The sequence below is a fragment of the Roseateles sp. genome (assembly GCF_046300915.1).
Lineage (GTDB): Bacteria > Pseudomonadota > Gammaproteobacteria > Burkholderiales > Burkholderiaceae_C > Kinneretia.
Genome location: NZ_JBKCLH010000058.1, coordinates 1 through 47,509, shown reverse-complemented (window position 1 = coordinate 47,509; position 47,509 = coordinate 1). Strand labels below are relative to the sequence as shown.

Here is a 47,509-nt window from a genome sequence, read left to right as displayed (position 1 = left end):
AGTTGGTGGCCGGGTCGGCCTGGATGAAGCCGCCGGTGGAGGGGCTGGCCGACGCTGCCACGGGGGTGGTGGCCGCCGCGCCCAGATCTATGTGGAGTCCATGATCGTCAAGGTGGACGCCAGCAAGATGGGCCAGTTCGGCGTGCAGTGGCAGGGCATCAGCGGCAACAAGGGTGACTCCACCATCGGCGGCATCGGCACCAACTTCGGCAGCGGCAACCAGAACATCATCAATCTATCCGCAGCCGTGGCCCAGGGGCGCACGGGCATAGGCGCCGCCGTCAGCGCCGGAGGCATCCCTCAGGGCATGAACTTCGGCGTGCTGCAGAAGATCGGTGAGTTCTACACCCTGGGCGCCATTGCCAACTTCCTGGAGGCCAATACCGGGGCCAACATCCTCTCCACGCCCAATCTGGTGGCCCTGGACAACGAGGAGGCCAAGATCGTGATCGGCCAGAACGTGCCCTTCGTCACCGGCAGCTTCACCAACACCGGCACCGGCACTGGCGCGGTCAATCCCTTCCAGACGATTGAGCGCAAGGACGTGGGCCTGACCCTGCGCATCCGCAGCCAGATCGGCGAAGGCGGCACGGTGCGCATGACGATCTACCAGGAAAACTCGGCCGTGATTGCCAACACCAGCAGCTCGGGTTCGGGGCCGACCACGGACAAGAGTGCCATCGAGACCACGGTGGTGGTGGACGACGGCCAGATCATGGTGCTGGGCGGCCTGCTCAAGGACGAGTACCAGGACGGCGACGACCGCGTGCCCGGCCTCTCCAACATTCCCCTGGTGGGCAATCTCTTCAAGAGCCAGAACCGCAAGCGCGTGAAGTCCAATCTGATGGTCTTTCTGCGCCCCGTGGTGATGCGCGACCAGAAGAGCCTGGACCAGCTGACCTTGGACCGCTACGAGAGCATCCGCGCCAACCAGCAGTCCGCCCAGCCGCGCGCCAATGCCGTGCTGCCGGACACCGGTGCGCCGGTGCTGCCGGCCCTGCCGGGCACCGTGCCCGCCACGGTGCCGGGGCGTGCTCCGGTGAGCAACTGAGGACGCACGCCATGGCCATGCGTCACCCCCTGCCCTACGCCTACGCCAAGGCCCATGCGGTGCTGCTGGAGGACGATGGCAGCCAGCTCACCCTCTGGGCCTCGCCCGAGGTGGCCCTGTCCACCCTGGGCGAAATCCAGCGCCTGTATGCCCTGGACCGCATGGAGCATGAAGCCCGGGCCACCCTGGTCGATCGCATCAACGCCGCCTATGCCGGCGGCGAGTCCAGCGCCGCCCTGGTGGTGGGCGAGGTGGAAAGCGCGGTGGACCTCTCGCGCATGATGCAGGACCTGCCCGCGGTGGAAGACCTGCTGGAGGCGGCCAATGACGCCCCCATCATCCGCATGCTCAACGCCCTGCTGACCCAGGCCGCCAAGGACGGGGCCAGCGACATCCATATCGAGCCCTACGAGCGCGCCAGCTCGGTGCGCTTTCGCGTGGACGGCACTTTGAGAGAGGTGGTGCAGCCCAAGCGCGGCCTGCATGCGGCCCTGATCTCGCGCCTGAAGATCATGGCCGAGCTGGACATTGCCGAGAAGCGCCTGCCGCAGGACGGCCGCATCTCGCTGCGCATCGGCGGCCGCGCCATCGATGTGCGCGTCTCCACCCTGCCCTCGGCCCATGGCGAGCGCGCGGTGCTGCGCCTCTTGGACAAGACCGAATCCAAGTTCACGCTCGAAGGCCTGGGCATGAGCGGCGATGTGCTGGCCGCCTTCAAGCAGCTGGTGCAGCAGCCCCACGGCATCGTGCTGGTCACCGGCCCCACCGGCTCGGGCAAGACCACCAGCCTCTACGCCTCGCTGCAGACCGTGGACACCAGCACCACCAATGTGCTGACGGTGGAAGACCCCATCGAGTATGAGCTGCCCGGCATCGGCCAGACCCAGGTCAATGCCAAGATCGACCTCACGTTTGCCAAGGCCCTGCGCGCCATCCTGCGCCAGGACCCGGACGTGATCATGATCGGCGAGATCCGCGACTACGAGACGGCGCAGATCGCCATCCAGGCCTCGCTCACCGGCCATCTGGTGCTGGCCACCCTGCACACCAATGACGCGCCCAGCGCCGTCACCCGACTGATGGACATGGGCGTGGAGCCCTTCCTGCTCAGCTCCAGCCTGCTGGGCGTGCTGGCCCAGCGCCTGGTGCGCAAGCTCTGCCCCGACTGCAAGCGCCAGGGCCCCGACGGCCACTGGCACCCGGTGGGCTGCCCCAGCTGCGGCCACACCGGTTACCGCGGCCGCACCGGCGTCTACGAGCTGATGACGGTGGACGAGGAACTGCGCGCCCTGATCCACGAACGCGCCGCCGAGGGCGCGCTGGCCGCCGCCGCCCGCGGCAAGGGCCTGCGCTCCATGCGCGAGGACGGCGAGCGCCTGATCGAGGCCGGCATCACCTCGGCCGAAGAGGTGCTGCGCGTCACGCGGGACTGAGCATGAGTACACGCCCCCACGCTCACTTCCTTTGCTGCCCCCGGTTGGGGCGCTGATATGCCCGCTTTCAAGTACGAAGCCCTGAGCCCCGAAGGCCGCAGCAGCAGCGGCCTGCTGGAGGCCGACAACGCCCGCGCCGCCCGCGCCCAGCTGCGCAGCAAGGGCCTGGTGCCCCTGGCCGTGGAGGCCGTGGAGCAGCAAGGGGCCGAGACCGGGCCGGGCATGAGCTTCATGCGCCGGCGCGTGTTCGGCGCCACCGGCCTGGCCGTCTGGACCCGCCAGCTCGCGGGTCTGGTGGGCTCGGGCCTGCCCCTCGAGCGCGCGCTCACCGCCCTGGCCGACGAGGCCGAGGACCCGCGCCAGGCCGAGCTGCTGGCCCAGCTCCGGGCCGAGGTCAATGCCGGCTCGCCCTGTGCGCGCGCACTGGCCAGCGCGCCGCGGGAGTTCGACGAGGTCTACCGCGCTGTGGTCGCCGCGGGCGAGCAGAGCGGCGCCCTGGGCGCGGTGCTGGAGCGCCTGGCCGACGATCTGGAGCAGCGCCAGGAGCTGCGTGCCAAGCTCATCGGCGCCATGGCCTATCCGGCCATCGTCTCCCTGATCGCGGTGCTGATCGTGATCTTTCTGGTCAGCTATGTGGTGCCGCAGATCGCCAGCGTCTTCACCAGCAGCAAACGCGCCCTGCCCCTGCTGACCGTGGTGATGCTGGGCTTCAGCGACTTCGTGCGCCACTGGGGCTGGGCCCTGCTGGCGGCCCTGGTGGCCGGCCTGAGCGGCCTGAGCTGGGCCCTGCGCCGCAGCGAGGCCTTCCGCGAACGCTTTGACGCCGGCCTGCTGCGCCTGCCGCTGCTGGGCCGCCTGGCCCGCGGCTACAACGGCGCCCGCTTTGCCGCCACCCTGGCCATGCTGGCCGGTGCCGGCGTGCCCATACTCAAGGCCCTGCAGGCCGCGGCCGAGACCCTGTCCAACCGCGCCATGCGCGCCGACGCGCTGGACGCCCTGGTGCAGGTGCGCGAGGGCGCGCCCCTGGGCTCAGCCCTGGCGGGCAAGAAGCGCTTTCCCGGCATCCTGGCCATGTTCGCCCGCCTGGGCGAGCAGACCGGTCAGCTGCCCCAGATGCTGGAACGCGCCGCACGCCAGCTGGGCGCCGAGGTGCAGCGCCGCGCCATGGCCGCCGCCACCCTGCTGGAGCCCCTGCTCATCGTGGCCATGGGCGGCCTGGTGATGATGATCGTGCTGGCCGTGCTGCTGCCCATCATCCAGCTCAATACCTGGGTGAAGTAGGCGTGGCACCCGGCCCGCAAAGCCGGTAATCCTAGGCAGTTCAGGGCTTTTTCCTACACCGCGCGCGGGCTGCTTTTGCTTGAATGGAGCCAGGCCCCGAGGCCAGACGGGGTCAGGAGAGTCGCCATGAGCAGCCCCCGTCATGCCATCGCCTGCATCGCCCCACGCATCCCGATTGCGCAGATGCGCAGCGTGTTCAGCGTTGCCGAGGTCGAGCGCAAGCTCGCCAAGCTGCCGGAGCGCGAGCACGAGTCGCTGCGCGGCACCTACCAGCGCATGCTGGAGAAGGGGCCGCAGCGCTTTCAGGTCAAGCCCTCGGGCCTGCCGGCCATGAACGAGCTCTACGAGGACCTGCCCAACTTCCATCCGGTGCTGGACGATGTGCGGCGCCAGATCGCCCTGTGCGAGGACAGCGGGGATGCGCTGGAGATCACGCCCCTGCTGCTGCTGGGCCCGCCCGGCGTGGGCAAGACCCATTTCGCGCGCCAGCTGGCCCAGCTGCTGGGCACGGGCATGGGCTTTGTCTCCATGAGCTCCATGACCGCGGGCTGGATACTCTCCGGCGCCTCCAGCCAGTGGAAGGGCGCGCGCCCCGGCAAGGTCTTCGAGGCCCTGGTGGACGGCGACTATGCCAACCCCGTGATGGTGGTGGACGAGATCGACAAGGCCGGTGCCGAGGCCGCCTACGACCCGCTGGGCTCGCTCTACAGCCTGCTGGAGCACGACACCGCGGGCAGCTTCACCGACGAGTTTGCCGAGGTGGCGGTGGATGCCAGCCAGGTGATCTGGGTGGCCACGGCCAATGATGCGCGCGGCATTCCCGATCCCATCCTGAACCGGGTGAATGTGTACGAGATCGAAGCACCCGACTTCGAAGCCGCCCGCCGCATCGCCCTGCGCCTGTACCAGGGCCTGCGCGCCCAGCACGACTGGGGACGGCGCTTCGACGAGGAGCCCTCGGACGCGGTGCTGGAGCGCATGGCCGAGCTGGCCCCGCGCGAGATGCGCCGCGCCTGGATGACGGCCTTCGGCAATGCCAAGCTGGCGCAGCGCGGCACGGTGCTGTGCGAGGATCTGCCCGAGGCCGGCGGCAAGCGCGGCCCCATGGGTTTCATCCAGTAGGAGCTTGTCTCTATGATGGGCGCCTATGCCCATCTCCCTGGACGGCCGCCTGGTGGTGGCAATCTCCTCGCGCGCCCTCTTTGATTTCGAGGCCGAGAACGAACTCTTCGAAGCCGGCGACGACCGCGCCTATATGGCCCTGCAGCAGCAGCGCCTGGACACGCCCGCCACACCCGGCGTGGCCTTCTCCCTGGTGCGCAAGCTGCTGGGCTTCAACGAGGCCGGGCGGCCGCCGCGGGTGGAGGTGGTGGTGCTCTCGCGCAATGACCCGATCTCGGGCATGCGGGTCTTCAAATCGGCCCAGCACTACGGCCTGGGCATCGAACGCGGCGTGTTCACCCGGGGCCAGAGCCCCTGGCGCTATCTGCGGCCGCTCAACGCCCAGCTCTTTCTCTCGACCAACGAGGCCGATGTGCGCTCGGCCCTGGCGGCCGGCGTGGCGGCGGCGCGGGGGGCGGCGCCCGGGGCCCGGGCCGACTGCGGATGCACCCGCGCGAGCTGCGCATCGCCTTCGACGGCGACGCCGTGCTCTTCTCCGACGAAGCCGAGCAGGTCTTCCAGAGCGCCGGGCTGGACGCCTTCCAGGCCCATGAGCGAGAGCGCGTGCTCACGCCCCTGCCGGCCGGCCCCTTCAAGCCGGTGCTGGCCGCCCTGCACGCCCTGCAGCAGGACCGCGAGGACGCGATGAGCATACGCACCGCCCTGGTCACCGCGCGCAGCGCCCCGGCCCATGAACGCGCCCTGCGCACCCTGATGGAGTGGCAGATCGAGGTGGACGAGGCCATGTTCCTGGGCGGCCTGCCCAAGGGCGAGTTCCTGCGCGAGTTCGAGCCCGACTTTTTCTTCGACGACCAGATCGGCCATGTGGAAAGCGCCCTGGCCCATGTGCCCGCCGGCCATGTGGCGGCCGGCGTGAAGAACGGCTGAGCCCGCAAAAAGCCACGCCTCGCGCGCCTCAGCTCCGGCAATCGGCCCGGGTTTCCCCTAGGATTCGGGTTTTGCCATCGAGCTGAAAAACAAAACATGCAAACCGCGCAAGGCGATATCGCCGTGATCGGGCTGGCCGTCATGGGCCAGAACCTGATCCTGAACATGAACGACCACGGCTTCACCGTGGTGGCCTACAACCGCACCACCGCCAAGGTGGATGAATTCCTGGCCCACGAGGCCAAGGGCACCAAGATCATCGGCGCCCGCTCCGTGGAAGAAATGGTGAGCCTGCTCAAGCGGCCGCGCCGCGTGATGCTGATGGTCAAGGCCGGCGCCGCGGTGGACGAGTTCATCGAGCAGCTGCTGCCGCATCTGGAGCCGGGCGATATCGTGATCGACGGCGGCAATTCGCTGTTTGATGACACGGCGCGCCGCGTCAAGTACCTGGAGTCCAAGGGCCTGCACTACATCGGCACCGGCGTCTCCGGGGGCGAGGAAGGCGCGCGCTTCGGCCCCAGCATCATGCCCGGCGGCTCGGCCGCGGCCTGGCCGCATGTGAAACCCATCTTCCAGGCCATCGCAGCCAAGGTGGACGATGGCTCCCCCTGCTGCGACTGGGTGGGCGAAGGCGGTGCCGGCCACTACGTGAAGATGGTGCACAACGGCATCGAGTACGGCGATATGCAGCTGATCTGCGAGGCCTACCAGCTGATGAGCGAAGGCTTGGGGCTGACGCCCGACGAGATGAGCGCCGTCTTCGCCGAGTGGAACCAGGGCGAGCTGGACTCCTATCTGGTCGAGATCACCCGCGACATCCTGGCCAAGAAGGACGAGCAGGATGGCGCGCCCCTGGTGGACAAGATCCTAGACACCGCCGGCCAGAAGGGCACGGGCAAGTGGACCGTGATCTCCTCGGCCGATCTGGGCATTCCCATCACCCTGATGGCCGAGGCCGTGTACAGCCGCTGCGTCTCGGCCATGAAGAGCCTGCGCGTGGAAGCGGCCAAGGTCTTTGGCGGCGCCTCGCGCCGCATCGAGAACGCCGAGCGCGCCGCCTTCGTGGCCGATATCCGCCGCGCCCTCTACGCCTCCAAGATCATCAGCTATGCCCAGGGCTATATGCTGATGGCCGCGGCCGCCGAGCAGAACGGCTGGAAGCTGAACTACGGCGGCATCGCCCTGATGTGGCGCGGTGGCTGCATCATCCGCAGCGCCTTCCTGGGCAATATCAAGGACGCCTTCGACCAGAACCCGCAGCTGCAGAACCTGCTGCTGGCGCCCTTCTTCGAGCAGGCCATCAAGCAGAGCGAGGCCAGCTGGCGCCGCGTGGTGTCCACCGCTGTGCAGCAAGGCATCCCGGTGCCGGCCTTCAGCAGCGCCCTGGCCTTCTTCGACGGCTTCCGCAGCGCCCGCCTGCCGGCCAATCTGCTGCAGGCCCAGCGCGACTACTTCGGCGCCCACACCTATGAGCGCGTGGACCGCCCGCGCGGCGAGTTCTTCCACACCAACTGGACCGGCAGCGGCGGCCGCACGGCGTCAAGCACCTACTCGGTCTGAGCCGAGCGGCCTGGCGCGGTCGCTGGCGGCGGCCGCGCCGCCGCAGTCACGGATCAGCAGTTGCAGCAGAAGATCAACCTGGGCCGCATCGGTCCAGGCCGAGCTCGAGAACAGCAGCCCCAGCTGCTTGGCTCTGGCAGGATCGCCCCCCGACATCAAATAGACGCCAAAAGTCTGCGAAGACTCGTCGAAGCTGAGCGTCACGTCCATCTGCCGGCTGAGCTCGAAGACCTCAGGAGACGCAGCACGCAGACCCTTGCGACGCTGCTTCACCAGCAGCCGACAGCCCGGCTCCAGCGCGTAGGTCCATCGCTGCGGCGCATCTCCGCGCGCCGCGTGGCCCAGCCCGTTCAGCACTTCGAGGCGCTGGGCGAGGTCCATGTCGAAGGGACTGGGGAGAACCTGATCCTCGTTGGGATAGCCGCCCCTGCAGGCGCCCAGCAGGCCAGCCAGGGCCAGCACCGCCAGCATCGCAGCCCACCTCATGATGAGTTGCCCTCGTCAGGCAAGCGGCTGGCCAGCACCTTGTCGATGGTCTTACCGTCCATATCGACAATCTCAAAACGCCAGCCCTCCCAGACCACGGCATCAGCCACGCGCGGCAGCCGACCGGTCAGCAGCATCATCATTCCGCTGAGCGTGTGGTAGCGGCCACGCTCTTCCTCGGGAACGCTGTCCAGCGCCAAGCTGTCCTTCAGCTCCGGCACCGGAATGTGGCCGTCCAACAGCCAGGAGCCGTCTTCGCGCTGCACTGCCCAGGCGGACGCGGGGTCGCGCGGGCGAAACTCGCCGGTAATGGCCTCGACCAGGTCCTGCAGGGTCACCAGGCCCTGTACCTCGCCGTACTCGTCGATCACGAAGGCCATGTGCATGTCCGAGCTGCGGAAGTTGTCCAAGAGCTCCATGCCGGTCAGGGTCTCGGGCACGTAGAGCGGCATCTGCAAATGCTCGTCCAGGCGCGGCTGGTAGCTGCGCACCAGCTTGGAGAGCAACTGACGCGCGTTGACCACACCCACGATGTCATGCAGCCCTCCGCGTACCACCGGAAAGCGCGCATGGTCCGAGGCCTCGATGCGCGCCAGGTTCTCCTCCAGCGGTGCATCGAGATCCAGGCAAACCACGTCGCCGCGGGGCACCATCAGCGAACCGATCTGGCGGTCGTCGAGGCGGAACACATTGCGCACCATGGTGTGCTCGTGTGACTCGATCACCCCGGCGCTGGTGCCCTCCGCCAGCACCGCATGAATCTCCTCCTCGGTGACGTTGAAGGCGCTGCTGGCACGCACGCCCATCAGGCGTAGCAGCGCATTGGTGGAGCCGGAGAGCAGGCGCACAAAGGGCTTGGTGGCCGTTGCCAGGGCTGCGATCGGGCGCGCCACCAGGCGCGCTACCGCCTCGGGGTTGGACTGACCCAGACGCTTGGGAACCAGCTCGCCAAGCACGATAGAAAAATAGGTGATCAGCAGCACCACCAGCGCGGTACTGGCGGGGCGCGCCAACTCAGCGGGGGCACCGAGCGTCTGCAGCCATTCGGCCAGCGGACCAGCCAATGCGGCCTCGCCGACAATGCCATTGAGTACGCCGATGGAAGTGATGCCGATCTGGATGGTAGAGAGGAAGCGGGTCGGATCCTCTCCCAGCTTGACGGCGGCAGCGGCGGCGCTGTCGCCCTCGTCAATGAGCTTCTGCAGACGCGCCTTGCGCGCGGTGACCAAACCGATTTCTGACATGGCGAACAGGCCATTGAGCAGGATCAGTGCAAACAGTAAGGCGATTTCCATGAGTGTGTGAAGCCGCAGGCAGACAGAGTCCGCCGCAGCATGGCTGAGGAGTGTGAGAGATGTGGGAGGTGGCTGGGACGGCGCCAGCCCATCGCCATCAGGCCATGCGGGGCGGCCGGAGCAAGGTACCGAGAGTGAGCCCCTCGGGCTGGAGCAGCGGCCCCATTGCGGCAGCATCAGGTAGTGCGGCTCGCAGCGATATGGCGGGAGCGCTGGCGCAATGATCGGCCATATCGTCGGAGGTATCGCCGAGCTCCAGCACCAGGCCGGACAGCTCGTCTGCATCACCCTGCAGGTCTGCAGCCAGCGGCTGCTCCGCTCCCTCCATCTGCGGGAGGCCCGCAGGATCGGATCCATGCACAACCACGCCTGCGGCAAGTGCGTAGGCGGGGATCAACAAGGCACAGACCAGAATGCGAAGCCAGCGGATCACGGTGCTGCGATTGTAGATTGGACGTCGGGCATGGCGACCCGGCCCAAGGCGGGCTTTAGGCCAAGGTCACCCGCGCAAACTTACGCTTGCCCACCTGCAGCACGAACTGGCCGGGCTGGACCTTGAGGCCCTTGTCGCTGACCACGCCGCCGTCGATCTTCACGCCGCCCTGCTCCACCATGCGCAGGCCCTCGCTGTTGGAGGCCACCAGGCCCGCGGCCTTGAGCAGGGCGCCGATGCCCATCTCGCCGCCGGCCAGGCTGAGCTCGGGGATGTCATCCGGGATGCCGCCCGCGGCGCGCTTGTTGAAGTCGGCCTCGGCGGCCTCGGCCGCGGCGGCCGAGTGGAAGCGGGCAGTGATCTCCTTGGCCAGCAGGACCTTGGCGTCCTTGGGATTGCGGCCCCCGTCCACATCGGCCTTAAGCTGGGCGATCTCGGCGCTGGAGCGGAAGCTCAGCAGCTCGTACCACTTCCACATCTGCACATCGCTGATCGAGAGGATTTTGGCGAACATGGTGTTGGCCGGCTCGGTGATGCCCACATAGTTGTTCTTGGACTTGGACATCTTTTCGACGCCGTCCAGACCCTCCAGCAGGGGCATGGTCAGGATGCACTGGGGCTCCTGGCCGTACTCGGCCTGCAGATGGCGGCCCATCAGCAGATTGAACTTCTGGTCGGTGCCGCCCAGCTCCAGATCGCTCTTCAGCGCCACCGAGTCATAGCCCTGCATCAGGGGGTAGAGGAACTCGTGCACCGAGATGGGCGTGCCGGCGGCATAGCGCTTGGTGAAGTCGTCGCGCTCCATCATGCGGGCCACGGTGTACTTGGCGGCCAGCTGGATCATGCCGCGAGCGCCCAGGGGGTCGCTCCACTCGCTGTTGTAGCGGATCTCGGTGCGCGCCGGGTCCAGCACCAGGCTGGCCTGCTGGTAGTAGGTCTCGGCGTTCACCTTGATCTGCTCGGCCGTCAGCGGCGGGCGGGTGGCATTGCGGCCCGAGGGGTCGCCGATCATGGAGGTGAAGTCGCCCACCAGGAAGATGACCTGGTGGCCCAGCTCCTGGAGCTGGCGCATCTTGTTGAGCACCACGGTGTGGCCCAGGTGCAGGTCGGGCGCCGTGGGGTCCAGGCCCAGCTTGATGCGCAGGGGCTGGCCGGTGGCTTCGGCACGGGCCAGCTTGTTCAGCCATTCGGCCTCGGGCAGCAGCTCATCCACACCGCGCTGGGTGATGGCCAGGGCCTCGCGCACCTTGTCGGTGACCGGATATCGCGGCGCCTCGGCCGGTGCGGGAGACGGTACGGCTGTGGAGGTTCGCGATTCGGACATGATGGCTGAAACTTGGGCGCAGGCTGGATCTAAAGCCTTGATTTATCGGGTTTTCTTGGCGTTGACGCGAGGATGGCCTCGGTATACTTGCCGCTGTTTTTGCGCGCCTGTACCCGCACCGGGTCTTGGCCGCAATGCCTAATTCTAGTGGAGGGCCCCGGCCCTCTCTGGCCGTAAGCGGTGACTGGCAGAACGCCAAAACAACAAGATCCCAGGTTTTTGAGCGTGATTGACTGGAAAAACGAACTCAAGCAGGCCCTGGCGCGGTCCGAAGCCTTCGCGGCTCGCCATCCGCGCGCCCTCACCGCCTCGGTGGTGAGCCTGTTGGGCGGCTTTGCCGTCACGGCCTTCGGTATCGCGCCGCTGGCCCCCAATGCCGAAGATCTGCCTCAGCGTGTGATCACGGAACAGGTCCAGATTCTGGATCTGGAAGACCAGCTCAGTGCCCTGGCCGCCCACGATCTGACCCTGGTGCGCAACGATGTCACGCGCGCCAGCGACACCGCCGACTCCCTGCTGCGCCGCATGGGCGCCTTCGACCCGGCCGCCGCCGCCTTCCTGCGCAATGACCCGCTGGGCCAGCGCGTGCTCAAGGGCCGCGTGGGCAAGATGGTGCAGCTCAGCGCCGAGCCCGATGGCACGGTGCACCGCATGGTGGTGCGCTTCCCCGCCGAGCTGGCCGAGCAGCAGTCGACGCACTTCAGCCGCCTCAGCATTGAACGCAAGGGCCAGGGCTTCAGCGCCAAGCTGGAAACTGCCCCGCTGCAGCCCCAGGTGCGCCTGGGCAGCGGCACGGTGCGCAGCTCGCTCTTCGTCGCGACCGACGAGGCCGGCATCCCCGATGCCGTGGCCTCGCAGATGGCCGATATGTTCTCGGGCGATATCGACTTCCACCGCGAGCTGCGCAAGGGCGACCGCTTCTCGGTGGTGTTCGAAAGCCTGACCGCCGACGGCGAACCCATCAATTGGGGCCAGGCCAGCGGCCGCGTGATCGCCGCCGAGTTCGTGAACAACGGCAAGAGCCACTCAGCGGTCTGGTTCAAGGACCCGAGCAACGGCAAGGGCAATTTCTACGGCTTCGACGGCCAGAGCAAGCGCCGCGCCTTCCTGGCCAGCCCCATGGAGTTCTCGCGGGTGACCTCGGGCTTCGCCATGCGCTTCCACCCCGTGCTGCAGAAATGGCGCGCTCATCTGGGCATCGACTACGGCGCGCCCACCGGCACCCCGGTGCGCACCGTGGGCGACGGTATGGTGGAATTCGCGGGCTGGCAGAACGGTTTCGGCAATGTCGTCTATGTGCGCCACAGCGGCGACCGCCAAACGGTCTATGCCCACCTGAGTCGCATGGATGTCAAGAAGGGGCAGCGGGTCGAACAAGGTCAGCGCATCGGCGCCGTGGGCGCCACGGGCTGGGCCACCGGTCCCCATCTGCACTTCGAATTCCGAGTCAAAGGCCAGCACCAGGATCCGCGCGCGATCGCTCGCGCCTCCGAGGCCGTCACCCTGCCCGCCAGCGCCAAGGCACAGTTCCAGGCCACCGTGGCCAGCATCAAGAACCAGCTCTCCGCGGCCGAGTCCATGGGCGTGGGCGTGAGCGGCGCGGACTGAGCGCACCCGGCACAACTACTGCCCATCGCGCGTGAGCGAGTTCTTCATCGGCCTGATGTCCGGCACCTCGCTGGATGGGGTGGACGCCGTGCTCGCGCGCTTTCCCGGCCCACAGGGCGCGGCCCTGGAGGTGCTGGGGCATCAACATCAGCCCTTCGAGCCCGCGCTACGCGCCGAACTGCTGGCCCTGAACAGCCCCGGCGAGAACGAGGCCCACCGCTGCGCCCTGGCCGGCAACGGCCTGGCCCGCGCCTATGCCAATCTGGTGCAGCGACTGCTGCAACAACACCAGCTCCCGCCCGGCGCCGTGCGCGCTCTCGGCGCCCACGGCCAGACCATACGCCACCGCCCTGGCGAGTTCGACGGCTGCGGCTACACCCTGCAGCTGCTCAACGGCGCCCTGCTGGCCGAGCTCACGGGCGTGGACACGGTCTGCGATCTGCGCGGGCGCGATGTGGCAGCCGGTGGCCAGGGCGCACCTCTGGTGCCTGCCTTCCACCGCGCGCTATTCGGTCGCAGCGATGCCCAGGTGCTGGTGCTCAATATCGGCGGCATCAGCAATATCAGCGTGCTGGAGCGCGAAGGCCAGAGTCTGGGCTATGACTGCGGGCCCGGTAACTGCCTGATGGATTTCTGGGTGCAAGGCCACCGGGGCCAGGCCTATGACGCCGATGGCGCCTGGGCCGCCAGCGGGCACGTGCTACCCGAGTTGCTGCGGCGCCTGCTGAACGAGCCCTTCTTCGCCCGCCCAGCGCCGCGCAGCACCGGGCGCGATCTCTTCAATCCGGATTGGCTGGCTGCCCGCCTGGGTGGCGGCGCCGCCCAGGCCCGCCCGGAAGAGGTGCAAGCCACCTTGCTGGAGCTCACAGCTCAGAGCATTGCCGACTGCCTGCGGCCGGACGCGGAGGCCGGCGCCGAACTGCTGGTCTGCGGCGGCGGCGCGCTCAACGGCCGGCTGATGCAGCGTCTGCAGGCCCTGCTGCCCCAGCAGCGCGTGCTCAGCAGCGCCGCCCGCGGCCTGCCACCCATGCAGGTGGAGGCCGCCGCCTTTGCCTGGCTGGCCCAGCGCTTTGTGAAGCGCCTGCCGGGCAATCTGCCAGCCGTGACCGGCGCCGCCGGGCCGCGCGTGCTGGGCGCCCTGCACCCCGCGTAATCGAGGCTGCGCCCAGCATGACAAAGGCCGCCCGAAGGCGGCCTTTTCACTGGGCAGCAAGACCCGGACGGTGCTCAGACCGAGAAGCTCGAACCGCAACCGCAGGTCGTAGTGGCATTCGGATTCTTGATCACGAACTGCGCACCCTGCAGGTCTTCCTTGTAGTCGATCTCGGCGCCGGTGAGGTACTGCAGGCTCATGGCGTCGATCAGCAGGGTGACGCCGTTCTTGCTCATCTGGGTGTCATCCTCGTTCACCGCCTCGTCGAAGGTGAAACCGTACTGGAAACCGGAGCAGCCGCCGCCCTGCACGAAGACGCGCAGCTTCAGGTCCGGATTGCCTTCCTCGGCCACCAGATCGCGCACCTTCTCGGCGGCGCTGTCGGTGAAGATCAGCGGCACCGGCATATCGCCAGCGCCAGCGGTGGAGGTCTCGAGAACTGCGCTCATAGCATTTCCTGTGGAATGGTTCTTGCCGCGATTGTCCACGCAAACGGACATGTCTGCAGCCTGGGGATATTTGGGGCCGGGCCCAAATGAAACAAGGCCGCTGCATTGCGGCAGCGGCCTTGTCGAGCAAGCGACCCGCCACGAGGGCAGGTCGACAGGCCGGGATCAGCGCTTGCTGAACTGCTTGCGGCGACGAGCGCCGTGCAGACCGACCTTCTTACGCTCGACTTCACGCGCATCACGCGTGACGAAGCCAGCGCGGCTCAGTTCGGGCTTCAGGGCCGCGTCGTAGTCGATCAGCGCGCGGGTGATGCCCAGACGGACAGCACCAGCTTGGCCGGACTCGCCACCACCGTGGACATTGACCTTGATGTCGAAGGCTTCGCCATTGTTGGTCAGCACCAGGGCCTGACGCGCCACCATGATCGAGGTCTGACGGCCGAAGTACTGCTCGATCGTGCGACCATTGATGATGATTTGGCCCGTGCCCTTCTTGATGAAGACGCGAGCGACCGACGACTTGCGGCGGCCGGTACCGTAGTTCCAGTTTCCGATCATTGCCGCTCCTTAGATGGCCAGAGGCTTGGGCTGCTGAGCGGCGTGCGGGTGCGTATCACCAGCGTACACCTTCAGCTTCTTGATCATCGCGTAGCCCAGCGGACCCTTGGGCAGCATGCCCTTGACAGCCTTCTCCAGGGCACGGCCCGGATGCTTGGCTTGCATGTCCTTGAACTTGGTGGCGTAGATGCCACCAGGGAAGCCGCTGTGACGGTAGTACACCTTGTCGGTGGCCTTGGTGCCAGTCACACGGATCTTGTCGGCGTTGACGATGACGATGAAATCACCGGTGTCGACGTGAGGCGTGTAGATGGCCTTGTGCTTGCCGCGCAAACGGAGTGCCACTTCGCTGGCAACACGTCCGAGCACCTTGTCGGTGGCGTCAATCACAAACCACTCGTGCGTCACTTCGGCCGGCTTGGCGCTGAAGGTCTTCATGAGGATCTTTCAAATAGCCGGCAACTTGGGACAAAGCATCCTTGAGAAGCCGGCGGTCGGCTGGTTGTACTGTTTTCGGTCCCACTCTCATCGGTGCCGCTTATTGGCAATCGCTCATGCGCTCATGGGTATGAGCACTCACGACCACCGGCGGCCTCTCAGGCACAGCAAGACTTCTCCCGCAACCAAATCCGGGAAAGCCCGAGAGTGTACCGCATGCAGGCCCAACTGGCAAAGACCTCGGTATCGGCACCCCGAAAATGCCGGGACTGGGCTACCATACGGGTAACTACGTAGGCACACCATGAGCGAACCAGACACCACCGCCCCGTCGCCCTCCACCTGGGCGCCGCTGCAGCGTCTGTCTTCCTGGGTGCCGATTCGCTCCCTGGCGAGGCGCCATCGCCGTCGCATCCGCGATCACCTGCTGAGCCTGTCGGAGCGCGATCGATACCTGCGCTTTGGCTACCCGGCCTCGGACGAGCAGATCGCCCGATATGTCGCAGGCCTGGACTTTGACCGTGACGAGGTGCTCGGCATCTTCAACCGCCGCCTGCAGTTGGTCGCCATGGCGCACCTCGCCTACGAACCGCTGCCCCAACGACAGGGCAAGCCAGCCATGGCCGAATTCGGTGTCTCCGTGCTGGAAAAGGGCCGTGGGCGCGGCTTCGGGGCTCGGCTGTTCGAGCGAGCCGCCTTGCACGCACGCAACCGCGGGATTGAAACCTTGTTCATTCACGCGCTCAGCGAGAACGCGCCCATGCTCAAGATCGCCCGCAAGGCTGGCGCCAAGGTGGAGCGCGACGGCGCCGAGTCCGAGGCTTGGCTGCGCCTGCCGCCCGACACCGTGGCCTCCCATGTGGGCGAGGCCATCGAGCGCCATATGGCCGAACTGGACTTCCAGTTCAAGCGCCATATCCGCGTGCTGGGCGACATCATCGACGGCGTGGCCGAGGTGAAGTCCCAGTATGAGGATGCCGGCAAGGCGGCCAAGCAGTAAGCCGCTCGGCCCGGATGGTCGCGGGCCTTTTTACCTCTCGTTGCCCCCCCAAAAACGGCCGCCAAGCCCGCGCCGGATCAGGACTTTTGTCACCCCGCGTCTGGGGGGCGACCCGGACGCCGCTGTCACAATATTCAGTTACATTCGCCCGCATAGGTGCCGGTGGCACCGCCAACCAACGAGATCACGAGGGATGCAAACCACTGTTCCGTGGATCATCGCGCTGGTGTTCGGCCTGGGTTTTGCTGTCATGGTCGCGCTCTGGCTGCTTCGCCGCCCCAGCAAGGCGAGTCAGCCCCTGCCCACTGATTGGTCTCTGAGTCCGCGCCCGGTCTTCAGCACCGAAGAGCGGCGTGTCTACCGGCTGCTGCGCGAAGCACTCCCCCACCACGTCATCCTCGCCAAGCTGCCGCTGGTGCGTTTTTGCCAGCCCACGGAAGCGCGTCAGGTCGGCTATTGGTTCGATCTGCTGGGCGGCACCCATGTGAGCTTCGCCATCTGCAGCCCCAATGGCCGGGTGCTGGCGGCGATTGATCTGGACAGCGACCGCCAGAGCTCCAGTCGCAGCCTGCAGATCAAGCAGTCGGTGCTCGGCGCCTGCCGGGTACGCTATCTGCGCTGCCCCATCGACAACCTGCCCAGCGCGGCGGAACTGCAGTTGCTGGTGCCGTTTACCGGCGCCGCCAACCGCGGGCCTCAGCCGGCACCACTGCCCACGCGGCACGCCGGCACGATGAGCCCCCCCCAACGCCGGGCCGCAGCCGGCCGACGTGACAACCTCTGGCAAGACTCGGCGGTCTTCCACGATTCCTTCTTCAGCCCCGACAGCCGCTACGACAGCTTGGCGGGCGGCCGCCCGGGCTTTCGCAATAGCCGCCCCTTCGGTGAGCCCCTGAGCGCCGATTCGCAATACCCCGACGAAGCGCCGAATGACATCGTGGGCGTGGTGGTGGACTCACCGCGCTACGGGCACCGCTAGACTGGGGCCCTGCCCCGCCACTCTTTGCAAACGGCGCCGCGGGCGCCGTTTTTCATCTCTTGACCCTGCCCAGCCTCAGCGACACCAGCTTCCGCGACCTCACGCCCGAGTTCATGCTCGATGCACTGGAGAGCGTGGGCCTTTACGGCGACGGCCGCCTGCTGCAGCTCAACTCCTACGAGAACCGGGTGCTGCAAGTTCATCTGGAAGATGGGCGGATTGCCGTGGCCAAGTTCTACCGACCCGGCCGCTGGAGCGATGCGCAGATCCTGGAAGAGCATGAGTTTGCCCGCGAGTTGCAGGCTGCCGAAATCCCGGTGGCTGCGCCCTGGGCCCTGGGCGAGCCCGCCAGCAGCTTGGCTCATTACCGCGGCCAGCGCTTCGCCGTCACGCCGCGCCAGGGTGGCCGCGCGCCGGAGCTGGAAGACCCCGAGGTCCTGACCTGGATAGGCCGCTACCTGGGCCGCATCCACGCCGTGGGCCGAAGCCGGCCCTTTGCCCACCGCCAGACCTGGGCCAGCGCCCTGCCGGGTCAGCAAGCCCTGGACTGGCTGCTGGCCCACGAGAGCGTGCCGCTGGAGATCCGCCCCGGCTGGGAAGACGCCGTGCGCCGCTGCCTGGACGCCATCCAGCGCGCCTTTGACGAGACCCCGGACCTGGGCCTGCTGCGCCTGCACGGCGACTGCCACCCCGGTAACATCCTCTGGACGCCGGACCGCGGCCCGCACTTCGTGGACCTGGACGACGCCGTCACCGGCCCCGCCGTGCAGGACCTGTGGATGCTGCTCTCGGGCGATGCCGAGAGCATGCGCCGCCAGCTGGCCTGCGTGCTGGAAGGCTACGAGAGCATGGCCGAGTTCGACCACCGCGAGCTGCGCCTGATCGAACCCCTGCGCACCCTGCGCATGATCCACCACAGCGCCTGGCTGGCCCGCCGCTGGGGCGATCCCGCCTTCCCCGCCGCCTTCCCCTGGTTCGGCAGCAGCAATTACTGGAGCGACCAGGTGGTCAAGCTGCGCGAGCAGCTGGAAGCCATGCAGCCCCAGCCCCTGGCCGGCGGCCTGCCCATGCAGGGCGGCGCCGACGAGGAAGAGTACAAGTTCTGGGATGCCGAATAGGGCCTGTTAACACGACAGCCCTAGACGAATCGTGCCTCAGCGCGAGGCCAGCCGCTCGCGTTCACGCCGTGCCAGACCATACTCGATGAACTCCATAACCCCGGTAGCTAGGCTGCGGTCCAGCCAGCGACGCGCCTGCTCAGTGTCGCGCTCCAGCACCGCCTTCTGGGCCGCGAAGAAGTAGAGCTCGCACTCGCGCCCCGCCTGGTCGGCCTTATCGGCCGCGACTTGGGCTTGCACTTCCTTCAAACTCAGCTCGCCGCGCAGCATGCGCAACAGGGGCATGGGCCACGCGGGCTTGTCGCTGCTGCCGACCAAATCGGCCGTCGCCGCCCGGCCGTCCTGACCCTGGGCTTGCTGGGCCAGGAAGAGCCAGAGTCCGCGGTAGCCGCGCTCTGCCTCGCTGCCCGTGCCACCGCGCAGCAGCTCGCGCAGGTCTTCGCTGGCGCCGGCAAAGTCACCGGCCATATAGCGGGCCTGGGCCCGGGTATAGCGGGGCGCAGGTTCATTCGGAGCCAGCCGCAAGGCCTGCTCGGCAGCGCGCTGGGCCTCGGTGTCCTGTCCGCGGATCAGGGCGTTAACGGCCAGGCTGGCCTGCGCTTCGCTTAGGACAGGGTCCAGCTGGATGGCGTTCTCAAAGGCCTGGCGTGCGGCCTGGTGCTGGCCCAGATAGTCCAAACTCTGGCCGTGCTCTATCTGCACCCGCGCCTGCAGCTTGGGCGGCAGGCGCTTGCCAGCCAGGATCAGTTCCTGGGCCAACAGATCGTAGTGCGCATTGGCCTGCACCTGGGTAGCGACCTTAAGCCGGCCGCTGCGCAGGCGCTCGCTCAAGGCCTTGGCCGCACTGCGGAAGTCATCGCTGCGCCCAGGGTCTATGGCGGGAATGGCCAACTGAGTAGCCAGACGGGGCCAGACTTTCTGCAACCCATCTCGGTAGCGGGCCCATTGTGCGGCCTCGATCCGGTCGGTCTTCAGTTGCAGCTCAGCCTGAAACTCGCCGAAGCGCGGCCCACCTTTGTTGCGCAGGCGCAGCTCAAAGAACTCATTGCTGTCGGTAAAGGGCGCCTCGCTCTCGCGCGCATAGGCCTGCTCGGAAAATTCGAAGCGCACGATGTGCTTGTAGGTACCCGGCAGGCTCACATTCAAGGCCTGCTCGCGAGGCGTCATATCGGGCAGCCGCAGCGGCCCCATCACGCCGGAGAGCGCCACCTCGGTGCCCATCACGCCTTTGCTGAGCAGGCGCCAGATGTCGCCATTCGCGCGCAGGCGCTGGGTGATGCGCAGGGCATTGCGCCCTGGCACGTCCTCCACCTGCACCGCGCCCTGGCGCTGGTAGGCCGGGTAGGCCCGCGCCAGATCGCCCATCAGCAGGGCCTCGAAAGCCTCCTGGGGCTGGGAAGCCCGCGCCATGCGCAGGTTCTCGGCCACCTCGCCGTAGTACACGGCCTCGGAAACCAAGTCTCCGGCTTCGGCCAGGCGCGCAAAGCTGAATACATCGCGCAGCTCAGCGCGCAGTTGCTCGTACGCCAGGGGTGTGGCCAGGGGCGCACTCTCGCCGGACCGTGCCAGCAGGGCCGGGCTCAGGCCGGACACCGCGCGCTCGCTAGCCGGTCCAGTCTGCAGGGAGCGGGTGGCATCCAGCCAGAGCCAGCCCTCGCCGCGCTTGACGGCCACGATGGCGTGGTCGAAGTTCAAGGGGCTGGGAAGGCGCTTGCCCATGCCGCGGCGCAGGGTGGTGGATACCAGGGCAGGTTGGGCCTCGATCTCCAGCTGAGCCAGGAGATTGACCAGCAAGGCAGCCTTGTCCTTACAGTCGCCGAAGCGCTGGCGCATGACTTGTGTCGCGCCGGCCGGGCGATGTGAGGAGGCGCCGATCTCCGTGCCGAAGTAGCGGATCTCCTTCTGCACAAAGTCCAGGGCTAGCTCCAGGCGGCGCTCGGGATCGCTGCTGGCCGCGCGGATCTCGGCGGCCTTGGCCGCCAGTGGTTCGCGCTCGCGCAGGGCTGGCGCGAACTGGCGTTCGGCCCAGGCGGCCACATCGCCCCAGCTCTCGAACTCGCTCCATTCCAGCAGATCGGCGTAGTTATCCTCGGCCGGGACCAGGGGGTCGTAACGAAACTGCGGCACCGCGCGGCGGCGCAGCACGGTCTCGCGCAGGCCGTCGCTGCGGGTCGGCTCGCTCAGCTCCACACCCGGCACAGCCACGCGGTGCCGGATCTTGCGCTCGGCCGGCGCTAGCAGGCGGCGCTGCACCAGGGCCACCGGGCCGCGGCTGGCACTGAGCCACTGGGTATCGACGAAGCGGCCCTCAAAGACCGGGTTGTCGCCCACCAGGGAGGCGGACCATTCCACGCGGTCGCCCACGCGAAGGTCTTCCAGCACGATGGAGGCGGTCACACGCCCATCGACGATCTGGCGCTCCAGCTGGGTCTCGCGCTGCAGCAGCTTGACCGCCTTGCGATCCAGCCGGTCAAGACGCTTGCCCTCGCGCCAGATCACCAGCTCATGGATCTGCAGGCGCTCGTAGCTGGGGTCGAAGACGAATTCGATCTGCGAGCCGGCCTCCAGACCGGCGCTGCTATTGATCTGGCGCAGCGCATGCTGGTAGCGCACCGTGCCGCCGGGTGCGCCCACACGGGTCTGGTCGTCCATCAGCAGCACCTGCACCGGCGCTGAGGGCAGGCTGGGCAGGCCCTCCAGGCTCACGGCCTGCACCCAGGCCGGGCGCGGCGTGATGCTGAAGCCGGCCGCCGCCGGGCTGCCGCTGACGGGTTTGGCCGCCACAGACTTGGCCGCAGCCGGCTTGCTGGCGACACCCTGCTGCGCCAGGGCCAGCGGCATCCAGCATCCCAGGCCCAGGATTAGGCCCAGGGTGCCGGCGCGCAGCCGGTGCGGAACATTGAAGCGATTCGTAGCACGATCTTGGCGTTTTGTCTTCATCACAGGCCCTCCCCAGGCCGCCGACGATGATAGTGCGGCTCATCGCCGGCGCCCGGGTGGGGCAGGGAAAACGCCGAGCGCGCGCTCAGCCCAGCAGCATGGCGTTGACGCGCTTCACATAGGCGGCCGGGTCTTCCAGGTTGCCGCCCTCGGCCAGCACGGCCTGGTCGAAGATCACCTGGGCCAGGTCCTCGAAGCGCTCACCGGCGCCCTCGAGCTTCTTGACCAGGGCATGCTCGGCATTGATCTCCAGCGTGGGCAGGGAGGTCGGCGCGGCCTGACCGGCCTGCTTGAGCAGGCGGGCCAGATGGCCGCTCATATCGCCCTCTTCCACCACGATGCAGGCCGGCGAATCCACCAGGCGGGTGGAGACGCGCACGTCCTTGGCGCGGGCCTTGAGCGTGTCCTTGAGCTTGTCCAGCAGGGGCTTGAGGTCCTCGGCGGCGGCCTCGGCCTTCTTCTTCTCTTCCTCGTCCTGCAGCTTGCCCAGGTCCACGGCGCCCTTGGCCACGGACTGCAGGGGCTTGCCCTCGAACTCGTAGAGGTGGGAGAGCATCCACTCGTCCACACGGTCCACCAGCAGCAGCACCTCGATGCCCTTCTTGCGGAAGATCTCCAGCTGCGGGCTGTTCTTGGCGGCCTGCAGGCTGTCGGCGGTGATGTAGTAGATGGCCTCCTGGCCTTCCTTCATGCGCTTGAGGTAGTCGGCCAGAGAGACGCCCTCGTCGGCCTCGGTGGAGGCGAAGCGCAGCAGCTTGGCCAGACGCTCCTGGTTCTGGTGGTCCTCGCCCACGCCCTCCTTGAGCACCTGACCGAAGTCCTTCCAGAACTCGGCGTACTTGGCGCGTTCGGCGGCGTCCTCGCTATCGGCCAGGGACTCCAGCATGGAGAGCACGCGCTTGGTCGAGCCCTCGCGGATGGCCTTCACATCACGGCTTTCCTGCAGCAGCTCGCGCGAGACGTTCAGCGGCAGGTCGGCCGAGTCGATCACGCCCTTGACGAAGCGCAGATAGACCGGCATCAGGGCCTCGGCATCGTCCATGATGAAGACGCGCTTCACATAGAGCTTGACGCCACCGCGCTTGTCGCGGTTCCACAGGTCAAACGGGGCCTTCTTGGGGATGTAGAGCAGCTGGGTGTATTCGCTGCGGCCTTCGACGCGGTTGTGGGTGTAGGCCAGCGGGGCCTCGGTGTCGTAGGAGATCTGTTTGTAGAACTCCTCGTACTGCTCCGGCGTCACCTCGCTCTTGCTGCGGGCCCACAGGGCGGAGGCCTTGTTGACGCTCTCCCACTCGTCCTTGAGCACCTGCTTGGCGGCCTCGGCGTCCCACTCCTCCTTCTTCATCAGAATGGGCAGGGAGATGTGGTCGCTGTACTTGCCGATGTTGGACTTCAGGCGCCAGGTCTTGAGGAACTCATCCTCGCCCTCGCGCAGATGCAGGATCACATCGGTGCCGCGGCCGGGCTTCGCAATGGTCTCGACCTCGAAGTCGCCCGTGCCCTCGGAGCTCCAGCGCACGCCCTGCTCGGCCGGCAGACCGGCGCGGCGCGACTCGACCGTGATGCGGTCGGCCACGATGAAGCCGGAGTAGAAGCCCACGCCGAACTGGCCAATGAGGTTGGCGTCCTTCTTCTGGTCGCCCTCCAGCTTGGCCATGAACTCGCGCGTGCCGCTCTTGGCAATGGTGCCCAGATGGGCCACGGCCTCCTCGGCGCTCATGCCGATGCCGTTGTCGCTGATGGTCACGGTGCGGGCGGCTTCGTCAAAGCTGACGCGCACTTCAAGATTGGGCTGCTCCTCGTAGAGCGCCGCGTTGTCCAGGGCCTCGAAGCGCAGCTTGTCGCAGGCGTCGGAGGCATTGGAGACCAGCTCCCGCAGGAAGATCTCCTTGTTGGAGTACAGCGAATGGGTGACCAGGTGCAGGATCTGCTTGACCTCGGCCTGGAAGGAATGGGTGTGCTTGGCCATGACTGGTTTCTTGTGGATGTGAGGATGTACAAACGGCAATAGCGCCGCGCGCCCCCGCAGCTGGGGGCACTTCGGCGCAGTTCAAGAGGGCGCGAGAACCGCGCCGCCGTATCAGTAGGAGAGGCTGAGCTTGGCCACGTCCACGCGCACCAGGGCCTTGGACAGCGCACCGCGCACCGCGCGGGCGAAGTCCAGGGAAAAAGCGGGATCACCAAAAGCGGCGGGGCCGACGGCAGACGCCACGGCCAGCACCTTGTCGGCCAGCAGGACCTTGCCCGAGCCACGCATGGGTTCGCATTCGTTCTTGACGAACTGCTCGTCCAACCAGCGCCGGGCGGCCTCGAAGTCCAGGACCTCGCTGCCGTCCACCACCAGATCGAACTCCTGGCCCGGACCGAACACAACCTTGATCTCGCTGCGCATCGTCTGCCTCCTGAAGCGACCTGCAGATTCTCGCTCAGCCGCGAGCCGCGCGAACAGCCTCGCTGAGCACCTGCAGCACCTGCAGCGAGTCGTCCCAGCCCAGGCAGGCGTCGGTGATGCTCTTGCCGTACTCCAGCTGGGACGGCTTGTCCTTGCCGGGGCTGAACTTCTGGGCGCCGTCCTTGAGATGGCTTTCCACCATCACGCCGAAGATGCTCTTGCCACCCGCCTGGATCTGGGCCGCGATATCGCGTGCCACGTCCAGCTGGCGCTCATGCTTCTTGCTGCTGTTGGCGTGGGAGCAGTCCACCATCAGGCGCTGGTCCAGCTTGGAGGCGGCCAGGTCGGCACAGGCCGCGGCCACGCTGTCGGCGTCGTAGTTGGGCGCCTTGCCGCCGCGCAGGATCACATGGCAGTCCTTGTTGCCCTTGGTTTCGACGATGGCGACCTGGCCGTTCTTGTGCACCGAGAGAAAGTGGTGCGGGCGGGCCGCGGCCTGGATGGCATCAGTGGCGATCTTGATATTGCCGTCCGTGCCGTTCTTGAAGCCGATGGGCGCCGAGATGCCCGAGGCCAGCTCGCGGTGCACCTGGCTCTCGGTGGTGCGCGCGCCGATGGCGCCCCAGGAAATCAGGTCGCCAATGTATTGGGGCGAGATCACGTCCAGAAACTCCGAGCCGGCCGGCATGCCCAGGCGGTTGATCTCCAGCAGCAGCTGGCGCGCGATGCGCAGCCCCTCGTCGATGCGGTAGCTCTCGTCCAGATAGGGATCGTTGATCAGACCCTTCCAGCCCACGGTGGTGCGGGGCTTCTCGAAGTAGACCCGCATCACGATCTCCAGCGTGTCGGCGTGCTTCTCGCGCTCGACCATCAGGCGGCGGGCGTACTCCAGGGCAGCGGCCGGATCGTGGATGGAGCAGGGGCCGATGATGACCAGCAGGCGGTCGTCCTTGCTCTGCATGATGTCGCGGATCTTCTGGCGCGTGCCCGTGATCAGGCGCTCCATGGGCGTGCCGGAGATGGGGAAGAAGCGGATCAGGTGCTCAGGAGGCGGCAAGGGCGTGATGTCTCGAATGCGTTGGTCGTCGGTTTCGCTGGTCTTGTCCTGCGGCGAATACCAGCGTTCGGCGGTGGTCTTGGCGTTCATGCGGTGGTGCTGTGTGAGGGTGGTGGGCGGGGCGCCGAGGCAAAAAAAAACCGCCGGGGGTTCACCCGGCGGTTTCTTGGAGATTCTTGGCGCTTGTCTTGCGTTTACGCGTTCGCCTCTCCTCCGCCGGTGCGGTGCGAGAACCAAAAGAAAGCAAAATAAAAATTGCTGACGAAACGCATGGGTCTGAATGTAGCACGGGGCCTGCCAGCCCGGTCAATCAGAGGCTGTTGCGCACAAACCGCAAATGCCTCACTGGGCCTTCACCGAAACGACACGCGACCATCGGCCTGTCCGCGCAACAGAGGTTCAACCGACCCCGAGTCTGAAGTGTTTGAGAGAAGTTTTCGGGGGACCTCATAGCGGAGCATGCGGACAAGCACTTGCTCCCCACCTTCCCCAGCGACTTTGGGCGTCCTCGCAGCAGACCACTCCTGCACATCAAAGCGGACTATTGAGTCATTGACCACAAGGCCGCCGAATTTCCTAGAGTTCCGCCCCGTCCAGTCGAACGATGTCCCCAGCTCGAACGCGATGACTTCTCGGCTGTCCAGTGACGCAATCGTGATCTCAAGATCACTGTAGACACCCGAGAAGATCGCAACATGCTCGTTTGAACATGCAAAGCCTCTGATTCCAAAACCCCACGGCACCAGCTGCCATGTACCGACGTCCAGTCTGAGCATTCCATGCCGATAGACCGGATGCACCGCGGACGGACAGCCATCGCCTGGCGTGCCCTGCGAGGCTTGCTGCACCACCGGCAACTGGGCTTCGTACTGCGAGGCGGCGGGCCAAACGATTCGGGGAATTGGACTCCAAGTACGCTTCGAGGCAAACACGCCTCGCACAAATGTGCTGGCATGACCGTTGGTCCAGCCCGTCGGTGGGCTCCCCTCAATCTGCCCGGCATACAGATTGCGCTTGGCAACTACCTTGCCCGTCAGCGAATCAAGCACTTCCAGCTTGCTCGCTGTGGTATTCCCTTCTTTTGTGGAGGCAAGACGACTTTCTCTCACGACCCAGCGCTCACCAGGATTGGCTGAACCCTTCCTGACGATCAGCCATCCCCAATCACCGGCTTCATACCGATCAGACAGGAAGTCAACATAGGCATGGCCAGCTATCGCCGTACGCAAATCAAGAAGCGGCCGATCGCGCAGCTCGCCGAAACCCAGTTGTTCGAGGCGAAATCCCGTTGCACCTGCAGCATGGCCTTGGGCCTCGCGCTCCTGCCACTCCACAAAACCCAAGTACCCCGCCGCGGCCAACACAACGAGGAACGCCAAGGCGAGAACGGACCGTCCTTCCCCGCGAGACAGGCTACCGGTCTGTCTCATCATCTCGCGTCAGAGCCTCATGCATGCGCGCACAACGAAGGCAGGCGCAAATGCAAACCGGGGCGCCGGGTAATCAGGCCGTGCCCCCGACCGTCAGGCCGTCGATGCGCAGCGTGGGCTGACCCACGCCCACGGGCACGCTCTGGCCCTCCTTGCCGCAGACGCCCACGCCCGTGTCCAGGCGCATATCGTTGCCGATCATGGAGACGCGGGTCAGCGCGTCGGGGCCGTTGCCGATCAGGGTCGCACCCTTGACCGGGTACTGGATCTTGCCGTCCTCGACCCAGAAGGCTTCGCTGGCTGAGAAGACAAACTTGCCGGATGTGATATCCACCTGACCGCCGCCGAAGTTGCTGGCGTACAGGCCCTTCTTGATGCTGGCGATGATTTCCTGCGGGTCCTTGTCGCCACCCAGCATATAGGTGTTGGTCATGCGCGGCATGGGCAGGTGGGCGTAGCTCTCGCGCCGACCATTGCCGGTCGGCGCCACGCCCATCAGGCGCGCATTCATCGAGTCCTGGATATAGCCGCGCAGGATGCCGTCCTCGATCAGCACATTGCGCTGACTGGGCGCGCCCTCGTCGTCGATATTGAGCGAGCCGCGGCGGTCGGGGATGGTGCCGTCGTCCAGCACCGTGACGCCCTTGGCCGCCACGCGCTGGCCGATGCGGCCCGAGAAGGTGCTGGAGCCCTTGCGGTTGAAGTCGCCTTCGAGGCCATGGCCCACGGCCTCGTGCAGCAGCACACCGGGCCAGCCCGGGCCCAGCACCACGGTCATCTCGCCAGCCGGGGCGGGGCGCGATTCCAGATTGGTCAGGGCCGCCGAGGTGGCCTGCTCCACATAGCTGGCGATCATCTCGTCCGTGAAAGAGGCCAGGCCAAAGCGCCCGCCGCCGCCGCCGCTGCCCACGTCGCGGCGGCCGTTCTGCTCGGCGATCACGGTGATGGACAGGCGCACCAGGGGCCGCACATCTGCGGCCAGGGTGCCGTCGGCGCGCGCGATCAGCACCACATCATGCTCGGCGGCCAGGCCGGCCATCACCTGCACGATGCGCGGGTCCTTGGCGCGGGCCATCTTCTCGGCGCGCTCCAGCAGGGCCACCTTGGCCGTGCTGTCCAGGCTGGCGATGGGGTCGGCGTCGCCGTAGAGCGAGCGGCTGCCCGGCACCACGGGCGTGGCCGGCACCTTGACCTTGCGGCTCTGGCCGGCCGCGGCGATGGCGCGCACGGTGCGGGCCGCGTCCAGCAGGGCGGCCTCGGAAATGTCGTCAGAGTAGGCGAAGGCGGTCTTCTCGCCCGCCACGGCGCGCACGCCCACGCCCTGGTCGATGGAGAAGCTGCCGCTCTTGACGATGCCCTCCTCCAGGCTCCAGCCCTCGGCACGGGTGGTCTGGAAATAGAGGTCGGCATCATCGACCCGGTGCTCGGTGATCAGCCTCAGGGCCTTGGCCAGGCTGGCCTCGCTCAGGCCATAGGGTTCCAGCAGCTGGGCTTGGGCCGTGGCGAGACGGGCCAGGGTGGGTTCGCGCGAGATCATGCGGCCGATTGTAGGAGGGCCGCCTATTCCCTGTCGGCCGTGTTCTTGAGCGCCAGGGCGCGCTGGTAGAGGCTGTTGCGCGGCGCGCCGCTGAGCTCGGCCGCCAGGGCCACGGCCTGCTTGAGCGGCAGCTCGCGCAGCAGCACGGCCAGGGTGCGCTCGGCCTCGGGCGGCAGCTCGCTGGCGTCCGCCGCGCTGGGGGCAGCGGCGTGCAGCACCAGCACGAACTCGCCGCGCTCGCGCTGGGCATCGGCCGCCCGCCAGGCGGGCAGCTCGGCGGCCGGGGCGCTGTGCACGGTCTCGAACTGCTTGGTCAGCTCGCGGCAGACCGTCACCCGCTGGGCGGGGCAGAGCTCGGCCAGCAGCTCGATCAGGGCCGCAATGCGATGCGGCGCCTCGAAGAAGACCTGGCTGCGCGCGCCGCCCACCAGGGCCTGCAGGGCGCCGCGGCGCTCCGCCGCCTTGACGGGCAGAAAGCCGATGAAGTCAAAGCCCTGGGCCTGGGCGTCGCCCGCCACGCTCAGCGCTGTCACCGCGCTGCTGGCGCCGGGAATGGGCAGCACGCGCAGGCCGGCCGCGGCCACCGCCGCCACCAGCACCGCACCGGGGTCGGAGACGGCCGGGGTGCCGGCGTCCGAGACATAGGCAATGCGCTCGCCGGCCTGCAGGCGCGCGATCAGGGCGGCGCTGGCCTCGTGCTCGTTGTGCTGGTGCAGGGCGATCAGGGGTTTGTGCAGGCCCAGATGGCGCAGCAGACCGCCGCTGACCCGGGTGTCCTCGCAGGCCACGGCATCCACCAGGGCCAGCACATGGGCGGCGCGGAAGCTGATATCGGCCAGATTGCCGATGGGCGTGGCCACCACATAGAGCGTGGAAGCGGGATACTGCTGACCGCCGGCCGCAGCCGCGGCCGCCTGCTGGAGCAGGGAGGCATCGATGTTCAAGTGGGGCTCCAACAAGGGTCGCTCGGAAATCGGCCAGGCCGCGGAAGACCGCGCCCTGCAGCATCTGCAGGGCCAAGGCCTGGTTCTGCTGGCGCGCAATTATCGGGTGGCCCGAGGCCCCAGCGCGCGGGCCGGCGAGGTGGACCTGATCATGCGCGACCCGCGCGACGCGACCCTGGTCTTCGTGGAGGTGCGCGCGCGTCGCGACGGCAGTCACGGAGGCGCCGCTGCCAGCGTCACACCCGGCAAGCAACGCCGCATCATCTACGCGGCTCGTCACTACCTGATGCGCTGGCCCAGCCCGCCGCCCTGCCGCTTCGATGTAGTGGCGTTGGAGGGCGAGCACATCGAATGGTTGATTGCCGCCTTCGAGGCTCAGGGTTGACCCTGGCTTATGATCGCGCCCGATGCTTGAACAACGCATACAGACCCAATTTTTCGAAAGCGCGGACCTGCTCTACCAGGTGGCCGAAAGCCTCTCGCGCCCCCTGTCCACGGCCGCCCAGATGCTCGTAGATGGCATCACCGGCGGTGGCCGCGTGCTGTGTGCCGGCTTTGGACGCTCCGAGCTGGACGCACGCTATATGGCCGCCCTGCTCAACGGCGGCTTCGAGCAGGAACGACCGGCACTGGCAGCGTGGCCGCTGGACTCCCTGAGCGCGCCTATGCGTCAAGTCCAGGCCCTGGGTCATCCGGGCGATCTGCTGATGCTCTTCGAGGCCGGCAGTGCCAGCCGCGAAGAGCATGGCGCCCTGCTGGATGCCGCCCATGCGCAGGAGATGAGCGTGATCCTGATCACGGGCAGCCAGGACGAGGCGCTGCGCGGCCTGCTGCTTGACACCGATGTGCAGATCCGTGTGCCACACAGCCGCTTCGCCCGAGTCGCTGAGGCCCAGCGCCTGCTGATCCACTGCCTCTGCGATGCGGTCGATTTGCAGCTGCTGGGCAGCGGTGAATGAGCTGCCTCCCGAATCCCAAGCCCCGACTCCCGGAGAACGAATGACCGCCCCCACCGTCTCGAAGACCCGCCTCGTCCTGCTGGCCAGCGCCCTGGCCGCCGCCGCTCTGAGCAGCGCCTGCGCCCCCCTGGTGGTGGGCGGCGCCATGGTGGGCACGGCACTGATGGCCACGGATCGCCGTACCTCGGGCATGCAGGTCGAGGATCAGGGCATCGAACTCAAGGCCGCCAACCGCCTGCGCGAGCAGCTGGGCGATCGCGTGAACATCAATGTGAACAGCTACAACCGCATCGTGCTGATCAGCGGTCAAGCGCCCACCGAGGCCGACCGCGCCGCGGCCGAACGTCTGGTGGCCCAGGTCGAGAACGTCAGTCGCGTGATCAACGAGGTGACGGTGGGTTTCAAGAGCTCGCTGTCCAGCCGCTCCAATGACGTGCTGATCGCCACCAAGGTCAAGGCCAGCTTGGTGGACGCGCGCGACCTGATCTCCAACGCCTTCTACGTGGTGGTGGAGCGCGGCGTGGTCTACATCATGGGCCGAGTCACTGAGCGCGAGATCCATCGCGCCACCGAGATCGCCCGCGGCGTGGCCGGCGTGCAGAAGGTGGTGCGTGCGGTGGAGATCATCAGCGAGGAAGAGCTGGCGCGCATCACCCCGCAAGCGCCCGCAAGCAAGTAATTGGCACGACCCAGCGGAGCCCGAGGATCCGGCTTTGCCGGGCCTGGCGACGGCCAAGGCCTCTGGCCTTGGCGCGCAAAGCGCGTAGGGGGTGGGCCTACTTCAGCCGCTTGATCAGGCTGGACGTGTCCCAGCGACCGCCGCCCATGGACTGCACATCGCCGTAGAACTGGTCCACCAGGGCCGTGACCGGCAGCTTGGCGCCGTTGCGGCGCGCCTCATCCAGCACCAGGCCCAGGTCCTTGCGCATCCAGTCCACGGCAAAGCCGAAGTTGAACTGGTCGTCCACCATGGTCTTGCCGCGGTTGTCCATCTGCCAGCTCTGGGCCGCGCCCTTGCCGATCACGTCCAGCACCTGCTTCATGTCCAGGCCCGCTTTCTGACCGAAGGCCACCGCCTCCGACAGGCCCTGCACCAGGCTCGCGATGCAGATCTGATTCACCATCTTGGCCAGCTGACCGGCGCCCGGCGCGCCCACCAGGGTCACGGCCTTGGCAAAGGCCAGAGCCACGGGCTTGATGGACTCGAAAACCGGCGCATCGCCACCGCACATCACGGTCAGCGCGCCATTGACCGCACCGGCCTGGCCGCCCGAGACCGGGGCATCGATGAAATGCAAGCCGTGCGCCAGCGCTTCGGCATGCAACTCGCGCGCCACCTCGGCCGAGGCGGTGGTGTGGTCCACGAAGACCGCGCCCGGCCGCATGCCGGCAAAGGCGCCATGCTCACCGAGCACCACGCTGCGCAGATCATCGTCATTGCCCACGCAGGCAAACACGATATCGGCCCCGGCCGCCGCAGCCACGGGCGTGGCGGCGCTGGCGCCGCCGTATTCCTTCACCCAGGCCTCGGCCATGGCCGCCGTGCGGTTGTAGACCGTGACCTGATGACCGGCGCGGGCCAGATGACCGGCCATGGGATAACCCATGACCCCCAGGCCCAGGAAGGCCACTGTGCGTGGCGGGATGGCGTCGTAGCTGCGAGGGGTGGGAGCGTTCATGGCTCCCGACTTTAGACGATGGTCAGATGCTCGGTGCCCGAGGACAGATCGCCGCTGCGCGCACGCTCGCTGTTGAGCTTGATCTGCAGGCGCAGATCGTTGATGGAGTCGGCATTGCGCAGCGCATCCTCATAGCCGACCTTGCCCATCTCGTAGAGGTCGAAGAGGGCCTGATCGAAGGTCTGCATGCCCTGCTCGCGCGAGCGCTTCATGACTTCCTTGATCTCACCCACCTCGCCCTTGAAGATCAGGTCCGAGACCAGGGGGGTGTTGAGCAGGATCTCCACCGCGGCAATGCGCCCCTTGCCACTCTGGCGCGGCAGCAGGCGCTGGCTGACCAGGGCGCGCAGATTGAGCGAGAGGTCCATCAGCAGCTGGCTGCGACGCTCTTCGGGGAAGAAGTTGATGATGCGGTCCAGGGCCTGGTTGGCGCTGTTCGCATGCAGGGTGGCCATGCACAGATGGCCGGTCTCGGCAAAGGCCACGGCATGCTCCATGGTCTCGCGATCGCGGATCTCGCCCATCAGGATCACGTCCGGCGCCTGGCGCAGGGTGTTCTTCAGGGCCGACTCCCAGCTGTCGGTATCGATGCCCACCTCGCGCTGGGTCACGATGCAGTTCTTGTGCGGGTGCACGAACTCGACCGGGTCCTCGATGGTGATGATGTGGCCGTAGGTGCTCTCGTTGCGGTGGTCGATCATGGCCGCCAGCGTCGTGCTCTTGCCCGAACCGGTGGCCCCCACCACAATCACTAGGCCCCGCTTGGCCTGCACCACATCATTGAGGATGGGCGGCAGATCCAAGGCAGCAATGCTGGGCAGGGTCGCCGGAATGGTGCGCAAGACCAGACCCACCTGTCCCTGCTGCAAAAAGGCATTGGCGCGAAAGCGGCCCACACCGGCCGGCGAGATCGCGAAATTGCATTCCTTGCTGCGCTCGAACTCGGCCGCCTGCTTGTCGTTCATGATGGAACGTGCCAGCTGCAGCGTATGGCTGCCCGTCAGGGGCTGGGGCGAGACCTTGGTCACCTTGCCGTCCACCTTGATGGCGGGCGGAAAGTCGGCGGTGAGGAAGAGGTCGGAGCCGCGGCGCGAGACCATCAGGCGCAGCAGGTCGTTGATGAATTTCGAGGCCTGGTCGCGTTCCATGGTGGGTGCTGCTGTGCTGGTGACTCGGGGAAGTTCTGCAGGAATTCCCGAAGGAAGTTTTGTAGAAATTCCCCAAGGAAATTTTGCCGTCACTCACAGGGCTCTCGCCCTGTGAGTGACGTCGAACTTTCCGGGCCGCAGCCCGGAAAGTTCTCCGGCAACATGGCGTTGGCGCGGGCTTCGGCGGGGGAGATGATGTTGCGGCGCACCAGGTCGGTGAGGTTCTGGTCCAGGGTCTGCATGCCCTGACCATTGCCGGTCTGGATGGCCGAGTACATCTGCGCCACCTTGTTCTCGCGGATGAGGTTGCGGATGGCCGAGGTGCCCAGCATGATCTCGTGCGCGGCAACACGGCCGCTGCCGTCCTTGAGCTTGCACAGGCTCTGCGAGATGACGGCCACCAGGGACTCCGACACCATGGCGCGCACCATCTCCTTCTCGGCCGCGGGGAACACGTCCACGATGCGGTCCACGGTCTTGGCGGCGCTGGAGGTGTGCAGGGTGCCGAAGACCAGGTGGCCGGTTTCCGCGGCGGTGAGCGCCAGGCGGATGGTTTCCAGGTCGCGCATTTCGCCCACCAGCACCGCGTCCGGGTCCTCGCGCAGCGCCGAGCGCAGCGCGTTGCTGAAGCTGTGCGTGTGCGGGCCCACCTCGCGCTGGTTGATCAGGCTCTTCTTGGACTCGTGGACGAACTCGATCGGGTCCTCGATGGTCAGGATGTGGCCGTACTCGTTCTCGTTGAGGTGGTTGATCATGGCCGCCAGCGTCGTGCTCTTGCCCGAGCCGGTGGGGCCGGTCACCAGCACCAGGCCGCGCGGCTTGAGCGCCAGGTCGGCAAACACCTTGGGCGCAGCCAACTGCTCCAGCGACAGGATCTTGCTCGGAATGGTCCGGAACACGGCGCCCGCGCCGCGGTTCTGGTTGAAGGCGTTGACGCGAAAGCGCGCCAGGCCCTGGATCTCGAACGAGAAGTCGACCTCCAGCGTGTCTTCGTACACCTTGCGCTGGGAGTCGTTCATGATGTCGTACACCATGTCGTGCACCGCGCGGTGGTCCAGCGGGTCGACGTTGATGCGGCGCACATCGCCGTGCACACGGATCATGGGCGGCAGGCCGGCCGAGAGGTGCAGGTCCGACGCCTTGTTCTTGACCGAAAATGCCAGCAGCTGAGTGATGTCCATGATGTCCCTGTCAATGCTCGGCGGATTATGGCGATCTCAGATTCCCTCCAAGTCACCAAAACTCGTATCGCTGCGGCATGTGTCGCGGCCGGCCGCGCGCCGGACGCCGTGCGGCTGCTCGTGGTCAGCAAGACCTTCCCTGCCGCCGCCGTGCGTGAAGCCTTCGAGGCCGGCGCCCGCGCCTTCGGCGAGAACTACGTGCAGGAAGGCCTGGCCAAGATCGAGGCGCTTGGCGACCTGCGCAGCCAGCTCGACTGGCACCTCATCGGCCCGCTGCAGTCCAACAAGACGCGACCGGTGGCCGAGCAGTTCGACTGGGTGCATTCGGTGGACCGGCTCAAGGTCGCGCAGCGGCTGTCCGAGCAGCGCCCGCCGCAGCTGCCGCCGCTGAACATCTGCTTGCAAATCAACATCAGCGGCGAGACCAGCAAGAGCGGCCTGCTGCCTGCCGAAGCGCGCGCGCTGGCCCACCAGGTGGCCGCCCTGCCCCGGCTCGCGTTGCGCGGCCTGATGGCCGTGCCCGAGCCCGGCCCCGGCGCACTGGCCCAGCACCAGGCGATGGCGGCGCTGTTCGCCGCGTTGCAGGCCGAGGGCCTGGCGCTGGACACGCTGTCCCTGGGCATGAGCGCGGACCTGGAAGACGCCATCCACGCCGGCTCGACGATGGTGCGGGTGGGCTCGGCCATCTTCGGCGCCCGCTGAGCATCCGCACACAGCGCCCATGCCCACACGCCTGCTGCACGCCCTCGCCGCCACGCTGCTGGCGCTGCTGTGCGCCACCGGGACGGCCGGGCCGGTGCCCGACACCCTCGCGCAGCGCGCGCTGGCCTGCACCGTCTGCCACGGCAAGCAGGGCCGCGCTGCGCCCGACGGCTATTACCCGCGCCTGGCCGGCAAGCCCGCCGGCTATCTGTACAACCAGCTGCTGAACTTCCGCGACGGGCGACGCGACTACGGACTCATGAGCGAGCTCATCACCCCGCTGTCCGACGCCTACCTGCGCGAGCTTGCCGACCACTTCGCCGCGCTGGACCTGCCCTACCCCGCGCCGCAGCCGCCCACACTGCCGCCCGCCGAGTTGGCGCGCGCGGAGGTGCTGATCCGCCAGGGCGACCCGGCCCGGCGCCTGCCCGCCTGCACCAGCTGCCATGGCGAGCGGCTGACCGGCGTGCAGCCCGCCGTGCCGGGCCTGTTGGGCCTGTCGCGCGACTACCTGAACGGCCAGCTCGGTGCCTGGCGCAGCGGCCAGCGCCGCGCCCAGGCGCCGGACTGCATGGCCCACATCGCCAAGACGCTGACCACCACCGAGATCAACGCCATCACGCAATACCTCGCCGGCCGCGCCGTGCCGGCTGACGCCCACCCCGCCGCCGCGCTGCCGGCCCCGGCGCCCATGCGCTGCGCGGGCATGCCATGAGGCGCGCACTCGCCCTCGCCGCCACGGCTGTGCTGCTGGCGCTGGCCACGCCCTTCGCGCTGCTGGCCTGGCAGCGCCACCTGCCCGACGACACGCCCCCGTCGACGGCCCCGGTGAACCTGACGCGCGGCGCCTACCTGGCCGCCGTGGGCAACTGCGCCGGCTGCCACACCGCCCGCGGCGGCGAACGCCTGGCCGGCGGACGGCCATTGCCCACCCCTTTCGGCACGGCGTTCTCCACCAACCTGACGCCGCATGCCAGCGGGCTGGGCGGTTGGACGCGAGACGACTTCTGGCGCGCGCTGCACCTGGGTCAGAGCCGCGATGGGCGGCTGCTGCTGCCGGCCCACCCCATCACCAACACCACCCAGATCACGCGCGACGACGCCGACGCGCTGCACGCCTGGCTGCAGGCCCAGCCCGCCGTGGACGCGCCGCGCCGCCCGCACGAACTGCGCGGGCTGTACGGCAGCCAGCTCGCCATCGCCGCGTGGCGGGCGCTGTATTTCCGCCCGGGGGTCTACGAGGCCGACCCGCGCCAGAGCCCGGCCTGGAACCGCGGCGCCTACCTGAGCCAGGGCCTCGCGCACTGCAGCGCCTGCCATGCCGGACGCGACGTGCTGGGCGGCGACCGCGGCGCAGCCGACTTCCGCGGCGGCTTGCTGACGGGCCTGGGCTGGCACGCGCCCTCGCTGCTGGACCCGGCCGAGGCCGGCGTGCAGCGCTGGCCGCAAGAGGCCGTGGAGCGCCTGCTGCGCGACGGCCAGGCCCATGACCAGATTGCGCAGGGCCCAATGGCCGAGGTGGTGCTGGGCAGCACGGCCGCGCTGGACGATGCCGACCTCGCCGCCATGGCCACCTACCTGCGCGCCCTGCCGATGCAGGCCGTCGAGCGCGAGCCCGGCGCCACGCCCGACCCGCGCCGTCGGGCGCTGGGCGCCCGCCTGTACGAAACCCATTGCGCCAGCTGCCACGGCGACGCCGGCGAGGGCCGGCGCGACGCCAGCGGGGCACTCGCCTACCCGGCCCTGGCCGGCAGCCGCCTCGTCACTCAGGCCAGCCCGGCCAACCTGCTGCGGCTGATCGAACGCGGCGGTTTCGCCCCGGCCACGCCGGGCCATCCCCGGCCCTACGGCATGCCGCCCTTCGCCGGCCAGCTCAGCGCGGCCGAGCTGGCCGCACTGGCCAGCCACCTGCGCCACAGCTACGGCCACACGGCCGGCGAGGTCGACGACGTCGAGGTGCTGCGCCTGCGCGCGGCCGCTGTCGCGCGCTGAGCCACACCGCGTCGCTGCAGTGCGACGACCCGTCGTGAACGACTTCACGCGACCCATCAAGGCTCTGATTCAAATCGTCACAGGCCGCGACACACTGCGCAGCGGCCCGTCGTTGGGGCAGTCCGAACACGGACGCGCGGGCCTACATTGCATCTGGACGCCACAGCGGCTGGTTGCCGCAGCTATCTGAAGACGACAAGGACTAGAACCGAATGAACTTTCTGACGCAATTGCGCATCGGCCCACGCCTGCTCGTGAGCTTCGGCCTGCTGATCCTGCTGCTGATCGGCATTGGCGTCTATGGCGCAACCAATGCCAGCCGCCTGGCCAAGGACCTGGATCGCACGGCCAACTCCAGCCTCGTCAAGATCGGCGCGGCCAACGCGCTGGAAAGCCAGGTCAACGTGATCGCCCGCGCCGTGCGCGACCTGCTGCTGCTGGACACCGCCGGCGCCATCAAGAAGCAGAAGAAGGCGATCGCCGATGCGGTGGAAGAGTCCGACAAGCAACTCAAGGGTCTGGCCGCCAGCGTGGCCGACGAGCAGGAGAAGGCTGTCGTCGCTGAGGTGAGCGAGCACAAGGTCAAGTTCCTGGCTGCGCTGGAGAAGTTCCAGAAGATCCAGACCGACGGCAGCCCCGACGAAGCCCGCGAGAGCCTCATCACCGATCTGCGCCCCGCGCAGACCGCCCTGCAGGACGGCCTGAAGAAGCTGGTGGACATGCAGTTCGAGAACGGCAAGCAGCTGGCCACCTCGGGCGTGGAACTGGCCAAGTTCTCCGTGGCCGTGACGGTCGCGCTGGTCGTGGCAGCCGTCGTGCTGGGCTTCGGTGCCTTCCTGCTGATCTCCCGCTCCATCGTCGGCCCGGCCCGCAAGGCCCAGCTCGCTGCCGAGGCCATCGCCTCCGGCGACCTGACGCAGGACATCACGGTCGAAGGCCGTGACGAGCTGAGCCAGATGCTGCAAGCCATGAAGGACATGCAGACCGCCCTGTCCAGCGTTGTGCGCGACGTGTCGACCGCAGCCAGCGAAGTCGCCGAGAACTCCGGCACCATCGCTGACAGCAATACCAACCTGGCCGACCGCACCAACCGCTCCGCGGCCAGCCTGCAAAACACTGCCGCCTCGGTGGAAGAGATTGCCTCCACGCTCAAGGGCGCCAGCGATCTGACGCGCCGCGCCGCCGGCATTGCCGTGACGGCCCGCCAGGCCGCCAGCAACGGGGGCTCGGTGGTGTCCAAGGTCGTCGAGACCATGGAAGAGATCAGCGCCAGCTCCAAGAAGATCGGCGACATCATCGGCGTCATCGACGGCATCGCTTTCCAGACCAACATCCTGGCGCTGAACGCCGCCGTGGAAGCCGCCCGTGCCGGCGAACATGGCCGCGGCTTCGCCGTGGTGGCCGCCGAAGTCCGCGCGCTGGCCCAGCGCTCGGCCGGCGCGGCCAAGGAAATCAAGGTGCTGATCCAGGAATCCACCGTCAAGGTCGAGAACGGCACGACGCTGGTCAACAACGCCGGCGTCACCATCCGCTCGGTGGTGGACGAGGTCAACAACATGGGCCAGCTGATCGAGGAAATCTCGCACTCGGCCCAGGAACAGGCGACCGGCGTCGGCGTCGTCAACGGTGCGATGAACGAACTGGACAAGGCCACCCAGCAAAACACCAGCCTGGTGGGCGAACTCAGCCGCTCAGCCGATGCGCTGCGCGATAGTTCTACCCGCCTGATCGAGGCCGTGGGCTTCTTCCGCGCGGCCTGATCCTCACACCCTTACTTGTTGCAAAGGCTCACCATGTCCTTTCTTCGCTCCGCCTCCATCTTCACCGCCGGCCTGATGCTGGCCCTGGCCGCCCAGGCGGCCCCCAAGGTCATCAAGAAGGTACCGCCCGAGTTCCCGGCCGAAGCGGCCAAGAAGGGCATCTCCGCAGGCTCGGTCAAAGCCAAGCTCATCATCGAGGCCGACGGCAAGGTCAGCGATGTGGAGATCATTGAGGCCGAGCCCAAGCGCGTGTTCGACCGCGCCGTGAAGGCCGCGCTGATGGAGTGGAAGTTCGAAGCCGGCGAGAAGACCACGCACGAGGTCAAGCTGGTCTTCAAGAACGAGGACTGACCGCGCGGCGCACAGCCGGCCGCGCGCCGGCTCAGCGCCGCAGTGCGGCCGGCACGTCGGCCGGTCGCTCGGCAGACCGCCCGGTGGGCCACAGCAACGCAGCCCCCGCCACAAGCAACACCGTGATCACGGCGCCGGCCACCAGGCCCAGGCGCCGTTTTTTCTGGGCGTGCCGCACGCGCAGCTGGCCGCCCCCTTTCGCCTCGCGCAACGCCGGATGCAGGGGTGCCAGCCGGGCCAGGTGCACCGCACGCTTGCGGCCGTCGCGGCCCGTCACGACCTCAAAGCTCAAAGGCTCGTCCAGGCGCGGACCGTCGCCATCGGTCGGGAACGCGGCAAGCGCGACCGGCACCTCCTCGCCGCCGCCCAGCGGGCGAATGCGGCCACAGCCGGCATCCGGGTTCCACTCGCTCAGCAGACCTTGGAATCTCATCACTGCCTCTTGCATGAAGCCTTGATGCTGAGGGCGCAGGGCCAGAGCGTGGCAACCGGATGTAAGGCACCGACAATCACGGCTTTCATCGCCTGAACGACTCCGCATGCCCATCCACTGGTTCCCCGGCCACATGAACTCCACCCGCCAGGCGATCAAGGATCGCGTGCAAGCGGGGCTGGACGTGGTCATCGAGCTGCTGGACGCACGGCTGCCGGGCTCCAGCAGCAACCCGCTGCTGGCCGCACTCACCACCGGGCGGCCGTCGCTGAAGGTGCTGAACAAGCAGGACTTGGCCGACCCGGCCCAAACCGAGGCCTGGCTGGATTTCTACAACGCCCAGCCGCACACCCGCGCCATCCCACTGGACGCCGGTGACAAGGCACCGGCACGCGCCCTCATCAAGGCCTGCCGCGAACTGGCGCCGCTGCGGGGCGACATGCACAAGCCGCTGCGCGTGCTGATCTGCGGCATTCCCAACGTTGGCAAGAGCACGCTCATCAACACCCTCGTCGGCAAGAAGGCGGCCAAGACCGGCGACGAGCCCGGCATCACCAAGCTCGAACAGAAGTTCGTGCTGGAGAACGGCTTCTACCTGTTCGACACGCCCGGCATGCTGTGGCCGCGCATCGCCGTCGAGCAAAGCGGCTACAACCTCGCCGCCAGTGGCGCCATCGGGCGCAACGCCTTCGACGAGGAGGAGGTGGCGCTGGAACTCATCGCGACGCTCAAGCGCCGCTACGCCGACCGGCTGCAGCAGCGCTACGGCCTGGCCGAGCTGGGCGAGGACGACGCCGTGCTGGAAGCCATCGGCGTGAAGCGCGGCGCCAAGATCCGTGGCGGCGCGGTGCAGATGCACAAGGCCGCCGAGGCCGTGCTGATGGACTTCCGCGGCGGGCTGCTGGGCCGCATCACGCTGGAGACGCCCGACGAGATGGCGGCGTGGCGCCACGCCGCTGCCGAGGCCGATGCCCGCAAGGCCGCCGCACGTGAGGCCGACAAGGCGGCTGAGAAGGCCAAGCGCAGCGGCAAGCGCAACGCCTGATCAGTAGCGCGGCGCCGGGTACGCAGGCGCCGGCATGGCGCCGTAGGACGACGACTGGCTGTAGTGATGGTGGCCACGGTGGTGCCCATGCCGGTGCGGCACGATGATGCAGCCGGACAGCAGCGCGGCAGACGTGATCAGGGCAATGGCCAGGGACAGTCGCTTCATGGGGGGGCTCCGAGGCTGCGGGATTGCAGCCGCAGCCCCTTAACCGCGCCTGCGCCGCGGCGGATGACGGCCTCACAGAGAGTTACCGCCGATACGCCTGCTGACGGCGGCGCGCCCCAGTGATCGGCGCGTTATGCTGCGCGCCCAACCCATTCATCTGCCCCATGAAACTGCTGCTCCCCCTGCTCGCGGTCGGTCTGGTTGCCTGTGCCGCAGCGCCCCAAACGGGCGACACCCTCACCGCCGACACCACCTGCGAGCGCGAGACGCGCATCGGCAGCAACCTTCCCACCACCCGCTGCCGCTCCGCGGCCCAGCGCGAGGAAGACCGCCGCCGGGCCGAAGCCATCGGCGAGAACATCAAGCCGGGCGCCGCCTCGACCATCCGCGGCGGCTCCTGATCAGCGCGGCGGCAGCCGCAGCACGCCGGCCAGCGCCGCCATGCCCAGCGCCAGCACGCCGGCCGTGAGCCACAACGCGGCGTCAAAGCTGCCGCTGGCCTCCACCATGCGCCCGGTCAGCGCCGGCGCAGCCATCTGCGCGGCCCCGTAGGCCAGCGTCAACCGCGCCATCGCCTTGCCCGGGTTGGCGGGCGAGTGGCGCCCCACCAGCGCCAGCGTCAGGCTGACGATGCCGATGAAGGTGGCCCCGTACAGCACGGCCCCCAGCAGCGCCGCCGCCAGGCTGGCCGACAGCGCCGGCAACAGCACACCCACGATCTGCACCGCAAAGGCCAGCAGCAGCGCCTGCACATCGCCCAGGCGCCGTGCGATGCGGTCCCAGATGAACACCGCCGGCGTCGCCGCCATGCCCACCAACAGCCAGGCCCACGCCCCCTGGCCCGCGAGCAGCGGCTGCTTCTCGACGATGGCGACCGTGAAGGTCGCGTTGATGACGAAGCCCCAGCCGGCGCAGAAGTAGGCGGCCAGCATCAGCGCCATCCAGCGCCGCGCGGGCACCACGCCGGCCTCGGCCCGGGCGGCGGGCGGTGGCACCGGCGGCCGCCAGGCCCAGGCCGGCAGCATGAACAGCAGGCCCACCAGCGCGAAGCCCTGCCACTGCGCCGCCCAGCCCAGCGACAGCGCCCCCATGCCCATCGCGCCCACGGCCGACACGGCGATGCCCAGCCCCAGGCCGATGAAATACAGGCCCAGCTCCGGCCGCCGACCGGCGCGGATCAACCAGCCCTGCACCAGGCCCGACCCCAGCAGCATGCCGGCCGCACCGCACAGGCCGCCCACGTAGCGCGACAGCGCCCAGACTCCGAACGCGGTGCTGCAGCTCATCAGCGCCGTGATGCCCAGCGCCAGCGGCAGCGCCCACACATACAGGCGCCGGCGCCACACCGGGCTTTCTATCCAAGCCGCGAGCAACGCGCCGCTCATGTAGCCCGCGTAGTTGATGCCCGCCAGCAGCCCGCCGTCGGCGACACCCAGGCCAGCCTGCGCCTGCATGGGCGGCAGCAGCGGCGTGAACGCAAAGCGCGCGAGACCCACCGTCACCACCAGCGCGCAGATGCCGCCCAGCAACACCTGCCAAGCCTGCAGACGGGTGGGCACGGTGGCTGGGGACATGCCCGCAGCGTAAGCGACGCGGGCAAGCCCGGGTGGCGCAGGCCCTTGCAAAGCGCGGCGGCGGGCCCAGTTGGCGGAGCATGCTGATCGCCACCTGCCTCGCCCTCGTGCTGCTCGCGGCCGCCATCGCTGCGTGGCCGCTGTGGGTGCGGTGGCGCCGCCAGCGCATCGCCGGGCGGCCTTTCCCTGCGCACTGGCGTGGCCTGCTGCGCCGCCATGTGCCGCTGGTGTCGCGCCTGCCGGCGCGCCAGCAGCTGCGCCTGAAGGCGCTGATGCAGGTGTTCCTGGCCGAGAAGCCCATCCTGGGCTGCCGCGGCCTGCGCGTGACGGACGAGGTGCGCGTGACCATCGCCGCGCTGGCCTGCCTGCCCCTGCTGGGCGCCGCACGCGGCATCTATCCGGAGCTGCGCCAGGTGCTGGTCTACCCCAGCGCCTTCGTCGTGGACCGCCCCATCGCCCAGCACGGCGTGCAGCATGACGAACGCCGTGTGCTGGCCGGCGAGAGCTGGAGCCAGGGCCAGGTGCTGCTGGCCTGGGACGAGGTGAAGCGCGGCGCGGCCACGCCCGACGACGGGCACAACGTCGTCATCCACGAGTTCGCCCACCAGCTGGACCAGGCCGGCGGCCCCGCCAACGGCGCGCCGGCGCTGGCCACGGCGCAGGACTATCAGCGCTGGTCCACAGTGATGCAGCGCGAGTTCGACGCGCTGCGGTGGCGGCTGGCCCAAGGCGAGCCCGGCCTCATCGACGCCTATGCGGCGACCGACCCCGCCGAATTCTTCGCCGTCATCAGCGAACTGTTCTTCGAGCGGCCGGCCGAGCTGGCGGCCTTGCACCCGGCGCTGTACGCCGAGCTGCGCGGCTACTACCGGCTGGACCCGGCGGGCTGGCGCTGAAATGGCGAACCCCGCGTCACGCGCAGGCACTGCGCGCGGCCGCGGGGCTGCAGGTCTGGGGAAAGGTCAGAAGCCCAGGCTGGCGAGCAGGTCGTCCACGTCGTCCTGCTTGAGCGCCTTGTCCGGCGTCTGCACGCCACCCAGCTCCTCGGGCATGGCGGCTGCGACGGGCGCGGGCATCGACGAGATCAGGTCCTTCAGCGGCGGCTCCACGCGCTCCAGCATCTTGCTGACCTTGTTGATCACCTGGCCGGAGAGATCCTGGAAGTCCTGCGACATCATGATCTCGGTGTGCAGCGACTTCTCGCGGGCGGCGAAGCTGGCTGCATCGGCCGCGTAGGCCGCGCACAGGCGCATCAGGTGGCGCGCGCGGTCCTGGCTGATGTTGGTGGACAGCGCCAGCCGGTTCAGGGCGTCGGACAGCTCGCGGCCCTTCTTGCGCACGGCCTCGGCGTCTTCCTGCGCGGCCTCCACGAGGTTGAGCACCTTGGTGGCAGCCTGCTCGGTCATGCTGCGCACATAGGCCAGCCGCTCGCGCGCGTCGGGCAGCTCCTCCACCACGTTGTGCAGGATCTGGGCCGCATCAGCGCGGATCAGGGTCTGGATGGAGGCGTCGGACATGTGAACTCCCAAGCTGCGGCCGCCGACAGCAGCGAACCGCGGCGCAGTTTAGGACCGCCCCCCCGCAAGCAGGTGGATTCCCTGAATGTCGAACGCGGCCTTTGTCACGGGACAAGGTCCCGATTTCAGCGCGGCGTCAACAAGTCACGCAGCGCAGCCGCCTGGGCCGCATCGAGCCGCCCGGCCGCCTCGGCCAAGGCCAGCTGGCGCCGGCCCAGTGCCAGCAGCAAATCAGCCGGCAGCCCCGCCGCACCCAGTGCGCCGATGTGGCGGGACAGCACGGCAACGTCCCCCCGGGCGATGGGGCCGGACACCGCGCCCGGCAGCCCGCGCACCGCCGCGGTGTCCAGCGCGCCGCGCGTCAAGGGCAGCAGCGCCGCCAGCGCATCGCCAGGCGGCAGGCCCGCCGCCGACCACAGCGACTGCGCCTCGGCCAGCACGGCCAGCACGCCGCTGGCCGCCCGGTTGGCGGCCGCGGGATAGGCCGCGCGGGCCTCAGCCGTCATCGGCTGGGGCAAAGCCAGGGGCTGCAGCCCCAGCCGCCGCGCCAGCGCCTGCAAGGCGGGCGCGTGGGTGGCACCGGCCTCAATGGCCACATGCACGCCACCCAACCCGGCATCGCCGGCCAGCAGCTTCAGCGGATGGAAGCCCGCCGCCGCCGGCGCAGCCGCCAGGGCGGCCAGTGGCGTGGCGCCGCTGCAATGCAGGCCCAGCTGGCCAGGCCGCCACGGCAGGCTGGCTGCGATGGCCTGGAGGTGGTCGTCCGGCACGGTCAACCAGACCCAGTCGGCCTGCGCCGCCGCCTGCGCATGCGTGAACTCGCCGTCGCCGGGCTGGCGCCGGCCGACGACGACCGACTCGCCGGCCGCGCGCAGCGCCGGCACCAGCGCGCGCGCCAGCCGGCCCAGGCCGATGACGGCGTGCTGCACGGGCGCCATCGCCATCAGGGCTTGACGAACTTCAGCGTCATGCGGTCGCTCTCGCCAATGGCGGCGTACTTGGCTCGGTCTTTGTTGTTGTTGACCGGCGGCAGCGTCCACACGCCGTTCTCGTGGTCGGCCGTGTCCTTGGGGTTGGCATTGATCTCGCTGCGCGCGGCCAGCTTGAAGCCGGCGGCCTCGGCGAACTTGATGACGACAGCCTCCTGCACATAGCCGCTGGCGGCCTTGGGGTCCTGCGTGCGCGTGGCCGGCAGGCGGTGCTCCACGACGCCCAGCACGCCGCCCGGCTTGAGCGCCTTGAACGCTGCGTTGAAGACCGCCTGCGTCTTGTCGGCGCCCTGCGGCATCCAGTTGTGCACGTTGCGGAAGGTCAGCACGGCGTCGGCGCTGCCGGCCGGGGCGATGTCCAGCTTGCCGGCGGCGACGTCAAACGCCGTGATGCGCACCTTGCTGTAGACGCCCAGCGAGTCCATCTTGGCCTTGAAGCGCGCGGCGCTGCGCTGGGCATATTGGGAGCTGGAGGCCGGGTCATCGGCCGCGGCAATCAGCTGACCGGCGTCACGCAGGTAGGGCGCCAGGATCTCGGTGTACCAGCCGCCGCCGCCCGGAGCCAGCTCCACCACCGTGTCGGTGGGCTTGATGCCGAAGAAGCTCAGCGTCTCGTACGGGTGGCGCCACACATCGCGCGCGACGTTGCCGACACTGCGGTGATCGGCCGCCACGGCGGCCTTCAGCGGGTCGGCCGCCTGGGCCTGGGCGCCGAGGGCGGCGATGGCGAACGAAGCGATGAACCAGGTCTTCATGGGCAGGGGTCTCCTTGATCGGGGCGGCCAGTATCCGGCCGCGCGAAAGCCCCTGACGAAGGTCAGCGCTTGGGCTTGGGCGGCCGCTTGGCGCCGCTGCTGTCGGCGGGCGCAACAACCCCTTTCACGGCAGCTTGCGCGAGCTTGAAGAACACGTCGGTGTTGTCGATGACACCCGTGAACGCCAGCGCGCCGGGGCCGTAGGCGGACAGCGGGATGTCGGTGGCCGTGTGCACGGCCGACTCGCCCGGCACCTGGCCGGTGACGAGGTACTCGCCCACCGCGTCATCGCGCTCCAGCGCGTTGGCGGGGTACCACTTCAGCGGTGGCTGGTTGCCCAGGGGTTGCTGGCTGTCGCGCTGCGGCGTGCGCTTGGTGCGCCAATCCTCGTAGCGGTCGGCGTTGGCGCCGTAGCCCACCAGCAGGCGGTAGTCGATGTCGGTGGTCTCGGGATACCCATCGGCGGCGAGCTTGTAGCGCGGGAAGCCAGCGCTCTCGTAGCGCCCCACCACCGCATTGCGCAGGTTGGCCACGCCCTTCTTGGCCGCCAGCGCCTGCAGCGCCTGGTCGGTCACCATGGAGCCGCCGATCAGCGCCGCCCCCGAGCATTCATGGTCGGCCGTCACGATGACCAGCGTGTCGCCGTGCTCCGCCGCAAAGTCCTGCGCCACGCGCACCGCGCGGTCGAACTCCAGCGTGTCCAGCATCCAGCGCTCGGTGTCCATGGCGTGGGCCTGCTTGTCGATGGATGCGCCCTCGATCATCAGCACAAAGCCCTTGGGCGACTGCTTCAGCACCTGCAGCGCCTTGACCGCCATCTCGTCCAGCATGGGCTGGTCAGGCAGGCCGAAGTCGTCGACGACGCTGCCGCCGCCCAGACCGTTCTTGTCGGTGCCGCGGCGGCCGTTGATCTTGTCCAGTGCCACGTTCATGTTGGAGAACGCGAACAGGCCCAGCAAGGGTTTGCTGAGGTCGGCGCGATCCAGGTCAGCCTTGGTGGCGGCATAGCCGAAGCCGGCGCGCTGGAAATCGGCGATCAGGTCGCGGCCCTTGTCCAGGCTGCCGGGCGCGGCACCCCAGCGCTTGACGATGTCGGCCGTGTGCGCATCGGTGGCCGAGAACGCGTAGTCGTTGCTGTCGGTGCGCGCCGAGCCGGGCGTGCCGGCGGGCAGGAACCACTTGCGGCCGCCGCCCATCAGCACGGTCAGGCCCGTGTGGGCGCGATCGTCGAGGAACTGGTCGACGATGCCGGTGCCAGCGCCGCGGTTGCTGGTGTGCACCGCGTTGCCGGCGGGCGTGGCATCGAACACATCGGCCGTGGTCACGATGCCGAGTTGCTTGCCTTGCGTGCGGTGCAGGTATTCGCTGAGGTACTCGATGCGCGGGTTGTCAAAGGCGTCGAGCGTGTCGTCGGGGAAGACGCCTTCCTCATTGTTGTTGTTCTTGTTGCCGCTCACATAGGCCGTCATGCCCGGCGACGAGTCGGTGACGATGGAATTCAGCGATGCCGTCTTGACCAGCGCCGTCGCGCTGAACGTGTCCATCGCCAGCGGCTGCAACGCCTTGCCTTGCGCGTAGCCATGCACCAAGCGTGCGGCCGTGCGCTGCGAGGCGCCCATGCCGTCGCCCAGCAGGATGATGATGTTCTTCACCTTCGGGCCCATCGCGGCCGTGAAGGGCACGATGTCGAAGTTGCCCTTGGCCATCACCTTCTGGCCATCGGCCTGTGTGGCTTCGATGCTGAACTCATGACGGCCGGCGGCCGCCACGCTGAGGGCGCGTGCCGTCACGATGGCCGCATCCTTGGGCTGCTCCTTCGTGCAGCCGCTGGTGCAGTCGCGCAGCGCCACGCCAGCCGCCACCGGCTTGCCGTCGATCAGGAAGCGGGCCGCCGTGATCTTCTGGCCCGCGTCGGGCCTCACCGTGGCCTGCAGGTCGAAGCGCTGGCCGGGCAGAAAGCGCGCAATGACCGGCTCGGGCCGGCCGCTGGTGAACAGCTCGCTGGGCGGCGTGAGGCGCGTGACGGTGGGCGCGGCCGTGGCGGCGCCTGCGGCCAGCGCGGCAAGAACGAGGAAGGACTTCATGTCAGGCTCTCAATGCGGGTGATGGTGATGGTCGGGCGCGGCCGTCGAGGCCTGGGCGGCCAACGCGCGTTCGGCCAGGTGCAGGCGGACCCAGGAGATACGGCCGGTGCTGTCTTCCACCGGGCCGAAGGCGAGCCGGCCGGTCAGCGTCAGCGGGCCGGGCTGAAAGGCCACCAGCCGGTCGCGCTGGGTCTCGTCCAGCACCACCGTGACGGCGGTGGCGGGCAGGTCATCGGCCTCGCCGTCGGCATGCTCGGCCATGTTGACCGGCCGCGGCGTGAGCAGGAACTGTCCCGCCAGCGGCCGTTCCCGGCGCACCATGAAGCCGGTCAGCCGCACCTCGCGGCCCACGGCAGCCTGCAACGCCGCGCTGGGCGCCAGCCCGCGCGGGCCGATGGGCTGGGCAAAGAACTCGTGAAAGCCCAGCGTCAGCGGCTGGGCAAACGCTGGCATCGCCAGGCCGCCCACGACCGCCCACGCCGGCAGCAGGGTGCGCAGACGCATGCCGAACTCCGGGTCAAACCCGGCATGCTCGGCGGGCTGCATGTCAATTCGATGACGATGCCTCTCAGCGCCGGCGGCGCAGGCCGCCTGCCGCGCCGAGCAGGCCCAGCAGCCACCACGCCGACGCCCCCCCGCGCCCGCGGGTGGTGGCGG

At 68.2% G+C, this 47,509-nt stretch carries 45 protein-coding genes and 2 pseudogenes; 22 read left to right on the top strand and 25 right to left on the bottom strand.

The features are described 5' to 3' along the window. From ACK5F2_RS04475 to gnd, 6 genes and pseudogenes are all read left to right on the top strand, one after another. Positions 1-1,051 (top strand): annotated as a pseudogene (locus tag ACK5F2_RS04475) (type II secretion system protein GspD); the annotation flags it as partial. Between the two features lie 11 nt (positions 1,052-1,062). Beyond that, complete coding sequence (gene gspE, locus ACK5F2_RS04470; protein ID WP_409863076.1) at positions 1,063-2,484, top strand: type II secretion system ATPase GspE; 1,422 nt, start codon at positions 1,063-1,065, stop codon at positions 2,482-2,484. Between the two features lie 57 nt (positions 2,485-2,541). Beyond that, the gene (gene gspF / locus ACK5F2_RS04465; RefSeq protein WP_409863074.1) at positions 2,542-3,765 is read left to right on the top strand and encodes a type II secretion system inner membrane protein GspF; all 1,224 of its coding nucleotides are present in this window, start codon (positions 2,542-2,544) and stop codon (positions 3,763-3,765) included. Positions 3,766-3,891: 126 nt separating this feature from the next. After that, a complete protein-coding gene (locus ACK5F2_RS04460; protein WP_133603914.1) occupies positions 3,892-4,887 on the top strand; it encodes an AAA family ATPase in 996 nt (331 codons plus the stop codon). A 25-nt stretch (positions 4,888-4,912) separates the two neighbouring features. Next, positions 4,913-5,814 (top strand): annotated as a pseudogene (locus tag ACK5F2_RS04455) (5'-nucleotidase). 96 nt (positions 5,815-5,910) lie between these two features. Then, the gene (gene gnd, locus ACK5F2_RS04450; protein WP_409863073.1) at positions 5,911-7,374 is read left to right on the top strand and encodes a decarboxylating NADP(+)-dependent phosphogluconate dehydrogenase; all 1,464 of its coding nucleotides are present in this window, start codon (positions 5,911-5,913) and stop codon (positions 7,372-7,374) included. Here the strand turns inward: gnd and ACK5F2_RS04445 are convergent. From ACK5F2_RS04445 to tyrS, 4 genes are all read right to left on the bottom strand, one after another. Then, positions 7,354-7,845 (bottom strand): hypothetical protein, encoded by a 492-nt coding sequence (locus ACK5F2_RS04445; RefSeq protein ID WP_409863072.1) that lies wholly within the window; start codon positions 7,843-7,845, stop codon positions 7,354-7,356. The two genes, gnd and ACK5F2_RS04445, sit on opposite strands and share 21 nt — an antisense overlap. Before the next feature lie 11 nt (positions 7,846-7,856). Further along, the gene (locus ACK5F2_RS04440; protein WP_409863070.1) at positions 7,857-9,155 is read right to left on the bottom strand and encodes a hemolysin family protein; all 1,299 of its coding nucleotides are present in this window, start codon (positions 9,153-9,155) and stop codon (positions 7,857-7,859) included. Positions 9,156-9,252: 97 nt separating this feature from the next. Next, positions 9,253-9,588, bottom strand: coding sequence for a hypothetical protein (locus ACK5F2_RS04435; RefSeq protein ID WP_409863068.1), 336 nt, complete (start codon positions 9,586-9,588; stop codon positions 9,253-9,255). Positions 9,589-9,643: 55 nt separating this feature from the next. Continuing rightward, positions 9,644-10,912 (bottom strand): tyrosine--tRNA ligase, encoded by a 1,269-nt coding sequence (gene tyrS / locus ACK5F2_RS04430; protein ID WP_409863066.1) that lies wholly within the window; start codon positions 10,910-10,912, stop codon positions 9,644-9,646. Between the two features lie 225 nt (positions 10,913-11,137). Here tyrS and ACK5F2_RS04425 point away from each other — a divergent pair, with 225 nt between their 5' ends. Next, complete coding sequence (locus ACK5F2_RS04425) at positions 11,138-12,520, top strand: peptidoglycan DD-metalloendopeptidase family protein (protein ID WP_409863065.1); 1,383 nt, start codon at positions 11,138-11,140, stop codon at positions 12,518-12,520. Positions 12,521-12,551: 31 nt separating this feature from the next. Beyond that, positions 12,552-13,673, top strand: a complete 1,122-nt coding sequence (locus ACK5F2_RS04420; RefSeq protein ID WP_409863063.1) for an anhydro-N-acetylmuramic acid kinase — start codon at positions 12,552-12,554, stop codon at positions 13,671-13,673. Between the two features lie 74 nt (positions 13,674-13,747). Here the strand turns inward: ACK5F2_RS04420 and erpA are convergent, their stop codons facing one another. The 3 genes from erpA to rplM all read right to left on the bottom strand — a co-directional run bounded on the left by erpA (position 13,748) and on the right by rplM (position 15,118). Next, positions 13,748-14,122, bottom strand: a complete 375-nt coding sequence (erpA, locus tag ACK5F2_RS04415) for an iron-sulfur cluster insertion protein ErpA (RefSeq protein ID WP_133603910.1) — start codon at positions 14,120-14,122, stop codon at positions 13,748-13,750. Positions 14,123-14,287: 165 nt separating this feature from the next. Then, positions 14,288-14,680 carry a 30S ribosomal protein S9 gene (gene rpsI, locus ACK5F2_RS04410; protein ID WP_133603909.1) on the bottom strand — a complete coding sequence of 131 codons (393 nt, stop codon included), beginning with the start codon at positions 14,678-14,680 and terminating at the stop codon, positions 14,288-14,290. A gap of 9 nt (positions 14,681-14,689) precedes the next feature. Further along, positions 14,690-15,118 (bottom strand): 50S ribosomal protein L13, encoded by a 429-nt coding sequence (gene rplM, locus ACK5F2_RS04405; protein ID WP_409863061.1) that lies wholly within the window; start codon positions 15,116-15,118, stop codon positions 14,690-14,692. 304 nt (positions 15,119-15,422) lie between these two features. Here rplM and ACK5F2_RS04400 point away from each other — a divergent pair, with 304 nt between their 5' ends. The 3 genes from ACK5F2_RS04400 to ACK5F2_RS04390 all read left to right on the top strand — a co-directional run bounded on the left by ACK5F2_RS04400 (position 15,423) and on the right by ACK5F2_RS04390 (position 18,215). Further along, positions 15,423-16,118, top strand: a complete 696-nt coding sequence (locus tag ACK5F2_RS04400; RefSeq protein WP_409863060.1) for an N-acetyltransferase family protein — start codon at positions 15,423-15,425, stop codon at positions 16,116-16,118. 193 nt (positions 16,119-16,311) lie between these two features. Continuing rightward, positions 16,312-17,097, top strand: a complete 786-nt coding sequence (locus ACK5F2_RS04395) for a DUF2726 domain-containing protein (protein WP_409863058.1) — start codon at positions 16,312-16,314, stop codon at positions 17,095-17,097. Between the two features lie 59 nt (positions 17,098-17,156). After that, complete coding sequence (locus tag ACK5F2_RS04390; protein ID WP_409863057.1) at positions 17,157-18,215, top strand: serine/threonine protein kinase; 1,059 nt, start codon at positions 17,157-17,159, stop codon at positions 18,213-18,215. 36 nt (positions 18,216-18,251) lie between these two features. On the opposite strand, the gene ACK5F2_RS04385 is transcribed toward ACK5F2_RS04390, so the two are convergent. The 7 genes from ACK5F2_RS04385 to rsmI form a co-directional block, all read right to left on the bottom strand. Beyond that, positions 18,252-21,155: a DUF3857 domain-containing protein gene (locus ACK5F2_RS04385; protein WP_409863055.1), complete on the bottom strand. Its 2,904-nt coding sequence runs from the start codon at positions 21,153-21,155 to the stop codon at positions 18,252-18,254. Between the two features lie 85 nt (positions 21,156-21,240). Continuing rightward, entirely contained in the window at positions 21,241-23,124 is a 1,884-nt protein-coding gene (gene htpG / locus ACK5F2_RS04380; protein WP_409863054.1) for a molecular chaperone HtpG, read from the bottom strand. 111 nt (positions 23,125-23,235) lie between these two features. After that, a complete protein-coding gene (locus tag ACK5F2_RS04375) occupies positions 23,236-23,547 on the bottom strand; it encodes a hypothetical protein (protein WP_409863053.1) in 312 nt (103 codons plus the stop codon). Positions 23,548-23,581: 34 nt separating this feature from the next. Continuing rightward, on the bottom strand, positions 23,582-24,694 hold the full coding sequence (locus tag ACK5F2_RS04370) for a 3-deoxy-7-phosphoheptulonate synthase (protein WP_409863052.1): 1,113 nt from the start codon (positions 24,692-24,694) through the stop codon (positions 23,582-23,584). A gap of 263 nt (positions 24,695-24,957) precedes the next feature. Beyond that, the gene (locus tag ACK5F2_RS04365) at positions 24,958-25,983 is read right to left on the bottom strand and encodes a hypothetical protein (protein WP_409863051.1); all 1,026 of its coding nucleotides are present in this window, start codon (positions 25,981-25,983) and stop codon (positions 24,958-24,960) included. A gap of 124 nt (positions 25,984-26,107) precedes the next feature. Then, entirely contained in the window at positions 26,108-27,571 is a 1,464-nt protein-coding gene (tldD, locus tag ACK5F2_RS04360; RefSeq protein WP_409863050.1) for a metalloprotease TldD, read from the bottom strand. A gap of 23 nt (positions 27,572-27,594) precedes the next feature. Further along, entirely contained in the window at positions 27,595-28,515 is a 921-nt protein-coding gene (gene rsmI, locus ACK5F2_RS04355) for a 16S rRNA (cytidine(1402)-2'-O)-methyltransferase (RefSeq protein WP_409863049.1), read from the bottom strand. Between rsmI and ACK5F2_RS04350 the strand changes: the two genes are divergently transcribed. Genes ACK5F2_RS04350 through ACK5F2_RS04340 form a run of 3 tightly spaced genes read left to right on the top strand, consistent with a single transcriptional unit; the run spans position 28,508 to position 30,153 of the window. Further along, positions 28,508-28,900 carry a YraN family protein gene (locus ACK5F2_RS04350; protein ID WP_409863048.1) on the top strand — a complete coding sequence of 131 codons (393 nt, stop codon included), beginning with the start codon at positions 28,508-28,510 and terminating at the stop codon, positions 28,898-28,900. The two genes, rsmI and ACK5F2_RS04350, sit on opposite strands and share 8 nt — an antisense overlap. Positions 28,901-28,922: 22 nt before the next feature. After that, positions 28,923-29,474 (top strand): SIS domain-containing protein, encoded by a 552-nt coding sequence (locus tag ACK5F2_RS04345; RefSeq protein WP_133603899.1) that lies wholly within the window; start codon positions 28,923-28,925, stop codon positions 29,472-29,474. A 40-nt stretch (positions 29,475-29,514) separates the two neighbouring features. Next, positions 29,515-30,153 (top strand): BON domain-containing protein, encoded by a 639-nt coding sequence (locus tag ACK5F2_RS04340; protein WP_409863047.1) that lies wholly within the window; start codon positions 29,515-29,517, stop codon positions 30,151-30,153. 97 nt (positions 30,154-30,250) lie between these two features. Here ACK5F2_RS04340 and ACK5F2_RS04335 read toward each other — a convergent pair whose 3' ends face one another. The 3 genes from ACK5F2_RS04335 to ACK5F2_RS04325 all read right to left on the bottom strand — a co-directional run bounded on the left by ACK5F2_RS04335 (position 30,251) and on the right by ACK5F2_RS04325 (position 33,482). Continuing rightward, complete coding sequence (locus tag ACK5F2_RS04335; protein ID WP_409863045.1) at positions 30,251-31,153, bottom strand: NAD(P)-dependent oxidoreductase; 903 nt, start codon at positions 31,151-31,153, stop codon at positions 30,251-30,253. An 11-nt stretch (positions 31,154-31,164) separates the two neighbouring features. Beyond that, complete coding sequence (locus ACK5F2_RS04330; protein WP_409863043.1) at positions 31,165-32,301, bottom strand: PilT/PilU family type 4a pilus ATPase; 1,137 nt, start codon at positions 32,299-32,301, stop codon at positions 31,165-31,167. 89 nt (positions 32,302-32,390) lie between these two features. Further along, positions 32,391-33,482 carry a type IV pilus twitching motility protein PilT gene (locus tag ACK5F2_RS04325; RefSeq protein ID WP_409863041.1) on the bottom strand — a complete coding sequence of 364 codons (1,092 nt, stop codon included), beginning with the start codon at positions 33,480-33,482 and terminating at the stop codon, positions 32,391-32,393. A gap of 24 nt (positions 33,483-33,506) precedes the next feature. Here ACK5F2_RS04325 and ACK5F2_RS04320 point away from each other — a divergent pair, with 24 nt between their 5' ends. The 5 genes from ACK5F2_RS04320 (at position 33,507) to ACK5F2_RS04300 (ending at position 38,287) form a co-directional block, all read left to right on the top strand. Then, positions 33,507-34,184: a YggS family pyridoxal phosphate-dependent enzyme gene (locus ACK5F2_RS04320; RefSeq protein ID WP_409863078.1), complete on the top strand. Its 678-nt coding sequence runs from the start codon at positions 33,507-33,509 to the stop codon at positions 34,182-34,184. Positions 34,185-34,203: 19 nt separating this feature from the next. Next, positions 34,204-34,899, top strand: a complete 696-nt coding sequence (locus tag ACK5F2_RS04315) for a c-type cytochrome (protein ID WP_409863039.1) — start codon at positions 34,204-34,206, stop codon at positions 34,897-34,899. Next, a complete protein-coding gene (locus tag ACK5F2_RS04310; RefSeq protein ID WP_409863038.1) occupies positions 34,896-36,176 on the top strand; it encodes a c-type cytochrome in 1,281 nt (426 codons plus the stop codon). Before ACK5F2_RS04315 ends, ACK5F2_RS04310 begins: the two co-directional genes overlap by 4 nt. Positions 36,177-36,388: 212 nt before the next feature. Further along, positions 36,389-37,936 carry a methyl-accepting chemotaxis protein gene (locus tag ACK5F2_RS04305; RefSeq protein WP_268168851.1) on the top strand — a complete coding sequence of 516 codons (1,548 nt, stop codon included), beginning with the start codon at positions 36,389-36,391 and terminating at the stop codon, positions 37,934-37,936. Between the two features lie 33 nt (positions 37,937-37,969). Beyond that, positions 37,970-38,287, top strand: a complete 318-nt coding sequence (locus ACK5F2_RS04300) for an energy transducer TonB (RefSeq protein ID WP_268168850.1) — start codon at positions 37,970-37,972, stop codon at positions 38,285-38,287. 31 nt (positions 38,288-38,318) lie between these two features. Here ACK5F2_RS04300 and ACK5F2_RS04295 read toward each other — a convergent pair whose 3' ends face one another. Further along, entirely contained in the window at positions 38,319-38,720 is a 402-nt protein-coding gene (locus ACK5F2_RS04295) for a hypothetical protein (protein WP_409863036.1), read from the bottom strand. A gap of 106 nt (positions 38,721-38,826) precedes the next feature. On the opposite strand from ACK5F2_RS04295, the gene ylqF reads away from it, so the two are divergent. After that, positions 38,827-39,765, top strand: coding sequence for a ribosome biogenesis GTPase YlqF (ylqF, locus tag ACK5F2_RS04290; protein ID WP_268168848.1), 939 nt, complete (start codon positions 38,827-38,829; stop codon positions 39,763-39,765). On the opposite strand, the gene ACK5F2_RS04285 is transcribed toward ylqF, so the two are convergent. After that, entirely contained in the window at positions 39,766-39,933 is a 168-nt protein-coding gene (locus ACK5F2_RS04285) for a hypothetical protein (protein WP_268168846.1), read from the bottom strand. A 164-nt stretch (positions 39,934-40,097) separates the two neighbouring features. Between ACK5F2_RS04285 and ACK5F2_RS04280 the strand changes: the two genes are divergently transcribed. After that, positions 40,098-40,334 carry a hypothetical protein gene (locus ACK5F2_RS04280; RefSeq protein ID WP_268168845.1) on the top strand — a complete coding sequence of 79 codons (237 nt, stop codon included), beginning with the start codon at positions 40,098-40,100 and terminating at the stop codon, positions 40,332-40,334. Here the strand turns inward: ACK5F2_RS04280 and ACK5F2_RS04275 are convergent, their stop codons facing one another. Then, entirely contained in the window at positions 40,335-41,492 is a 1,158-nt protein-coding gene (locus ACK5F2_RS04275) for a YbfB/YjiJ family MFS transporter (protein WP_409863035.1), read from the bottom strand. A 95-nt stretch (positions 41,493-41,587) separates the two neighbouring features. Between ACK5F2_RS04275 and ACK5F2_RS04270 the strand changes: the two genes are divergently transcribed. After that, positions 41,588-42,403 carry a zinc-dependent peptidase gene (locus tag ACK5F2_RS04270; protein WP_409863034.1) on the top strand — a complete coding sequence of 272 codons (816 nt, stop codon included), beginning with the start codon at positions 41,588-41,590 and terminating at the stop codon, positions 42,401-42,403. 66 nt (positions 42,404-42,469) lie between these two features. Here the strand turns inward: ACK5F2_RS04270 and ACK5F2_RS04265 are convergent, their stop codons facing one another. The 5 genes from ACK5F2_RS04265 to ACK5F2_RS04245 all read right to left on the bottom strand — a co-directional run bounded on the left by ACK5F2_RS04265 (position 42,470) and on the right by ACK5F2_RS04245 (position 47,398). After that, positions 42,470-43,024 carry a protein phosphatase CheZ gene (locus ACK5F2_RS04265; RefSeq protein WP_409863032.1) on the bottom strand — a complete coding sequence of 185 codons (555 nt, stop codon included), beginning with the start codon at positions 43,022-43,024 and terminating at the stop codon, positions 42,470-42,472. A 125-nt stretch (positions 43,025-43,149) separates the two neighbouring features. Then, complete coding sequence (locus tag ACK5F2_RS04260; RefSeq protein ID WP_409863031.1) at positions 43,150-43,968, bottom strand: DUF2520 domain-containing protein; 819 nt, start codon at positions 43,966-43,968, stop codon at positions 43,150-43,152. Next, on the bottom strand, positions 43,968-44,768 hold the full coding sequence (locus ACK5F2_RS04255; RefSeq protein WP_268168840.1) for a class I SAM-dependent methyltransferase: 801 nt from the start codon (positions 44,766-44,768) through the stop codon (positions 43,968-43,970). The genes ACK5F2_RS04260 and ACK5F2_RS04255 overlap by 1 nt, the downstream gene beginning before the upstream one ends. A 62-nt stretch (positions 44,769-44,830) precedes the next feature. After that, the gene (locus ACK5F2_RS04250; protein ID WP_268168839.1) at positions 44,831-46,852 is read right to left on the bottom strand and encodes an alkaline phosphatase; all 2,022 of its coding nucleotides are present in this window, start codon (positions 46,850-46,852) and stop codon (positions 44,831-44,833) included. A 9-nt stretch (positions 46,853-46,861) separates the two neighbouring features. After that, positions 46,862-47,398 carry a hypothetical protein gene (locus ACK5F2_RS04245; protein ID WP_409863029.1) on the bottom strand — a complete coding sequence of 179 codons (537 nt, stop codon included), beginning with the start codon at positions 47,396-47,398 and terminating at the stop codon, positions 46,862-46,864. Positions 47,399-47,509: the final 111 nt, after the last annotated feature.

Excerpts from the sequence above, each read along its gene's own strand:
- htpG (WP_409863054.1), bottom strand. The coding sequence starts at position 23,124 with ATGGCCAAGCACACCCATTCCTTCCAGGCCGAGGTCAAGCAGATCCTG.
- ACK5F2_RS04315 (WP_409863039.1), top strand. The coding sequence starts at position 34,204 with ATGCCCACACGCCTGCTGCACGCCCTCGCCGCCACGCTGCTGGCGCTG.
- ACK5F2_RS04285 (WP_268168846.1), bottom strand. The coding sequence starts at position 39,933 with ATGAAGCGACTGTCCCTGGCCATTGCCCTGATCACGTCTGCCGCGCTG.
- ACK5F2_RS04440 (WP_409863070.1), bottom strand. The coding sequence starts at position 9,155 with ATGGAAATCGCCTTACTGTTTGCACTGATCCTGCTCAATGGCCTGTTC.
- erpA (WP_133603910.1), bottom strand. The coding sequence starts at position 14,122 with ATGAGCGCAGTTCTCGAGACCTCCACCGCTGGCGCTGGCGATATGCCG.
- ACK5F2_RS04300 (WP_268168850.1), top strand. The coding sequence starts at position 37,970 with ATGTCCTTTCTTCGCTCCGCCTCCATCTTCACCGCCGGCCTGATGCTG.
- ACK5F2_RS04375 (WP_409863053.1), bottom strand. The coding sequence starts at position 23,547 with ATGCGCAGCGAGATCAAGGTTGTGTTCGGTCCGGGCCAGGAGTTCGAT.
- ACK5F2_RS04395 (WP_409863058.1), top strand. The coding sequence starts at position 16,312 with ATGCAAACCACTGTTCCGTGGATCATCGCGCTGGTGTTCGGCCTGGGT.
- gspE (WP_409863076.1), top strand. The coding sequence starts at position 1,063 with ATGGCCATGCGTCACCCCCTGCCCTACGCCTACGCCAAGGCCCATGCG.
- gspF (WP_409863074.1), top strand. The coding sequence starts at position 2,542 with ATGCCCGCTTTCAAGTACGAAGCCCTGAGCCCCGAAGGCCGCAGCAGC.
- ACK5F2_RS04250 (WP_268168839.1), bottom strand. The coding sequence starts at position 46,852 with ATGAAGTCCTTCCTCGTTCTTGCCGCGCTGGCCGCAGGCGCCGCCACG.
- ACK5F2_RS04335 (WP_409863045.1), bottom strand. The coding sequence starts at position 31,153 with ATGAACGCTCCCACCCCTCGCAGCTACGACGCCATCCCGCCACGCACA.
- ylqF (WP_268168848.1), top strand. The coding sequence starts at position 38,827 with ATGCCCATCCACTGGTTCCCCGGCCACATGAACTCCACCCGCCAGGCG.
- ACK5F2_RS04310 (WP_409863038.1), top strand. The coding sequence starts at position 34,896 with ATGAGGCGCGCACTCGCCCTCGCCGCCACGGCTGTGCTGCTGGCGCTG.
- ACK5F2_RS04325 (WP_409863041.1), bottom strand. The coding sequence starts at position 33,482 with ATGGACATCACTCAGCTGCTGGCATTTTCGGTCAAGAACAAGGCGTCG.
- ACK5F2_RS04445 (WP_409863072.1), bottom strand. The coding sequence starts at position 7,845 with ATGCTGGCGGTGCTGGCCCTGGCTGGCCTGCTGGGCGCCTGCAGGGGC.
- ACK5F2_RS04265 (WP_409863032.1), bottom strand. The coding sequence starts at position 43,024 with ATGTCCGACGCCTCCATCCAGACCCTGATCCGCGCTGATGCGGCCCAG.
- ACK5F2_RS04305 (WP_268168851.1), top strand. The coding sequence starts at position 36,389 with ATGAACTTTCTGACGCAATTGCGCATCGGCCCACGCCTGCTCGTGAGC.
- ACK5F2_RS04255 (WP_268168840.1), bottom strand. The coding sequence starts at position 44,768 with ATGAAGACCTGGTTCATCGCTTCGTTCGCCATCGCCGCCCTCGGCGCC.
- ACK5F2_RS04295 (WP_409863036.1), bottom strand. The coding sequence starts at position 38,720 with ATGAGATTCCAAGGTCTGCTGAGCGAGTGGAACCCGGATGCCGGCTGT.
- gnd (WP_409863073.1), top strand. The coding sequence starts at position 5,911 with ATGCAAACCGCGCAAGGCGATATCGCCGTGATCGGGCTGGCCGTCATG.
- tyrS (WP_409863066.1), bottom strand. The coding sequence starts at position 10,912 with ATGTCCGAATCGCGAACCTCCACAGCCGTACCGTCTCCCGCACCGGCC.
- rpsI (WP_133603909.1), bottom strand. The coding sequence starts at position 14,680 with ATGATCGGAAACTGGAACTACGGTACCGGCCGCCGCAAGTCGTCGGTC.
- ACK5F2_RS04270 (WP_409863034.1), top strand. The coding sequence starts at position 41,588 with ATGCTGATCGCCACCTGCCTCGCCCTCGTGCTGCTCGCGGCCGCCATC.
- tldD (WP_409863050.1), bottom strand. The coding sequence starts at position 27,571 with ATGATCTCGCGCGAACCCACCCTGGCCCGTCTCGCCACGGCCCAAGCC.
- ACK5F2_RS04245 (WP_409863029.1), bottom strand. The coding sequence starts at position 47,398 with ATGCAGCCCGCCGAGCATGCCGGGTTTGACCCGGAGTTCGGCATGCGT.
- ACK5F2_RS04330 (WP_409863043.1), bottom strand. The coding sequence starts at position 32,301 with ATGGAACGCGACCAGGCCTCGAAATTCATCAACGACCTGCTGCGCCTG.
- ACK5F2_RS04460 (WP_133603914.1), top strand. The coding sequence starts at position 3,892 with ATGAGCAGCCCCCGTCATGCCATCGCCTGCATCGCCCCACGCATCCCG.
- ACK5F2_RS04370 (WP_409863052.1), bottom strand. The coding sequence starts at position 24,694 with ATGAACGCCAAGACCACCGCCGAACGCTGGTATTCGCCGCAGGACAAG.
- ACK5F2_RS04345 (WP_133603899.1), top strand. The coding sequence starts at position 28,923 with ATGCTTGAACAACGCATACAGACCCAATTTTTCGAAAGCGCGGACCTG.
- ACK5F2_RS04280 (WP_268168845.1), top strand. The coding sequence starts at position 40,098 with ATGAAACTGCTGCTCCCCCTGCTCGCGGTCGGTCTGGTTGCCTGTGCC.
- ACK5F2_RS04385 (WP_409863055.1), bottom strand. The coding sequence starts at position 21,155 with ATGAAGACAAAACGCCAAGATCGTGCTACGAATCGCTTCAATGTTCCG.
- rplM (WP_409863061.1), bottom strand. The coding sequence starts at position 15,118 with ATGAAGACCTTCAGCGCCAAGCCGGCCGAAGTGACGCACGAGTGGTTT.
- ACK5F2_RS04340 (WP_409863047.1), top strand. The coding sequence starts at position 29,515 with ATGACCGCCCCCACCGTCTCGAAGACCCGCCTCGTCCTGCTGGCCAGC.
- ACK5F2_RS04400 (WP_409863060.1), top strand. The coding sequence starts at position 15,423 with ATGAGCGAACCAGACACCACCGCCCCGTCGCCCTCCACCTGGGCGCCG.
- ACK5F2_RS04350 (WP_409863048.1), top strand. The coding sequence starts at position 28,508 with ATGTTCAAGTGGGGCTCCAACAAGGGTCGCTCGGAAATCGGCCAGGCC.
- ACK5F2_RS04260 (WP_409863031.1), bottom strand. The coding sequence starts at position 43,968 with ATGGCGATGGCGCCCGTGCAGCACGCCGTCATCGGCCTGGGCCGGCTG.